The following is a 57671-nucleotide window of genomic DNA, read 5'->3' as shown; positions in this document are numbered from 1 at the left end:
TCAGTGCGTTCGTATTTTCGCTGATCTCGATCCGTTTCTTCCTGGCGCTGATCTCGAAGATCAAGCTCGTGCCATTCGCCATCTACCGCATCATCCTGGCGGCCATTCTCGCTGTCATCGTATTTCTATAAGAAGAGATCCCGCACCGGCTGCGGGATCTCTTTTTTTATCCGGCCGGATGAAAAACTGATAGAATAGAAGGAAACTGCACGGCACTGCGCTGGCAAGTGTGCCTGCTGGGTATAGGAAAGAAAAGGTGAACCGACATGGCGGATAAACTGCTGATCATTGAAGACGAAGAAAGCATCGCGCGGGTGCTGCAGCTGGAACTTGAATTTGAAGGGTATGAAGTGGCAGCCTGCCATACAGGAACAGACGGGCTCATCAAATACCGGGAAGGAGAGTGGGACCTCGTGCTGCTCGATCTCATGCTGCCGGGCCTGAATGGGCTTGACGTACTCCGTCGGATCCGGGCGGACGGCACGCTGACGCCTGTGATCCTGCTGACGGCCAAAAGTGATATGGAAGACAAAGTGACAGGGCTTGACCTCGGGGCGAATGACTATGTGACGAAGCCGTTCGAAATCGAAGAACTGCTCGCGCGCATCCGTTCTGCCCTCCGGTTTTCGCCGAAAGGCACCGTGGAAGAAGACACCCATCTCCATGAAGTGGACGGACTGTCCATCCATGATCAGACACGGGAGGTCCGGCGTGACGGAGAGCTGATCGAGCTGACTCCGCGTGAGTACGATCTGCTGCTCCACTTGCTGACGCATCCGAATCAGGTGCTGACGAGGGAACAGCTGCTGGACGCCGTCTGGGGCTTTGATTACTACGGGGATACAACGTGGTGGATGTCTATGTCCGCTATGTGCGGAAGAAAATCGACCGGGAAGACGGCACGTCTTTCATCCATACCGTGCGCGGGGTGGGCTATGCGCTGAAAGATTCCAAGCATGAAGCTTAAGACGAAAATCCACTCCCTGTCGACGTTGATGCTGCTGATCGTCCTGATCTTAAGCAATCTCGGCATCTATTTCACATTCGACAGGACCCAGCACCATACCGAATACAGCCAGCTGCTCGGAAGCGCCAAGGAGCTGACGGTCGCCCTCAGCAAGATGACCGATGAGGAGGAAGCGGAAATCATCCTGCGTGCTTACGTACCGCCGAACGGTGCGCTGCGGGTCGTCGGGGAAACGGGCAAGGACATCCTGACGGTGCAGTCGATGGAAGGTTTCGATAAGAAGTTCCCCATGCCCGGTAAGGACGAAGAGTACACACTCGTTCCGTACGAAGGATACGAAGCGCTGTCCATCGCGATCCCGACAATCTGGCCGACCGGTGAAGTTGTGCAGCTGCAGATGACGCAAGTACTGACCGACCTGAAGGCGAATTTGCGGCTGCTGCGCATTGTGATGATCAGCATTACGCTGTTCGCCATGATCCCGATCATGATTTCAAGCATCACGCTCGGCCGTATCGTCACACAGCCGATCGGAAAGCTGATCCAGGCGATGACGGCAAGCCGCCGGTCGGGGACATTCCAGCGGATCGCTGTGCCGGATGACGGCAAAGACGAGCTGGCGCAGATGGGACAGACGTTCAATGACCTGATGATTCAGCTGGAACAGATCTATAGGAAACAGGAAAAGTTTGTCTCTGACGCTTCCCATGAACTGAAGACGCCGATCACTGTCATCGACAGCTATGCGCGTCTTCTCGAACGGCGGGGGATGGAAAAGCCGAAACTTGCCGAGGAAGCGCTCGGTGCCATCCGCAGTGAAACGAAGCGGATGACCTGCATGATCGAGCAAATGCTGGATCTGGCACGGAACAATGAGCCGGCATCCTATGTGTTCGAGCCGGCTGAAATCCGCGAGCTTGCGGAAGAGGCGGCTGCCATGGTCAGCAGGGCATACAGCCGGGAAATCCGTATCGCAGCGCCGGAACACGCAGAGGCCGTGACAGACAGCCAGCATTTGAAGCAGCTGATGATCATCCTTCTCGACAATGCCCGCAAATACAGCGAGCAGCCAATCGATGTATCGGTCGACGACAAAGGGGCCGATGTGCAGATCACCATACGTGATTATGGAAAAGGGATACCTGCCAAGGACATACCGTTCCTGTTCGACAGGTTCTACCGGGTGGACGAAGACCGCAGCCGGAAGACGGGCGGCACGGGTCTCGGTCTCTCGATTGCAAACGAGATCGCCATCGGTCTCGGTGCAAAACTGGATATAAAAAGTGAGGAAGGGGACGGAACGGAAATCACGATCCATGTTTTGAAATCCCCTGCCTCTCAGTGATTTTTAATGTGGCTCTGGTATACTCCGGGTGAGGTGACGTATTATGAGAAACAGCATGAAATGGCTGCTTCCGGCCGGACTGGTCGTCATCGCCGTGCTGACAGGGATTTTCTATATGAAAAGTACCGTCACACACGCCGAAGCCATCCCGGCTGATTCGATCAGGAACCAGCTGGAAGTGATGTACAACGGCAAGGTCGATAAACTGAAGCTGCACGATGAAGTCTATGAAGCTGAGCTGACACGCTCCGACTCTGTCTATACATTGAAAGTCGAAGGGGATACCGGCCGGGTGATGTCGATGGATCTTGTGTCGGCATCGCCGGCTCTTGCGGACAAACGGGAAGAAGCCGGAGAGAAAGCGGAAGGTGAAAGGGTAGAACAGCAGGAGGCAGCCGCTGACAGCCGACCGCCCGCTGACGCTGCAGGCGGAGGTAACGAAAAGGAAAAACAGCCGGCCGCTGCTGAACCGAAGCCGGACACCGCGCCTCAGCGGGAGTCGAAGCCGAAGCCTGCACCGGTGCCGAAGCAAAAGCCGGCGCAGCAGCCAGAACGGCAGCCAGCGCCGCAGCAGAATCCGAAGCCGCAGCAGCCGGCTGCATCCCAGTCGCAGAAACCGCCTGTCCAGAAGCCGGCTCCGCAGAAGACAGTTCTTCTGACGGAGCAGCAGGCCGTGCAGATCGCCCTGCGGCAGCTGAACGGGGAAGTGGACGACGTGGACTTCGTTTAGACGACGGAAGGCGGGTATTATCTGGTGGAAATCGAAATCGATGTCGACGATGGCCCGGATGAGGCCACCTATCAGATCCATGCCATCTCAGGAAAAAACATGTCGGTCACATGGGATGACTGACCGTATGAAACTCGAAACCGACCAGCTGCTGGCCGGTTTTTTGCTTTGTGAAAAAGACGCATATTCGCCGGACTATCTGGGGAATTCAAGAAAAAGACGGAATCGGACTCAACCCTATGCCTGTTGAAGCCGAAATAGGAAGTAGGGACGCTTCGCAGATAGTTAACCAGACGCACAACGAACTGGCAGTAAATTACATGAAAAGGACTGAAACCTATGGCGAAAGACAGTGGGATCTTATTGGAAAGCGGAACAAACGAACTGGAAATTGTGGAATTCGAAGTGGCAGGCAACCGGTACGGCATCAACGTCATCAAAGTGAAGGAGATCATCGTACCGATGCCGATCACGCCGATCCCCCATGCGGACCCTGCGGTAGAAGGCATCATCCAGCTGAGGGGGGACGTGCTGCCGGTCATCAGCATGGAGTGCGTGCTCGGGATGGGGCCGTCCGATAATCCGCAAAATGATAAGTATATCGTGTCTTCCTTCAATAAGCAGCAAGTCGTGTTCCACGTTCACAATGTCACGATGATCCACAGAATATCATGGGATGCCATCGAGAAACCATCCGGCGCTTACTCGGCGGAAACGTCACCCGTCATCGGCGTCATCAAACTGGGCGGTGAGATGCTTCTTCTGCTCGATTTCGAGAAGATCGTCATGGAAATCAGCCCTGACACCGGGATCCGTGTCGAGCAGATCCAGAAGCTCGGCAAGCGTGAGCGGTCGGACAAACGGCTGCTCGTTGCGGAAGATTCCCCGATGCTGCGCAAACTGCTCCATACGACACTTTCCGAAGCCGGCTATGACCGTGTCGAATTCTTCGAAAACGGCAAGGATGCGCTGGAGTATCTTGAAAATGCTGCGGAACAGGGGGATATCGAGGACACGGTGCAGCTCGTGATCACAGATATCGAAATGCCGCAGATGGACGGTCATCATTTCACCCGCCGGATCCGGGGTAACAAAGCGCTTGCGAAGCTGCCGGTCATCATTTTCTCCTCGCTCATCACCGAAGAACTGAAGCATAAGGGAACGAGCGTCGGTGCGGATGACCAGGTGAGCAAGCCGGAAATCGCGGAATTGGTTCTGAAAATCGATCAGTATGTCCTCTGATGGGATGCGGTCTGATTTTCAGGAATAAATAATAAATTGACAACGGAGCTCTGCCGATGGTTAACTGAACCATCGGCTTTTTCGGTGTCTTCATCTATACAAGAAGAGGGTATGGGAAATGTGTGTTGAAAAGTAGAGTTACAGACAAAGAAAATGAGGTGAACCTGCATGATGACCAGCTTTTTGGAATGGGTGACAGGACCATTCAGCAATTATCTTTGGACGTATGTCCTGATCGGCCTTTTACTGCTGCTCGGCCTCTATTTCACAGTGGGGACGAAGTTTGTGCAATTCCGCCTGTTCGGTGAGATGTTCCGCCTGATCACCGAAAAGAAAGAGAACGAAGACGGCGTGTCGGCGTTCCAGGCATTTACGATCAGTGCTGCGTCACGGGTCGGAACAGGCAACGTGACAGGTGTCGCGCTTGCGATCGGGATCGGCGGCCCGGGTGCAGTTTTTTGGATGTGGGTGATTGCGATGGTCGGTATGGCGACGGCATTCATCGAGAGTACCCTTGCGCAAGTGTATAAAGTGCGTGACGGCGATACGTTCCGCGGCGGCCCGGCCTATTATATGCAGAAAGCCCTGAACCTGCGGGGGCTCGGAATTGTATTCGCAATCCTGCTGACGCTCTGTTTCGGTTTCATATTCAATGCGGTGCAGTCCAACACGATCAGCCAGTCGTTTTCGGATGTGTTCCATATCCCTGACTGGGCAGTCGGTCTTATTCTCGTTGTCATGACTGCGGTCATCATCTTCGGCGGCGTCAAACGGATCGTCAAAGTGACGCAGGCCATCGTGCCGGTCATGGCGATCTTCTATATCATCGTTGCACTCTATATCGTCATCATCAATATTACGGAAATCCCGGCGATGATCGCATTGATCGTCGAGCATGCCTTCGGTCTGAAAGAGATGGCGGGCGGCGGAATCGGCGCTGCGATGATGCAGGGCGTCCGCCGCGGTCTGTTCTCGAACGAAGCGGGTATGGGAAGTGTGCCGAACGCAGCTGCGACGGCGAACGTCACCCATCCGGCCAAACAGGGGCTTGTCCAGAGTCTCGGCGTGTTCTTCGACACTATTATCATCTGTTCAGCGACGGCGTTCATCATCCTGCTGGCAGGCTTGTATGACAAAGGTGAACAGGACGGCATCCTGCTGACGCAAGCTTCGATGGCGGAGCATGTCGGCTCCTGGGCGCCGTATTTCGTGGCAATCGCCATCCTGTTCTTCGCGTTCAGCTCGATTATCGGAAACTACTATTACGGCGAAACGAATATCGAATTCATCAATGCCCATAAGCTCTGGATGACCGTCTACCGGATCGCCGTCCTCGGTATGGTGATGTTCGGAGCGCTCGCCAAAGTGCAGCTCGTCTGGGACCTGGCGGATGTGTTCATGGGACTGATGGCAGTGTTGAACCTTATTGTTATCGCAATTCTCGGCAGGGTCGCTTTCCGGGTGCTGGACGATTTCACGCTGCAGCGGAAGAACGGCCTGAATCCGAAGTTCGAGGCAAAATCGGTTCCCGGGCTGAAAGGAACGGAATGCTGGGGAGAAGAACGACCAGAGTAATACTTTCCATGTGAATAGATTATGAAGAAAAACCGTCGAATCCGTCACAGGTTCGGCGGTTTTTTTGCGTCTAAAGTTCTAATATGTTTGCTTATACTGGTCAATTGGGTATAATCGAAAAGTCACACTTACATAGGAAGGGAAGTCCATTATGAAAAAAACGAAAAGTCTCGTGTTCAGGCTGTCGGCATTCATCATCGGTGTGTTCTTGCTCCTGTTCGTCTTATACGCGCTTGGCACGAATATCTATACGCACAGCATCACGGTGAACAGTGCCGAAGAGAAGGCTGCAGATGATACAGAACTTGTTGCACTCAAACTCAGTGAGCAGTTCCGGCAGACCGGCGAGTCACTTATGACGACGAAGCGGATGCTGGAGACGATGAATGAAAACTCCGAGCTGGCGGCGTCTGACGTACTGTCCGTCCTCCAGGCAAATTTAGAGGGGAATCCGAATGCAGTGAGTATGAATGCTGTATTCGAGAAAGGCGCCCTGTCTGCAGACGGGCTGCCGGCTTCGATGAAACAGCTGATCAGCCAGGACGGCCGCTTTACACCGTTCCTGCTGAAGTCGGACACCGGCCTGGATGTACAGCCGGCAACCGGCTATGACGAACCGGGCGGCGGTGATTGGTACTTGGTGCCGAAAGCAGAAGGGAAACCATATCTCCAGGAACCGATGGTCTATGAAACGGACGGCAAGACGACCAAAGTCACGTCCTTGTCAGTGCCGCTCCTGTCTGCGGACGGTACGTTCCTCGGCGTCCTGTCCGCCAACATGTCCCTCGATTTCCTGAAGCAATTAACGGCGGACATCGCACCGCACGGCGGGTATGCATCGGTCATCTCGGATGACGGCACACTCATCGAAAACAGCCTGAAAGAGAAGATGAACGGCACAAACATGAAAGACGCGATCGACTGGGAGCCTGTCAAAAAAAAGACGGAGACGGGTGAACCGGCCACGTTGTATGTCGATTCACAAACATACAATGAGCGTGCATTCAACACGTTCGCTCCGCTGACGATCGACGGTTTCGACCAGACATGGACCGTACAGACGGTTCTGCCGCGTTCTGAAATCATCGCGGCGTTCGAACGGATTGTCATTTTCACGCTGATTGCCGCCGGCGTGATGATTCTGCTGGTCGGCCTGACGACAGCCTTCTTTGTTTACCGGCACATCCGGCCGCTGACACGCGTCCAGCAGTCCATGGAACAGGCGGCAACCGGTGATCTGTCCGAAAACGTCGAGACTCAAGGATTCCGGGAAGACGAAATCGGATCTGTCGCGAAATCGTACAATTACATGCTCGCACAGACGAACGACGCGCTGGCGGAAGTGCTGGCAGCGTCCAGTGAGCTGACGAATTCATCGGCGGAAGTGAGTCATGCGTTCGAAGAGATCGTCGCTTCGAGCCAGGAAGTCTCGGTTGCGACCGAAGAGATTGCAGAAGGTGCTGCACGACAGTCCGAAGACACAGAGGAAACGAGCCACCGCATGGAAGACCTCGCCCAGCAGATCACGACGATCTCCGCAATTTCGGACAGCATGGACGAGCTGTCCCGTAAAACTGTGGAATCGACACAGAACGGCATGACGGAAGTGGAGCGTCTCCGCGAACAGAACGAGACCGCCAACCGGATGAACGGCCAGGTGGAACAGCAGATGACCGCGCTGACTGACAAGATCGCAGGCATCAGCCGCGTCATCGAATCCATCCAGGACATCACTGCACAGACGAACCTGCTGGCGCTGAACGCAAGTATCGAAGCGGCGCGTGCAGGCGAGCACGGCAAAGGTTTTGCGGTCGTTGCGGAAGAAGTCCGCAAGCTCGCAGAACAGTCGAGCAGGGAAACCGGCACAATCCAGCAGACGGTCCAGGAAATCCTCGATCAGTCCAAAGCGACAGTCGATGTCATCGCCGAGAATACGAAATCGATGAAAGAGCAGAGCGATTCCGTTGCGAGCACGGGCGAGTCCTTCGTCCTCAATGCGGAGCTGACGGAGCGGATGAACAACGCAATCATCGAGTTGTCACGCAATCTGAAAGACATGGTCGACCACAAAGACCAGGCAGTCCTCGCCATCCAGAGCGTCTCGGCCGTATCGGAAGAGACTGCGGCCTCTGCAGAGCAGGTGAGCGCATCATCCGTCGCCCAGCAGCAGGAACTTGAGCGGGTGGCGGCATCCGTCCAGCAGATGTCCAAAATCGCGAACGAGCTGCAGCTTGTCGTCAGCCGGTTCAAACTGGCGGGTCATGGTGACCAAGTGTAATCGGAACTGAAGGTTCGAGAGGAGAAAGTGCTATTTTTTCTCCTCTCTTTTTTCTTTTCCCCGATTATCCGCAGCCTGCAAGTTGGAAGAAAAGCGTGAGGATTTCGCATGTGATTTTTTTAAGAGGACAACTCGGTAACACTCTCTAATCTGTGTTAAAATGTTTCTTTGAGCTGAAAATCAGGCTTACCACAAGGAAGATTAATTCAAACTTTTCTACCCACGCCTTTTAGTCCATTGAATGCAAAATCACTACATGTTATGCTGTAGTGCATATACAAACACTATATATAGTGTTTGACCACTCCTTGCAATGGGGTACATGAATTGTAATCACAGAACCATTTAGTTTCCATGCACCTTGAAGAAAACCTGAAATCATACATACGAACAAATCGGAAGGGGACGGTCGGTAATGACACTTACTCGGGAAACAAATGACACGGCGGGCATCCTGCAGGCACTGACAGAAGAATTCGGCACAGAAAAGATAGCGCCGCTCACGGAGGCGAGTGGAAAATGGCTGGCCAAGCATCCGGAGGGCTCGCTGAAGGAATGGACCAACGCTATGATTCTGGAGGCGCTGAGTAACATAGACGAATCCGCGAGTTACTGGACATTCGCGGCGGCACGCCTGTATTTGCAGCAGCTATATGCAGACCAGCAGCAGGTGCGGGGAAAAGCACCATACACGGACTTCGCAGGCCATGTTGCCTCCCTTGTCGAACAGGGGCTGTATACGTCTGATCTGACGGACGCCTATTCCGAAGGTGAACTGTCAGCGATCGGTGCCCTGATCCACCCGGAACGGGACAAGCTGTTCACCTATATCGGGCTGAAGACACTCATGGACCGATACGCGGCCGTGAATTTCACGAAACAGCCGGTCGAACTGCCCCAGGAACGCTGGCTCGTCATCGCGATGACTCTCATGCAGCAGGAGACGGACGACCGGATCGGCAAGATCGCGGAAGCGTACTGGGCGATGAGCAATCTGTATATGACAGTCGCTACACCGACACTGTCGAATGCGGGTAAGCCGCACGGCCAGCTTTCGAGCTGTTTCATCGACACGGTCGACGACTCACTGACAGGCATTTACAACAGCAACACCGATATTGCGAACCTGTCGAAATACGGCGGCGGTATCGGTGTGTATATGGGGAAGGTCCGCTCACGCGGATCATCCATCCGCGGTTTCAAAGGAGCATCGAGCGGCGTCCTCCCGTGGATCAAGCAGCTCAACAACACAGCGGTCAGCGTCGATCAGCTCGGCCAGCGCCAGGGGGCGGTCGCCGTCTACCTGGACGTGTGGCACAAGGACATCTTCACGTTCCTCGACCTGAAACTGAATAACGGGGATGAGCGGCTCCGCGCCCACGACATCTTCACAGGGGTCTGCCTGCCGGACCTGTTCATGGAAGCTGTCGATGCACGCGGTGACTGGCACCTGTTCGATCCGCACGAAGTCCGGACGGTCATGGGCTACTCACTCGAAGATTCCTATGATGAAACGAAAGGTTCCGGTACATTCCGTGAACGCTACGAGGCCTGCGTCAACCACCCGGAGATCACGAAGGAGACCGTTCCTGCAATCGAAATCATGAAACGGATCATGCGCAGCCAGCTCGAGACCGGCACGCCGTACATGTTCTACCGGGACGAAGTGAACCGGGCGAACCCGAACAAGCATGAAGGTATCGTCTATTCAAGTAATCTCTGCAGCGAGATCATGCAAAATATGAGCGCAACGGAGTTCGAATCGGTCACATTGGAAGATGACATCGTCGTCACTCGTTCCAAGCCGGGCGACTTCGTCGTCTGCAACCTGTCATCGGTCAACCTCGGAAAAGCAGTCCCGGCGGGCGTCCTTGACCGTCTCATTCCAATTCAGGTGCGTATGCTCGACAACGTCATCGATCTGAACAAGATCCCAGTCGTACAGGCGCAGCGGACCAACAGCCGCTACCGGGGCATCGGCCTCGGTACGTTCGGCTGGCACCATCTGCTGGCGCTGAAAGGCATCCAGTGGGAATCCGACGAAGCGGTCGAATTCGCAGACCGCCTGTATGAGCAGATCGCATTCCTGACGATCCGGTCATCTGTCGAACTGGCAGCCGAGAAAGGGGCCTATCCGCTCTTCGAGGGTTCCGACTGGCATACCGGCTCCTATTTCGAGAAACGCGGCTATGTCTCCGCGGATTGGGAACGGCTGCGTGAGCAGACAGCGGAGACCGGCATCCGGAACGGCTATCTGATGGCGGTTGCGCCGAACAGCTCCACATCGGTCATCGCCGGTTCCACTGCATCGATCGACCCGGTGTTCAAACCGTTCTACCATGAAGAGAAAAAGGATTATAAACTGCCGGTCATCGCACCGGATCTGGATCATAACACGTACGATGTCTACCGCCGGTCGGCCTATATCGTCGATCAGCGATGGTCCATCAAACAGAATGCAGCCCGTCAGCGTCACATCGACCAGTCAATCTCATTCAATTTCTACGTACCGAACAATATCCGTGCGTCCGTGCTGCTCGACCTGCACATGCAGGCCTGGAAATCCGGCATGAAGACGACGTATTACACCCGTTCCACCGCTTCGGATATCGAGGAGTGCGAATGGTGTCATTCCTGATCGCCTATGCGTCATGGAGCGGCAACACAGCGGAAGTGGCGGAATTGGTCGGACAGACGCTGACGGCAGGCGGTGCAGACATCACACTGCACCGCATCGGGACAGGGCCTGTGCCAGATTACCGTGACTACGATGCCATGATTGTCGGCTCGTTCACATGGGATCAGGGCTCGACCCCGGATGAAGTGAAAGATTTCGTACTGGATGTCGGTGTGAAACCGGACCATGTCTTCGTTTTCGGGACAGGCGACACCCAGTTCGGCGGCGACGAACTGTTTTGCCGGGCGGCCGTGAAGTTGGCCCGCTTCTACAACTCAGCGCTCGCACCGCTGAAAATCGAGCAAAGCCCGCGCGGCGCGCAGGAACAGCGCGTCGTCCAATGGGCGGAAGGAGTGCTGGATCATTGGCGACACTTACACGAGTTAACGTACTGAACCCTGCAAATCCAAATAAGGCAACCGCCATATTCGGCGGGGAAGCAAGCGGTATCCTCAACTGGAACAACTTGGCGCACCCGCATTTCTACACATTGCGGCAGCGTATCCGTTCCCTGTTCTGGACAGCGAACGAAGTGGATATGACACAGGACGTCAAGCAGTTCCCGACACTGACGAAAGCGGAGCAGGATGCCTTCCTCAAGATCATTGGCCTGCTCGCGACACTGGACGGCCCCCAGACCGTCATTGCGATGAAAATCGCGGACTTCGCGACGGATCCGTCCGTCAAATCTATCATGGCGACAATCGCCGACCAGGAAAGCGAGCATAACCACAGCTATGCATATGTCCTGTCATCGGTGACGACCTATGACAAGCAGATCGAATCGTTCGAGATGGGACGCACTGATGAAGTGCTCATGAAACGGAACGAGCGGATTGTCGAAGTGTATAACGAATTCGCAACGGACCCGACAATCGGGACAGTGCTGAAAGCGATGGTCTATACTACGCTGCTCGAAGGCCTGTTCTTCTACAGCGGCTTCGCTTTCTTCTATAACATGGCACGCCACCAGAAGATGGTCGGTACGTCAACGATGATTTCATACATCAACCGCGACGAGCTGCAGCACGGGAAAGCGATCAGTGATATCTTCCGCGCAGCCCTTGCCGAGAATCCGGAGTACAACACCGAAGAGTTCACGGAGTGGATCTATGAGCAGTTCCGCCATTCGGTGGAGCAGGAGATCATCTGGAGCCGGTACGTGCTCGCGGATATCGACGGCATCGATCTCGATGAGATGGACGGCTATGTGAAATACCGTGCCAACAAGATGCTTCGCATGCTCGGACTGAGCGAACTCTATCCGGAATTCACCGACAACCCGATGAAATGGATCCGTGCCTACACGGACAACTTCGACGGGACCAAGACGGATTTCTTCGAGCAGACATCCCGCCAGTACGTCAAAACGAGCGACTTGAACGGATTTGACGACCTATAATCGTGAAACACCAGACACCGGCAGCCTGCCGGGAAGTCTGGTGTTTTTTTGTATTGATTGACGCCAGGCGGGACGCCCTTATCCAACTCCCTTAGTTTCAGGGGAATTGACAGGAATCGACTGTGCTGAAATAGGCCTTTCCCTTATATGAAGCAGGACGCATCCGCCGTATACTGAAGATGCTTTCGTGAAATGTACGCTGGAAACCAGAAATACAGATAGAAAGACGGATAAGAGAAAAGTCACGGAACTGTCACAGACACAGCGCCAGCTAACTTCCCTCAAATGGACTCTAGTAAACTATTACTTTTTATCACTAAATTCATTACGAAAAAAGAACCTATTTTAGTAATAGGGAATTCCCTTATAGCAAAGAGTCAGAATACATATTAGGCTGAGTATATAAGGAAATCTCAGTAAGTCCTGTCAATGGAAACGCGATTGGTCATTCAGAAGGGAGCAGGAAGTACAATGAGGAAGACAAAATTCAACTTGAACTATTTCAAGCCTGTGGAAAAATACTCGGGCGACTGGTCGGTGCTCGAAGAGAAGAACCGTGATTGGGAGAATATGTACCGGCAGCGCTGGTCGCATGATAAGGTCGTGCGCACAACGCACGGCGTTAACTGTACAGGTTCCTGCAGCTGGAAAGTGTTCGTGAAGAACGGAATCATCACATGGGAAAACCAGCAGATCGATTACCCTTCCTGCGGCCCTGATATGCCTGAATTCGAACCGCGGGGCTGTCCGCGGGGGGCTTCATTCTCCTGGTACGAATACAGTCCCCTCCGTATCAAATACCCGTACATCCGCGGGAAATTGTGGCGCATGTGGAATCAGGCGCTGACCGAAGAGAAAGACCCTGTACGCGCTTGGGCGAGCATTGTGGAAGACCCCGCCAAGTCCACGGAATATAAGAAGGCGCGCGGGAAAGGCGGACACGTCCGCATCCATTGGCGTGATGCGACGATGCTCATTTCCGCACAGCTCATCTATACGATCCAGAAGTACGGGCCTGACCGGATTGCAGGGTTCACCCCGATTCCGGCGATGTCGATGGTCAGCTACGCGTCCGGTGCGCGCTTCATTTCCCTTCTGGGCGGCGAGATGCTGAGCTTCTATGACTGGTATGCGGATCTGCCGCCTGCCTCCCCGCAGATCTGGGGCGAGCAGACAGACGTTCCGGAATCGAGCGACTGGTTCAACGCAGGCTACATCGTCATGTGGGGATCGAACGTACCGCTGACAAGGACTCCGGATGCCCACTTCCTGACAGAAGTCCGCTACAAGGGTACGAAAGTCGTCTCCGTTGCACCGGACTATGCGGAAAGTGTCACGCATGCGGATGACTGGATCGCAGCGAATCCGGGTACGGACGCAGCTGTCGCACAGGCGATGACGCATGTCATCCTCGACGAATTCTATGAACAGCGGAAAGAGCCGATGTTCCTGAACTATGCGAAACAATACACGGATATGCCGTTCCTGCTTCTGCTGGATGAACATGAAGGTGCTTATAAAGCAGGACGTTTCCTGCGCGCCAGCGATATCGGACAGGAGTCCCAGCATGCCGAATGGAAGCCGGTCATCCTGGATGAGAGCACAGACGAGATCATCGTGCCGAACGGGACGATGGGCCAGCGCTGGGAGGATGACGTGAAGTGGAACCTGCTGCTCGACAAGGAAGATGGAACACGCGTCGAACCTGCATTGTCCATCGCGGACCATGGAGCGGAGTGGAAGGAGATCCGCTTCCCGTTCTTCGACAACCTGTCGAACGGCGTCTTCGACCGCACCATTCCGGCCAAGGAAATCACGCTGGCAGACGGCACCGTCCGCCAAGTCGCGACCGTCTATGATGTCATGGCCAGCCAATACGGCGTCCGCCGCAGCGGACATGAAACCGAAGCGGAGGATTACTTCGATAAGTCATCGATCTACACACCGGGCTGGCAGGAGAAGATCACCAGTGTCAAACCGGAGCTCGTCATCCAGATTGCCCGGGAATTCGCACAGAACTCGCTCGATACGGGCGGCCGCTCGATGATCATCATGGGTGCCGGCATCAACCACTGGTTCAACAGTGATACGATCTACAGAGCTATTCTGAACCTTGTCACGCTGACAGCCTCCCAAGGTGTCAACGGCGGCGGCTGGGCGCATTACGTCGGACAGGAGAAATGCCGTCCGATCGAAGGGTGGAGCACGATCGCCTTCGCACGGGACTGGCAGGCACCGCCGCGGCTCCAGAATGCGACGTCGTTCTTCTACTTCGCAACCGATCAATGGAAGTATGAGGAAGCCGGCACGCAGTCGCTCATGTCACCGCTCGGTGGGAACTCCCGCTATGAGCATCCGGCGGACTACAACGTGCTCGCTGCGCGGCTCGGCTGGATGCCGTCCTATCCGCAGTTCAACCGCAACAGTCTGCAGCTCACAGAAGAAGCAGCCGAAGCGGGGCACACGACAACACCTGAAATCGTGGACTACGTAAAGAATCAGCTGATCTCAGGAGATATGCAGTTCGCAATCGAGGATCCGGATGCACCGGAAAACTTCCCGAGAAGCCTGTTCGTCTGGCGCTCGAATCTCGTCTCCAGCTCCGCAAAAGGTCAGGAATACTTCATGAAGCACCTGTTCGGCGCAACCGACAACCTCCTGGCCAAGCCGAATGAACGTATGAAGCCGGAAGAAGTCGTCTGGCGGGATGAAGTCGAAGGAAAACTTGACCTGCTCGTCGCGCTCGACTTCCGGATGACAACGACCCCGCTCTATGCCGATCTGGTCCTGCCGGCAGCGACCTGGTATGAGAAAGTCGACTTGTCGTCCACGGATATGCACCCATTCGTCCACCCGTTCAATCCGGCGGTCGATCCTCTATGGGAATCACGTTCCGACTGGGACATCTACCGGTCGATCGCGGAGACTTTCTCGGAAATAGCGAAGACCCATCTTCCGGGCGTCTACAAAGACCTGGTGACCTCTCCGCTCGCCCACGACTCGGCGCAGGAGATCGCACAGCCATACGGCGATGTGCGGGACTGGACGAAAGGCGAGGCGGAAGCGATCCCGGGCAAGACGATGCCCGGCATGACGATTGTCGAACGAGACTATACGAAAGTGTATGACAAGTACGTCACGCTCGGACCGCTTTTATCTACAGGAAAAGTAGGGGCACACGGCGTCAGCTTCTCGGTTGCGGACGAATACGAAATGATGAAGGGCATCAACGGGGTCTACGAAGACGACACCATCAAAGACGGACTGCCGAAGCTGCACACCGCGAAGCATGTTGCGGAAGCGATGCTGACACTGTCTTCAGCGACGAACGGACGTGTCTCCCAGAAAGCATTCCTTTCTGCGGAAGCGGACACCGGCGTGGAACTCAAGGACATCTCGGCAGACCGAGCGGCGGAACGGTTCACATTTGCCGGTATCACCGCGCAGCCGCGTGAAGTCATTCCGACTCCGGTCTTCAGCGGATCCAACAAACTGGGTCGCAGATACTCGCCGTTTACGACCAACATCGAGCGTCTCGTGCCGTTCCGGACGCTGACAGGACGCCAACACTTCTATCTGGATCATGAGCTGTTCCTCGACTTCGGGGAGGCGCTGCCGGTCTATAAACCGACACTGCCGCCGCTCGTACTCGGGCCGCATGACCGTCCTGTCGCAGGCACGGAGGACTCCCTCGTCCTGCGCTATCTGACACCGCACGGCAAGTGGAACATCCATACGACCTACCAGGACAACCAGCACATGCTGACACTGTTCCGCGGAGGTCCGACCGTCTGGCTGTCCAACGTGGATGCAGACGCACATGGCATCGATGACAACCAGTGGCTGGAGGTCTATAACCGGAACGGCGTCGTCACAGCCCGTGCTGTCGTCAGCCACCGGATGCCAAAAGGCACGATGTTCATGTACCACGCACAGGATAAGCACATCCAGGTGCCGGGCTCCGAAATTACGGAAGAACGCGGCGGCAGCCATAACGCGCCGACCAGGATCCATATGAAACCGACACAGATGGTCGGCGGATACGCACAGCTGAGCTATGGCTTCAACTACTACGGACCGATCGGCAACCAGCGTGACGAGTACGTAGCCGTCCGCAAAATGAAGGAGGTCAACTGGCTTGAAAATTAAAGCGCAGATCGCAATGGTGATGAACCTGGACAAATGCATCGGCTGCCATACGTGCAGCGTGACATGCAAAACGACATGGACGAACCGCGAAGGTGCTGAATATATGTGGTTCAACAACGTGGAAACGAAGCCGGGGATCGGCTATCCGAAGCGGTGGGAAGACCAGGAGATCTACAAAGGCGGCTGGAACCTGCGGAACGGCAAGCTGGAGCTCAAATCGGGCTCCAAGCTCTCCAAGATCGCCCTCGGCAAGATCTTCTACAACCCGGATATGCCGGAGATGAAAGACTATTACGAGCCATGGACGTACGATTACGAAAAGCTGACAACGGCACCGGACAGTGAGCATACGCCGGTCGCCCGCGCGAAATCGGTCGTCACAGGCGACTACATGGACCTCGAGTGGGGGCCGAACTGGGAGGATCAGCTCGCGGGCGGCCATATCACAGGCCCGACGGATCCGAATATCCAGAAGATCGAAGAGGAGATCAAGTTCAACTTCGAGCAGGCGTTCATGATGTACCTGCCGCGGCTGTGCGAGCACTGCCTCAACCCTAGCTGTGTCGCATCCTGTCCGTCAGGCGCCATGTACAAACGGGACGAGGACGGCATCGTCCTCGTCGACCAGGAAGCGTGCCGCGGCTGGCGCTACTGCATGACCGGCTGCCCGTACAAAAAAGTGTACTTCAACTGGAAGACGAACAAAGCCGAGAAGTGCACATTCTGCTTCCCGCGCATCGAATCCGGACTCCCGACCGTATGCTCGGAGACATGTACAGGACGGATCCGCTATCTCGGTGTCCTGCTGTATGATGCGGACCGTGTCCTCGAAGCAGCGGCCACTCCGGATCCGAAAGACCTGTACAACGCACAATGCGATCTGTTCCTTGACCCAAGCGATCCGGAAGTGATCGAACAGGCAAGGAAAGACGGCATCTCGGAAGACTGGATCACGGCAGCCCAGAACTCACCGGTCTACAAGCTCGCGATCGAGTACAAACTCGCATTCCCGCTCCACCCGGAATACCGCACGCTGCCGATGGTCTGGTATGTGCCGCCGCTCAGCCCGATCATGAACTACTTCGAAGGAAAAGACTCCATCCAGAATCCGGATATGATCTTCCCGGCAATCGAAGAAATGCGGATCCCAATCCAATACTTGGCCAATATGCTGACAGCAGGTGATACGGAAACCGTGAAAGGCTCCCTGCAGCGCATGGCGATGATGCGCTCCTTCATGAGAGCCCAGTCTTCCGGCAAGGACTTCGATGAAAGCAAACTGGATCGGGTCGGCCTGACCGCTTCCACCGCGAAAAAGATGTACCGCCTTCTGGCCATCGCGAAATACGAAGACCGTTTCGTTATCCCGACCTCCCACAAAGAGGGGCAGATGAACGTCTACCGCTCCCAAGGATCGGCCGGCTACACCGGAATGGGTACGTATGGCGAAGCTGTCCAGCAGGATCCATACAGCAACTTCTCCGTCATGGGATCGAATGGCAGCTGTGACGGCTGCGGCCCGGTCAATGCGGGAGCAGGAGCGCCAGTCAAGACCGGGAAGGAAATCTACGAAGAGAATTTCTATGGGGGGATCTGGCGTGATTGACTTGGATCTTCTGTACGACAAGAAACAGATTTTCGGGTTTTTCGCCCAGCAGTTCTCCTATCCTGAAAAACTCACATTCCATCCCGATGTGCTGGAGGGGTCCGTCCGCCCCTCCGATCCTTCCTATCCCTATGTGAAGGAGTACTGGGACGAAATGATGACGTACAGCCTCGATGAAATCCAGGAGATGTATACATATACCTTGGATTTCCAGAGCGATGCCACCCTGTTCATGACCTACGTGAAGATGGGGGATTCGAAAGAACGCGGCCAGACGCTGGCCCGGCTGAAAGTGCTGTACGAAATGTTCGGGCTTACGATGCCGGACAGCGAACTGCCTGATTCGCTGCCGCTTATGTGTGAATTCATCTACGCGGCGGAATGGAAGGGAGACCCGCGCGCCCAGCAGAGTTTCTCGATGCTGCTGGCGGTGCTGGAAGACGGCTCCTATCATCTGATGAAAGCGCTCGAGAAGTACGGCAGTCCGTATTATTCCCTTGTCAGAGGGATGCGTGAAGAATTCAAAGCATGCATGATCCCACGGGAGGTTCCGGCCAATGACTAGTCAATTTTTATGGGTGATATTCCCTTATCTCTGTATCGCGGTATTCATCGTCGGTCACATTTTCCGGTACCGGCACGATCAGTTCGGCTGGACGGCGAAATCCAGTGAATTCATCGAGAAGAAGCAGCTGATGATCGGCAGCCTGCTGTTCCATATCGGGATCTTTCCGGTCATCCTTGGGCATGTTGCAGGACTCGGCATCCCCAAAGAATGGACGCGGGCCATGGGCGTCAGCGATCATATGTACCATCTCGGCGCTGTATGGGGAGGCGGATTCTTCGGTGTCGTGACATTGATCGGAATGATCATCCTGACGAGCCGCCGTTTCACGAACAGCAATGTGCGTCACCTGTCGTCCGCTTCGGACCTGATCGTCAATACGTTCCTTCTGCTCATCGTGTTCCTCGGCGTCTACAGCTCGCTGATCACCAATACGATGACACCCGGGTTCGATTACCGGTCGACCATTTCGATCTGGTTCCGCTCTCTGCTGATCCTGCGTCCGGATGCGGCATTCATGGCGTCCGTACCGATCATGTTCAAACTGCACATCCTGACAGGATTCCTGATTTTCGCACTGTGGCCGTTCACCCGGCTCGTCCATGTATGGAGTGTACCGTTGAATTATGTGGGCAGAAGCTATATTCTGTACAGAAAAGACAAACGAAACTGATCCGGAGAGGGGCTGCATGAGACCTCTCTCCAGCGAGGGAGGACACTCATGGAAAGCCGAGCACCCGCGTTCGATTATCTGCAGCAAGTGGAGGAGATCCGCCGTATTATGGATTGCGACTTCACAGCCCTTGCCCTAGTGCAGCCGGAAGAGCGCCGTTTCCAGATCCGCTGGGAGTATGCGTCCGGGAATTTGAGCCAGCGGTACCGCCGTATCGTCCTGCAGTCGGGAAAAGGCGTGGCGGGAACTGTCTTCAAGACAGGGAAAGCGATCTTCGCCCCCGATACGGAGGACTATTTCAAGGAGAAGGATCTGTACAACTACCCGATCATCATGGCGGAAGGGCTCGAGAGCTTCGCTGCCATCCCGCTGTTCAAGTACAATCGGGTCAAAGGCATCCTGCTGGCGGGCTGCAGGAAGAAGAATTGCATGGATGAGGAGAAATTCAAACTGCTTCAGACCCTGGTCGCCCCCACGTTCGGTCCCTACTACAGTGAGGAGATGAGCGTAAATTGAAGGAACTGAGTCAAAACGGCATGAACAGCCTGCTGATGAAGCTGTATGACCGTTCGTCGGAAGCCATATTCTTCTTCGATGAGGAGAACCGGGTCGTCTCCATGAACCAGGCAGCGGAGCAGATCCTCGATCCGCAAGTTGCCGAGCTCATGAAAGCAGGAAGCACAAAAGCGATCTGTATGGCCTGCAAAGGATTTACCAGCGCAGAGGAAGAGCAGACGTGCATCGCCTGCTATATGTCAGATCCCGATCGTGATATCCCATCATTCCAGGTGTTCCTGGAGACGGCGGGCAGGGGGATCGTGCCGTATACAGGCAGCATCCAGATGATCGACAGAGAAAATGGGATCCGTGTCTTCATGTTGCGCGACCTGACCGAACAGATCAAGACTCAGGAATCGATGCATCAGCAGACGCTCGTCAAGCGGGTCATCAAAGCCCAGGAAGGCGAACGGAAACGGATTTCACGGGAACTGCATGACAGTGTGGCGCAGGAAATGCTCAGCGCACTCGTCGACCTGCGTGTCTTGAAATATATGAATGTGGAAGAAGACGTCTTGAAGAAAGTCAAGCAGACGGAAGGCTCGCTCATGCGCCTGCTGGAAGACATTCGTCATCTGTCCGTCCAGCTGCGTCCGGCCACGCTGGATGACCTTGGACTGGAGGCGGCGTTCAGAACGCATTTCAAATGGATCGAGAAGAACTATGGCATGCTCGTCGACTTCAGCAGCAACGTCCAGTCCGTCCGGTTCGACGGGGAAATCGAGACAGTCGTCTACCGGGTCTGCCAGGAAGCGGTGTTCAATGCGCTGAAGTATGCAGGCGTGGAAGAGGTGGAGGTGGCACTGCTGCTGACGGATTCCGATCTGAAGCTGACCGTGGAAGACAGGGGATCCGGCTTCGACCTCAATTCCCCTGTCCATAAAGGCACGGGTCTCGGTCTGTTCGGCATGAGGGAGCGCGCGGAACTCGTGCATGCAGACTTGACTATACGATCAGGCATCGGAACGGGGACCGTAATTGAACTGACCGTGCCTCTGAACAGAAGGGGAGACGGACAGTGAAACTTATTATTGCAGACGACCACGCTGTCGTCAGAAGCGGCTTCGCCCACATTTTGAATTACCAGCCCGATATGGAGGTCGTTGCGACTGCGGCGGACGGTCTGGAGGCATACGACCAAGTCGCGAAACACCGACCGGATGTCCTTCTCATGGATCTCAGCATGCCGCCGGGAGAAAGCGGACTGATCGCCACCGGCAAAATCAGTGAGGATTTCCCCGAAACGAAAATTGTCATCCTGACCATGTACGACGATGAGGAGTATCTCTTCCATGTGCTGAAAAGCGGGGCATCCGGTTACGTACTGAAAAACTCGCCGGATGATGAGCTGTTCTCGGCGATCCGCACCGTCTATGACGGCGGCACGTACATCCAGCCCTCCATGGCGACATCGCTCGTCCGGGAATTCGTCAAGAAAGACGGAGACGAAGTCGAGACCGATCCCTTCAAAATCTTGTCGAAGCGTGAAATCGAAGTGCTTCCGCTCGTTGCGAAAGGATACGGCAACAAGGAAATTGCAGAAAAACTGTACATTTCGGTGAAAACAGTGGAAGCCCATAAAGCCAAACTGATGGAAAAACTGAACTTGAAGAGCAAACCGGAGCTCGTCGAGTATGCGCTCAAAAAGAAGTTCCTGAACTTCTGACAGCAGGCATTACGTAAACGGAGGCAGACCGATGGATACGAAACGATTCAAGTTTGATCTGCCTGCACTGCAGGTACTGGAAAACGAACATCAGTATTTGATGTATCTCATGGACAACTGGCATCCGATCGTACTCGGCTTCGAGAATCGGATCTATTCACTGGAAGAAGGACGCGAAGCGATGCGGTCACTGCGTAAAGCGCTGATCGAGTTCATCGAACCGTTCAAGAACCATACGGATAAGGAAGAGGAGATCCTGTTCCCTGAACTTGCACAGTATGTCGGGAACGAACAGGGACCCGTCCGGGCGGTGGAAGAAGAGCATGAAGAACTCGATGCCTACATCGGCCACTTCCTGCATCACACCCGCGGCAGCCTGGATGAGCTGTCCCTTGAAGATCTTGAAGCGGTTTCAAAAGACGCCGGGGAAGCTTACGAAGCGATCATGGTTCACTTCATCAAGGAAGAAACGATCGTGTTTCCGATGGTGGAGTCGATGCTCCGGATCGAACAGCAGGATGCGCTGTTCGACAAACTGTACACGCCTATCGTGTAGGCAGGTACAGTGAAAGTCTGATAGACTGCAAAGCCTTTCATTCTCTATAGAAATGGACTGATATGGATGATCAAGAAAGTGCAGCTGCCGTTACAGACGGCCAACCTGGTTGTGGGATTCATGGTCTGGGTGCTGATTTCGTCGCTCCTCCCGTTCATCCGGGAAGATGTGTCGATCCCTGCATCCCGCATAGCGATCATTACAGCGGTACCGGTCGTGCTCGGTTCCGTGCTGCGGATCCCTCTGGGCTACTACGCCAATATATTCGGCGCACGGATTGTGTTCGCGGTCAGTTTCATCTTATTGCTATTTCCAGTGTTCTACATAAGTGCCGCCTCATCATTCACCGATCTGATCATCGGCGGAACGTTCCTCGGTATCGGGGGAGCGGTCTTCTCGGTCGGTGTCACGTCCCTGCCGAAATATTACGCAAAAGAAAAGCATGGTCTCGTCAACGGAATCTATGGGATGGGGAACGTCGGTACTGCCGTCACGACATTCGCCGCGCCGGTCCTTGCGACGCAGCTCGGCTGGAGCATGACCGTCAAGCTGTACCTCATCCTGCTGCTTGCGTTCGCCGCGCTGAACTTCATACTCGGCGACCGGCAGGAACCGAAAGTGAAGACGTCGATGGTCAAGCAGATCAAAGGCGTCTATAAGAATGAGAAACTGTGGTTCTTCTCGCTGTTCTACTTCATCACGTTCGGGGCATTCGTGGCCTTCACGATCTTCCTGCCGAACTTCCTCGTCGACTATTTCGAACTTGAAAAAGTCGATGCAGGGATGCGGACAGCCGGCTTCATCATCGTGGCGACACTGTTCCGTCCTGTCGGCGGATGGCTCGCGGATAAGTTCCAGCCGCTGTTCCTGCTGATGGGTGTATTTGCCGGGCTGACAGTTGCAGGGGTCATCCTCGCCTTCTCGCCTTCGATCGGATTGTATACGGTCGGCAGCATGCTGATCGCACTGACCGCGGGAATCGGGAACGGGGTCATCTTCAAGCTGGTGCCGTTCTACTTCAGCAAACAGGCCGGTACCGCGAACGGAATCGTGTCCATGATGGGCGGTCTCGGCGGGTTCTTCCCGCCCCTGCTGCTGTCGGCCGTCCATGGGATCACCGGTTCCTACTCGATCGGTTTCATGGCGTTCGCCCAGTTCTCGCTCGTCAGTCTCGTCCTTGTCATCTGGCTCTACTATATGGACCGTCTGTCTCTTGCAAAAGATGTGTTCGACTCGACGGGGCAGGGTATACTCGTAACCGACAGCACCGGTAAAATCCTGTCCGTCAACCCGGCCTTCACGGAACTGACAGGCTACTCGGAAGACGAAATCGTCGGGAAAAACCCGAATGTCCTGAGCTCCGGCCGCCAGTCGAAAGAATTCTACACAACGATGTGGGGAGTCATCGGCGATGAAGGGTCGTGGCAGGGACAGATGTGGAACAGACGGAAAGACGGCAGTGAATACCTTGAACTGCTTACCATCAATGCCGTCAAAAATGCAGATGGCGACGTGACCCGTTACGTCGGTACATTCAGCGATATAACACCAGCATAACAACGGGGGACCGCCAGTCGAATCTGACCGGCAGTCCTCCTGCTTGCTTTACTATGGAAACGAGGTGCCTGCATTGGAACAACGTTATTCACGCCAAACACTTTTTGCGCCGATTGGTGAGCCGGGTCAGCAGAAGCTGCAGGAGGCCCACGCCTTCGTGCTCGGCTGCGGGGCGCTTGGATCGGCGATTGCAGAAACGCTGATCCGCGCCGGCATCGGCAGGCTGACCATCGCCGACCGGGATTATGTGGAACCTTCCAACCTGCAGCGCCAGCAGCTGTTCGCAGAGGAGGATGCGGTTCATGGCACACCGAAAGTCGTGGCGGCGGAGGCCCGGCTGCGCGCCATCCGGAGTGACGCGGACATCGTACCATTGCTCGATCACGTCGATGGCAGTCTGCTCGGACGATACGCGGCGGATGCTGATATCCTGCTCGATGCGACAGATAACTTCGAAGCCCGTCTGCTGCTGAATGACTTTGCCTGGAAGCATGGGATTCCATGGATTTATGGGGCCTGTGTCGGAAGTTCGAGCAGCGTTTTTCCGTTCATCCCCGGCCGGGCGCCGTGTTTCCGGTGCCTGCTGCCTGTGCTGCCGTCTGTGAACGAGACGTGCGACACGGTCGGCGTCATCGCCCCGGCTGTGCAGATCACGGCGGCGAACCAAAGTGCCGAGGCACTGAAATGGCTGACGGGCAACAGGGACGCCATGCGGACGAAGCTGCTGCACACGGATATTTGGCACAATACACAAGTGGAAGCAGGGATTTCACGTCTGAAGAAAGACACGTGCCCGACATGCGGTGCGGATCCCGTCTATCCATCGCTGATGGAGGAGACCGGCACCCACTACGCGGTGCTGTGCGGGCGCGACACCGTACAGATCATCCCTGCGGCTGAACGGCAGCTGACAGGAGAGGACGTACTGCGAGTGGCGGAACGTCTCGGAACCGTCGGAAAGCATAATACGTACTTCACGGAATTCGAGGCGGATGGGTTCCGATGCGTCGGCTTTTCCAATGGCAGGCTGCTTGTCCATGGACTGAAGGATATTCAGAGAGGCCGTAAAATCTATCATCAGCTATTCGGATAAGGAGAGGATTGCGTTGCATAAGGAAGAGACGGGTCAGAGTGAAAAACTGAATATTTGTATCTTGACTGTGAGTGATACACGGACCGAGGCAGACGATAACAGCGGCCGGCTCATCCGCGATCAGATGGAGGATGCTGGCCATACCATCTTTGCGAGACAGATCTGTCCCGACGATAAGAATGCGATCCTGAAAGCGGTCGAATCGTGGATCGGTAAAAAGGAAGCGGACGTCATCGTCATCACAGGCGGGACTGGGATCAGCTACCGCGATGTTACGATCGAGACAGTTCGGCCGTTCTTCACCAAGGAACTGAACGGTTTCGGCGAACTGTTCAGGTATATCAGTTACGCGGAAGATGTCGGTTCGAAGGCGCTGCTGAGCCGGGCCGCTGCCGGTGCAATCGGGGAGAAGGTGCTGTTTGCGCTGCCGGGTTCCGTGAAAGCGGTCGCACTTGCGCTTGACCGTCTGATCCTGCCGGAACTCACGCATATCCATAACGAACTGACGAAGCATTTATAACGAACAGAAAAAAGAGGAAGCGGTGTCTACGCTTCCGTCCGTTCATAATCTCCATTTTTACCGCCTGTCTTCGACTGCAGCATGGTCGGGCCGATCACCATTTCCTTGCCCGCCGCCTTGCACATGTCATAGACCGTCAGCGCTGTCGCAGAAGCTGCCGTCAGTGCTTCCATTTCGACGCCGGTCAGCCCCGTCGTTTTCACTTCCGTCCGGATGAGGACTTCATAGTGTCCCTGTGCCTCATCGACGTTCCAGTCGAACCGGATATCGACGCCGGTCAGCGGCAGCGGGTGGCACATCGGGATCAGATCGGCCGTGTTCTTGGCAGCCATGATGCCAGCGACTTGTGCAACGGCGAAGACATCCCCTTTTTTGTTCGTCCCCTCTTTGATCTGCCGGTAGATCGCTTCGTTGACGATGATGGATGTACTTGCAGCTGCCGTCCGTGAAGTGACCGGCTTATCTGACACATCGACCATCCGTGCGCGGCCCTGGTCGTTGAAATGGGTGAGTTCAGACATTCGATTCATTCCTTTCAGTTCTGATACACTTAGTATACCAGAAGAAAGCAGGTGCTTTTTGTGGAAATGAGAACACCGATTCCAGTAGCGGAGGCGATCGGACGCATCATGCAGCAAGTCCGTCCGCTGGAAACCGAAGAAGCAGCGCTTGAAGAGGCGCTGGGCCGTGTGCTGGCGGAACCGATCGTCGCCCGCCACAGCGTGCCGCCGTTTGACCGGTCCCCGTACGACGGGTACGCCATCCGGGCGGAAGACAGCGAAGGGGCATCCGGCAGTGCACGTATCCCCTTCACAGTCATCGGCGAAATCGGGGCAGGCCATGTCGGGGAGAAAACCGTCGGACGCGGGGAAGCCTATCGGATCATGACCGGTGCCAAGATTCCGGACGGCGCGGATGCGGTCGTCATGTTCGAACAGACAGCGGAGACGGACAGCGGCTTCTCGATCCGGAAACCGTTCACAGCGGGCGAGAACATTTCATGTAAAGGCGAAGACGCCGCTGAAGGGGATCTGCTCATCGAAGCGGGCACCCGTATCCACCCGGGGACTGTCGCACTGCTGGCGACATTCGGCTATGCGCGCGTGAGCGTCTCCCGACTGCCGGTCGTCGGCATCCTTGCAACAGGGACGGAACTGCTCGGCGTGGAGGATGAACTGCAGCCGGGCAAAATCAGGAATTCCAACGGCCCGATGATCGCGGCGCAGCTCGAGCGTCTCGGCGTGCCGGTCAGGCTGTACGGAACATCGGCGGACGATCTGCCGGCCTGCACGGCAATCGTGAAGGAAGCGATTACCGAATGCGATGCCGTCATCACGACAGGCGGTGTGTCTGTCGGTGACTACGATTATCTGCCTGCGATCTATGACCAGCTTGGCGCCTCCGTGCTCTTCAACAAAGTCGCCATGCGGCCGGGAAGCGTGACGACCGTGGCTGTCCTGGACGGCAAGTTCCTGTTTGGTCTGTCCGGCAATCCGTCGGCATGCTTCACGGGCTTTGAACTGTTCGCCCGGCCTGCGCTCCTGTCCATGATGGGAGACAGCGCGCCGTACATGCCGCATTTTAAAGCGGAGCTGGCTGAAGACTTCACGAAGCCGAACCCGTTCACCCGCTTCATCCGTTCGGTCTGGCAGATGACAGGAGACAAGATCACCGCCGCGCCTGCCGGCTTTAACAAATCGAATGCCGTTTCATCGATTGCGCGCGGCAACTGCCTTATCGTGCTGCCGAGCGGGACAAGGGGGTATGCGGCGGGCGACAGCGTCGACGTGCTGCTCCTCGGTTCCGAGCAGGGTGCGAAGGACTGGGTGCTGTGAAGACCCTCCATATAGCCGGTTATAAGAACAGCGGCAAGACAACGCTGCTGGAACGCTGGATCGGCATTGCCAAGCAGGCAGGACGATCGGTCGCCGTGCTGAAGCATCACGGCCACGGAGGACCGGTCGAACTGCCGCCGGTACTGACGGACACGACTCGTTTTTTCCGCAAGGGCGCGGATGCGTCCCTTGCGGCAGGCGGCGGCACGTGCCAGCTGCTGCTGAACAGTGAGCCGGACTTTGAAACCTTGAAACAACTCGCGGCACAAGGAAAGCCGGATATTCTTCTCATCGAAGGGTATAAGGAAGAGACCGGTGACAAAGTCATCCTGGTCCGGGAGCCGGAAGATTGGGAGACCCTGCAGCATCTGGACGGGATCCGGCTCATTGTCGGACCGCTCACTTCACTGTCTGCGGAAATCATCCCATCCCGGGAGGATACGGCGCAGCTCGACAGCTGGTTTGCCCGCTGGCTTGCAAAGGAGGAATTGGATGAAACCGTTTGAGATAACAGAAGAGCCGATCAATCCGCAGGACTATGCGGATTATGTGCTTCACACAGGTGCCGGTGCTGTGACACTGTTCACCGGACATGTACGGGAATGGACACACGGCGTGCGGACCGTCTATCTGGCCTACGAGGCGTATGTGCCGATGGCAGAGAAGAAACTCGCGCAGATCGGTGCCGAAATGGAAGCGAAGTGGCCCGGCATCCGGACAGCGATCGCCCACCGGATCGGTGAACTGCACTTGTCCGATATCGCCGTCGTCATCGCGGTTTCATCCCCCCACCGTTCGGCTGCCTATGAAGCTAACGAGTATGCCATTGAACGTATCAAGGAGATCGTGCCGATCTGGAAGAAAGAGATCTGGGAAGACGGCCAGGAGTGGCAGGGCGCCCAGAAGAAATATCCTGATAAAGGAGCCGATGCACAATGATCCGTGTAAACTACTTTGCGAGACTGCGTGAACTTGCCGGCAAGGGCGGCGAAACACTGGAACGCGATCAGATGACAGTCCGTGAGCTGCTGGACTGGGCGGAGGAGACGTATCCGGGGTTCGGGAAAGATGATGTCCAGGTCGCGGTGAACGAAGAGTATGCGCTGCCCGAAGACCTCATCCGCTCGGGTGATGAGTGTGCGTTCATCCCGCCGGTAAGCGGCGGATGATCGGCATCGTGCTGGCCGGCGGTGAATCGCGCCGGTTCGGTTCGCCGAAAGCGTTCGCATGCCATAATGGAAAGCAGTTCTATCAGTATGCCGTGGAGGCCCTTGCTCCGCATTGTGCGCAGACAATCATCGTCGCGCGGCCCGAACACAGGGACCGCTTTCCTGATTGTCCGACCGTTCTCGCTGACCTGCCGGAAGTGGCCGGCCAGGGCCCGCTTGCCGGGATCCTGACCGTAATGGACGCTGCGGCTAGCGATTGGTATGCTGTCCTGCCGTGCGATGTGCCGTTTGCAGACGACCGGATCGTGGAGCTGCTGACAGCGGAAAAAACGGACGGCGGCCCCTCGGCGATCGAAGCGGCCGGAATCCGGCATCCTCTGCTGTCCATATGGGATCGGGCATCGGCAAGAAAGATCCGCTCGGCACTCGCAGCAGGCGAACGGAGTGTCCGGCCGCTCATCCGCAAATGGATCGACGGAACCGGACTGCTGGAGGAGGATCCGTCTATATTTGACAACGTGAACAGACCCGGACAACTGGAAGGGAGATGACAGCATGGAGCCCATAACAGACAAATTCGGCCGGCCGATCCGTGATTTGCGGATCTCCGTCACGGACCGCTGCAACTTCAGATGCTCCTATTGCATGCCGAAAGAGATTTTCGGGGACGATTATGTGTTCCTGCCGAAGGACGAGCTCCTGTCATTCGAAGAGATCGAACGACTGGCAAAGCTGTTCGCGAAACTCGGCGTGAAAAAACTGCGCCTGACAGGGGGCGAGCCGCTCATGCGGCGCAACCTGCCGGACCTGATCGGTTCACTGACGAAAATCGAAGGGATCGAAGACATCGGACTGACGACGAACGCCGTCATGCTCGGCCAGTATGCACAGCCGCTGTATGACGCGGGTCTCCGCCGTCTCAATATCAGCCTGGACGCACTCGACCCCGATTTGTTCGGGGAGATGAACGGCCGAGGCGTCAAGCCGGATCTGATCCTGAAAAATATCGACAGGGCCCACCAGCTCGGATTCACCATCAAGATGAACATGGTCGTCAAAAAAGGGACGAACGAGCAGGAGATCCTGCCGATGGCCCAGTACTTCAAGGAACGCGGCATCACATTGCGGTTCATCGAATTCATGGATGTGGGCAATGACAACGGCTGGAGTTTCGACAAAGTCGTCACGAAGAAGGAGATCCTCAGCCGTCTGCAGGACGTGCACGATCTGGAGCCGGTCGATGAGGAGTACTACGGCGAAGTGGCGAAGCGCTGGCGTTACAAAGACAACGGCGCGGAAGTCGGCTTCATCACCTCGGTGTCCGAGTCGTTTTGCTCCACTTGTACACGGGCCCGGCTGTCTTCGGAAGGAAAACTCTTTACGTGCCTGTTCGCTTCCGATGGATTTGACGTCCGGCAGCTGCTGCGCGAAGGTGCGACGGACGAAGAACTCGCTGCTGCGTTGACCGGTGTCTGGGAGAACCGGACCGACCGGTATTCGGACGAGCGGACGGAACAGACGGTGAAAAACCGGAAAAACAAGAAGATCAATATGAGCTATATCGGAGGCTGACAGGGCGGCCTGCGGAACAGTCGGGAGGATGCACAGCCATGACAGGAAGAAATGATCCGTGCCCTTGCGGCAGCGGAAAGAAGTACAAGAAATGCTGCGGGAACGAAAGCAGCGGGTTGCTGAATACAGTTGTCAGCGAAGAGCTGGACCGTCTGCTCATCCAGTTCTTCGATACATATCCGACAGGCGCTGCCAAGGAACAGATGATGCGGCTCATGCGTCAGTGGGCGGAACGGCTGCGCGGCAGCTGGGAGCCTGCGCACACCGAAGAGGCGGCGTCCGAGTTCTATTTATTCATCGAAAACAACGAGCAGTGGAAAGAGTATGTGCACACGCAGCGTGAGGCGGCTGCACGCGGCACTGTGCAGGAAGTTCTCGCAAAGTGGGATGAGCCGCTCATGCTGCTCGGTGAAATCACAGGTGCTGAGGAAAAGTTTCTGCACATTGAACAGCTGCTGACGGGGGAAACGGTGGAAGTGGCGCGGATCGAGGGCATGCCCGCGGATGAAGGGACACTGCTTTTCGGTGTCGTGCTCCCTGACGCCCGCCGCGGCGAGCGCGCGGTCGCGCCGGTGTCGTCCATGCTGTTCCTGGCGAAATGGAGCCGGCAGACGAAAAAATCCCTGCTATCGCTCCGGGCGCAATCGCCGGATGAACCGGCTGCGGAATTCATTTGCAATCATGCGCTGGATATTTACGAACTGCTCGTCAAACGCAGCATGGCGTCCATGAACGATCTGCTCGAGGATGTACTGGCGGATGAACAGCTCGGCGCCCTGAAACTGCTGGACAGCCGGCTGGCAGAAGGCGGCGAACCGGCGGATGTCCGGGAAATGCTGCAGAAACTAGCGGTCGCCTACTTCCTGAACACCGAACAGGAAGAAGGCCAGGCAACGGATACAGCCTCTTTCGTGCAGGCGGCAATCGGCGTCGGCCGGTCACTCTCCCTGCTCAAAGGGGACACTGCTGATGTTGCCGAGGCGGACACGGCAGAAACTTCCCGTCTGTCGCAAGAATTGTACAGCCTGTATACGGAGATGATGGAAAACGGTGAAGCGGCTGCGGCAGCCGTCTATGAAATCGGCACCGATCCGCGCCCGTCGGAATCCGAGCTGTGGGAGACTGCGATGACGACAACGGGCGTCGTGGAACCGGAACGCCGTCCGGGTGTGGATGAAGGACGCGCCCAGCGCCTTGCGTACGAAGCATACAGAGCGGAAACGGAAGACGGACGCCGGAAACTGGCGGACTCGGCACTCGCCATCGCACCGCAGCTCCCGGATGCCCTGCTGCTGAAAGCGGAAACGGAAGCCGATGCGGAGCCGGCGGGCAGCCTGTATGAACAGGCGATCCGCGAAGCGAGCCGGCGGTTCGAACCGGGGGAGAATCCGTGGAACAACCTGCCGAACCGTCCGTTCATGCGTGCGGCCTTCTCGTACGGAGTCCATCTGTTCAGGCTGCGGGAATTCAATGAGGCGGCGGATATCTTCCTGGATCTCGTGCGCATGAACACGACTGATAACCAGGGTGCCCGCTATGAGGCGATCGCGTCGCTCATCCATGCAGAACGATACAAGGAAGCGGGCGAGCTGCTCGTCCGCTACGAGCGGGGATCGGAGAACGATGCGACCTACCTGTACCTGGACTGGAAGCTGGAAAACGAAGCGACACAAGGGGTATCTGAGGAAGAGGCGGACATGCTGAAGAAAGCATCCGAAGCAAACGGCAACGTCATGCATCTTATGGCGTTCCGGGCGCAGACCATCGCCTATCCGCGCAACGGGCGCCTGCAGCCGGGCAGCAAAGAAGAAGCCCGCTATATCTGGCTGCTCCTGAACGGACCGAGTGACGTGAACGAACAATAATCTGCGTGTATGGATGATGAACGGAAAGAACGCTGTCCGCGGCTGGTGCGGACAGCGTTCTTTTTCATGTGGCAGGCGTGCGTGCGGCCGGACTGCCCAGCTCACTGATACGGGACACGATGTCATCCACTGAAGCTGCGCTGTCTGACGCTGCAAACTCGTTCCGGAATGCATCCAGCACACTTCCCAGAATGACGCTGCCGCTTTTCCCGGTCACCAGCTCGTCCATCAAAAATTTCACATAGTCGACGCCTTTTTGTTCTTTGGACTTTTCGAATTGTGCGAGAAGCGTACGCAGCCGCCTGAACAATTCCTCTTTCGCCTTTTCCGCATCTGCAAATGACAGCTTTTCAAGCATGTCGTTCCCGAGCAGGATATCATCGGCTTTCCGCATCCCTGCCATCATGTCATCGAGCCGGCGGATGGCGAACGGCACCATCTGTTCGTAGTGGGAACTGTCTTTCCGTCCGTACCCGATCTTGATGATGTGCAGAATGTGCTGCATGACACCGAGCAGCATGACGGCGCCGTCGGTGGCATACGGTTCAGCGTCCGGTCCGTAGATTTCCAGCAGACGGCCGGATAGCCAGGCAACTTCGTATAGATATTGCTCCCGGACATAGCGCCGCATTTCCTCGTCGTTCGAAAAGAATATGGCTTCATAGATCGGCAGGAGATTCCGTTCGCGGTCAACGTGCGCACGGGTCATAATCTGCTGGGCGAACAGACTTTTATCCGTCCGATCCTTGCCGATCAGCAGTTTGCGCCGGCGCTCGATCGATTCCTCATTGGCCATTTCAAGAATGGCGAGCAGGCATTCATTCTTCGACGTGAAATAGTTATAGAAAGTCCCTTTCGAAATACCGGCAGCCGTCAGGATATCCTGGACGGAGGTCGACACGATGCCTTTCTCCTCGAACACCTGCTGTGCTGCGTAGATCACTTTTAGTTTACGTTCGTTCATTCCATCACCTTTGGACTCATAGTATACTGACAGTCTACTCTCCGAAACGCTATATATCAATGAAATATACTGTTTCGGATTTTTTTCTTGCGTAAGTTGGACTGCGGGTATAAAATAGCTTTCATGATGTTTTTTCAGTCAAGGAAGTATAAGGAAAATGGGGGACCGTTGGATGGAAACAAGTGAACACATTAAGAAAATGCATGAAAAGCCGCCTTACGGCATCATCATCATCTTATTCATCGGAGCGTTTGTTGCGATCCTGAATAATACATTGCTCAACATCGCGCTGCCGACTATCATGACAGAATTCAAGATTGAACCTTCCCAAGTACAATGGCTTACGACCGGCTACATGCTGGTTGGCGGTATCATGATGCCGGCCAGTGCTTTTTTCATTATGAAATTCAAGAACCGGAACTTGTTCCTCACGGCGATGACGCTGTTCTCTTTGGGGACACTCCTTGCCATCGTGACACCGAACTTCGGTCTGCTGGTTGCAGCGCGGATGATTCAGTCGTCCGGGGCATCCCTGCTGATGCCGCTGTTGATGAACGTCATGCTCGTTGCGTTCCCGGTTGAAAAACGGGGGCAGGCGCTCGGCTACTTCGGGCTGGTCATGTTCACGGCGCCGGCGATCGGACCGACGCTGTCCGGCTTCGTCGTCGAGCACTACTCCTGGCGCGCGCTGTTCATCATCGTGCTGCCGATCGCGCTGTTCGTCATGGCGTATGCATTCTTCAAACTGCGCAACATCACACCGAATAAGGACGTGAAAGTCGACACGCTGTCGATTCTCTACTCGAGTATCGGGTTCGGCGGTCTGCTGTATGGCTTCAGTTCCGCCGGACACGCGGGCTGGGGGTCGGTCGAAGTGTACGGTACGATCATCATTGGTGTGATCGGTCTGGTCCTCTTCGTCACCAGTCAGTTGCGTAAGAAAGAGCCGATGCTCGATTTCCGCATTTATAAGCATCCGATGTTTGCCCTGTCGTCCGTCATCTCGGTCGTCGTGTCCGTTGCGATGTTCTCGGGGATGATCCTGACGCCGCTGTATGTCCAGAACGTCCGTCACATTTCGCCGCTCGATTCGGGGCTGCTCATGCTGCCAGGTGCGATCGTCATGGGCTTCATGTCGCCGATCACCGGCAAACTGTTCGACAAGTACGGACCAAAAGGCCTTGCTGTTACGGGCCTTGCGATCACCGTGCTGACCACATATCTGCTGAGCCGGCTCACACTGGATACCGGTTATTATGAACTGATGGCGATCTACACCGCCCGCATGTTCGGCCTGTCGATGGTGACGATGCCGATCATGACGAACGGCATGAACCAGCTGCCGATGGTCTCGAATCCGCATGGCACCGCCATGAACAGCACCGTGCAGCAAGTATCCGGCGCAATCGGTTCCGCCATCCTGCTGACAATCATGACAAAACGTGCGGAGTCAGCCGGAACACAGATCGCTCAGGACGCGGCGATGTCCGGAGGTCTGCCGACCGACAAAGCCGGTCTCGCGGCATTCCAGGAGCAGGTCGCCCAGCAGGCACAGCTGGATGGCATCAACTTCTCCTTCTTCATCTCCGCAATTATCGCGGCGGTGGCCCTGGTGCTGACGCTCTTCATCAAGCGGGTCCTCCCGCCGAAGTTCGAAGCGCAGCAGATGCCGGACACTCCGACACCTGAGCATAACAATGTTACGGCAAAACCTGATAACGCCTGATCCAACGCCTTCCCGCAGGATATCCAACCTGCGGGGAGGCTTTTTTTATTGGAGATTGGCCGCTCACACGCAGAGCGCTCATAAATGAGGCCGTTCCGCTCATAAAACGTGAATTCCGCTCATAAACTGCCGGAAACGCTCATAAACTCGTGGAAGTGATCATAAACCATGGAAAGTGATCATAAATCATATGAAAGCGCTCATAACTTCACACAATCCGGTCCAGCCGGGCAGCCGAGCCCGCGGCAAGGCGGCCAGTAGCCACAAGTCGCCATGCCGCGCCAGATGATCTTCCACAAACTAGGAAAGACTGGCTTGTCGGCTTCGCTTCGCTCCGCTTTTTCTATAGATGGAAGTCATTGCACGCCGAACGCTCATAAATGAGGCCGTTCCGCTCATAAAACGTGAATTCCGCTCATAAACTGCCGGAAACGCTCATAAACTCGTGGAAGTGATCATAAACCATGGAAAGTGATCATAAATCATATGAAAGCGCTCATAACTTCACACAATCCGGTCCAGCCGGGCAGCCGAGCCCGCGGCAAGGCGGCCAGTAGCTACAAGTCGCCATGCCGCGCCAGATGCGCTTCCACCACAAACTAAAAAAGACTGGCTTGTCAGCTCCGCTGCGCTCCGCGTTTTTTTGTGCACCAACTCAGGCAATCGGCGCATAGTCCGGACCGGCCGCTCATACACTGGTCACTGTGTTCACGAAGTGCGGCGCAGCCAGCCGGACAGCGAATCGGACTCCCTGAAAGGAGAACCGGGCTGGCTGTCGAATACAGTATGTAAGGGTTTGCAAACCGCATAAGAAAGGGGACAGGCAGCTATGAAACTGAACAACTATATCAACGGAAACTGGGAAACTGACGGAGGGGCGGAGTATACCGATGTCCTGAATCCGGCTAATGGGGACAAGCTGGCGGAAGTCCGGCTGTCGACAGCAGATGACGTGGACAAGGCAGTCGCCGCCGCGAAAGCCGCGCAGAAAAAGTGGGCGCGTGTGCCGGCGCCGAAGCGGGCGGATTACTTGTATGAAATCGGCCGGCTCATGGTGGAGAAGAAGGAGCATCTCGCACAAACACTGACGAAGGAAATGGGCAAAGTCATCGAAGAAGCGCGTGGTGAAGTGCAGGAAGGCATCGACATGGCGTATTACATGGCAGGTGAAGGCCGCCGGCTGTTCGGTGAAACAGTGCCGTCCGAGCTCGACAACAAGTTCGCGATGAGTGTCCGGGCGCCGATCGGGGTCGTCGGTCTGATCACCCCATGGAACTTCCCGGTGGCCATCGCGACATGGAAATCATTCCCGGCGATCGTCGCGGGCAACACGTTCCTCTGGAAACCGGCGACCGAAACGCCGATGATGGCATACGAAATGGCACTCATCTTTGAAGAGGCCGGTCTGCCGGCAGGGGTCGCCAACATCGTCTTCGGCAGCGGAGGCACCGTCGGCACGGCGATGATCGAACATCCCGACGTGCGCGTCATCTCGTTCACCGGCTCCACGGAAACCGGCCGCCATGTCGCGGAACTCGGCGGCCGTCACCTGAAGAAAGTGTCACTCGAGATGGGCGGCAAGAACGCCATCATCGTCATGGATGACGCCGATCTCGACCTCGCCGTCGAAGGCATCCTCTGGAGCGCGTATGGAACAGCCGGCCAGCGCTGCACCGCCTGCAGCCGGGTCATCGCGCATTCCGCCATCAAGGAAGAGCTCGAACAGAAACTGCTCGAGTCAATGAAAACCCTCACGATCGGCAACGGAACGGATGAATCCGTCAAAATCGGGCCGGTCATCAATGAAAAATCGATCGAGAAGATCCAGTACTACGTCGGTGTCGGGAAAGAAGAGGGTGCGACACTGCTCGCAGGCGGCAGCCAGCTGACAGAAGGCCATTATACAGGCGGTCATTACTTCGAACCGACCCTGTTCACGGACGTCAAGGCGGACAGCCGTCTCGCGCAGGAAGAGATCTTCGGTCCGGTCATTTCACTGATCGAAGTGAACAGTCTGGAAGAGGCAATCGACGTTAACAACGGTGTCAAATACGGGCTGTCGAGCTCAATCTTCTCACGGGATGTCAATAAGATCTTCCAGGCGCAGCGCGATCTTGACACGGGGATCGTCTACGTCAATGCCGGCACGACCGGCGCGGAGATCCATCTGCCGTTCGGCGGGACAAAAGGGACCGGAAACGGCCACCGCGATTCGGGCGTGGCGGCGCTCGACGTGTTCACGGAGTGGAAGAGCATCTATGTGGATTTCAGCGGCACATTGCAGCGGGCACAGATCGACAATAACTAATAGGGGGCTGATTGCATGAAAGTCGTCGTACTCGGAGCGGGACTCATGGGAAAAGAAGCGGTGCGGGATCTGGTGAAGCAGGATGCGGTCACAGCAGTCTATCTGGCGGATCAGGACGTCCGGAAAGCGGAGAATTTTGCAGACGATCTGCTGTCCGACAAGCTGAGCATCCTCGTGCTTGATGCGCGGAACGAACTCCAGCTGAGCGAGGTCATTGCGCTCGGCGACGTCGTCATCAATGCCCTGTTCTATACGTTCAATGAAACCACAGCCCGGCTCGCCATCGAAGCAGGTGTCCACTACGTCGACCTCGGCGGCCATATCGGCGGCGCGACGGATGCAGTTCTCGCGATGGACGGGGCCGCGCAGGCGAAAGGCGTCACGGTCATCCCCGACCTCGGCGTCGCCCCGGGGATGATCAACATCCTCGCAGGTTACGGTGCGGACAAACTCGACACCGTGGAGTCGATCAAGCTGTACGTCGGGGGCGTCCCGGCGGAACCTGAACCGCCGCTCAATTACAATATCGTGTTCTCACTCGAAGGCGTATTCGACCATTACACCGACCCGTCGCGTGTCATCCGTGATAACGAAATCATCGAACTGCCGTCGCTGTCGGAAATCGAGACGATCGAATTCGACGGTTTCGGCCCGATGGAAGCGTTCCATACGTCCGGCGGCACATCGACACTGCTCGGCTCCTTCCCGGACGTCCGCACGCTCGAGTACAAGACGCTCCGCTATCCGGGGCACGCGGAGAAGTTTCAGCTGCTCGTCGATCTTGGGCTGCTGTCACGGGAATCCGTCATCCAGGTCGATGGGAAGCCGCTTCGTGTCCGCGATGTCATGCGCGCCCATCTGACGCCGCAGCTGCTGCTCGGCGACAAGAAGGACGCTGTGCTGCTGCGGGTTCTCGTCAGCGGGGAAGCATCCGGTATGCCGGCGACCTACGAATACAACATGACCGTCACGAAGGACATGGAGATGAACGAAACGGCGATGGCGCTTGCGACCGCGAATACGATCTCCGTCGTCGCCCAGATGATCGGAACCGGTGACATCACGAAGCGCGGCGTCCACCCGCCGGAATGTATCGTGCCGGGGCACCTGTATATCGAAGAGATGAAAAAACGCGGGGTTATCATCGATGAGAACGTACTGACCGGCGAAGCATCCTTGTAAACTCACAGAGAGGACGTGCGCGGAATGGACTTCACATTCACAGAAGATCAGCAGCTCCTGCGGCAGACGGCACGCCGCTATGTCGATGAACAGATCATCCCGAACATTGCAGACTGGGAACGCGCAGGCGGATTCGATCCGCAAGTATGGAAGGATTTCGCAGACCTCGGCTTCATGGGCTCCTGCATCCCGGAACAGTACGGCGGCAGCGGGCTCGACTACAATTCGCTCGCCATCCTGTGTGAGGAGCTGGAACGCGGGGATACGGCGTTCCGCACGGCGGTCTCGGTGCATACCGGCTTGAATTCACTGACCTTGCTGCAGTGGGGGACTGAGGAACAGAAGCGGAAATTCCTCGTACCGCAGGCGAAAGGCGAGAAGATCGGCGCCTATGGACTGACCGAGCCGGGGGCGGGCTCCGATGTAGCCGCCCTCGCCTCGACCGCCGTGCGGGATGGCGATGAGTATATCCTGAATGGCCAGAAGACGTGGATTTCACTGTGCGACCAGGCGGATCATTTCCTCGTCTTCGCCTATACCGACAAAACGAAAAAGCACCACGGCATCTCGGCGTTCATCGTCGAACGCACGCGTCCCGGGTTTTCATCCAAGGCAATTGCGAATAAATACGGCATCAGGGCCGGCAACACGGGTGAGCTGTTCTTCGAGGACGTGCGGATTCCGGCAGCGAACCGGCTCGGCGAAGAAGGCGAAGGGTTCAAGATCGCCATATCGGCACTCGACAACGGCCGCTTCACCGTCGCGGCCGGCGCGGTCGGTCTCATCAGCGTGTGCCTTGAAGCGAGCACCGCATACTGCGAGGAACGGCATACGTTCGGCAAGCCGATCGGCGACCACCAGCTCGTCCAGCGCATGATCGCCAACATGGAGGCGGGCTATCAGATGAGCCGGTTGCTCGTGTACCGTGCCGGCGAACTGAAAAATGCCGGCCGCCGCAACACGCGGGAAACATCCCTCGCCAAATGGCAGGCGTGCGACTTCGCAAACCGGGCGGCGGACGACGCTTTCCAGATCCACGGCGCCTACGGCTACTCGGACGACTATCCCGTCGCCCGTTACCTGCGCAACTCGAAAGCACCCGTCATCTACGAAGGCACCCGCGAGATCCATACGATCATGCAGGCGGAATACGTCCTCGGCAAGCGCGGGGATAAGCCCTTGAACCGCATGCTGCCGGGATGGCCGTTTGAGGAGTTTCTGTAACGGATCCGCCGGACAGCCGTCTCATGATGTAAAGGTCGCTGTCCCCCTATGGATAGCGATCTTTTTCTCCATTGCGGCAGTTTTGATGCTGTCGGTCACTGATCCTATCTATATCACGGGAAGTCTTGTTACTTGACAGCCGTTCTGTGCAGCTATTGATACTAGGAAGAATGTGATAAACTACAAGTATGAAACGAATGAACGGAGTGACGGATGTGGCGGATAATCAGCTCCTCTATCATTTAACACACATCAGCAATCTGCCTTCCATTCTAGAAAGTGGAGGATTGCAGTCACATGCAGCAATGCAGATGAATCAGCTGCAGCATCAGGATATTGCCAATCAGGACGTTCAAGCACGAAGAAACAGAACGAAGATCCCTGTTGGCAAAGGTGGAGTCCTGCACGACTATGTCCCATTCTACTTTGCAGCACGCTCGCCTATGTTGTACTACTTATACAAACAGCAAATTTCACAAGAAGACGTGGTATATTTCATGACAAGTATCTCAACTGTTCAACGGAACGAGCTGGATTTCGTGTTTACAGATGCACATGCCATCAGACGTTTAACGAACTTCTATACAGATCCAATCCATTTGGACCAAGTCGATTGGCAAGTGATGACCTCCGTTTATTGGCATGATATAGACGAGGACATGAATAGAAAAGCCAGGCGGCAAGCAGAATTCCTTGTCTATCAGGAAGTCCCTCTTTCAGCTTGTTTAGGATTTGCAGTTTTCGATGAACGAGCGAAGGTGAAGTTGGAATATTTATTACACGGGGCTGGCAGTACATTACCGGTTGCCGTCCGAAGACAGTTCTACTATTAGGAGGTGGAGGAATGATCCGTTCAATGCAGGGGAACTTACTGGAAGATCAGGCTGAAGCTTATGTAAATACGGTAAATACAGTAGGTGTCATGGGGAAAGGAATCGCCTTGCAGTTTAAACAAGCCTTTCCGGATGTATTTAAACAGTATGCGAAGGATTGTAAGGCCGGTCAGGTTCGAGTGGGGAGAATGCATGTAGTTCCAGTCCATGGGTTAGCCGCCCCTAAGTATGTCATCAACTTTCCGACAAAAAAGCATTGGCGTAATCCTTCTGAGCTTACGTATATACAGGAAGGTCTTCGCGATTTGGTGCAAATTATTCAAGAGCTGAACCTTCAGTCGATTGCCATTCCCCCGTTAGGCTGTGGAAATGGCGGATTAGAGTGGCCGGTTGTTCGGACTGCTATCGTGGAAGCCTTGGCGCCTCTTTCTATTGAAGTCCATTTGTATGAACCAGCAGGCGCACCTCCGTTGGATCGGATGGTAATTAGGACGAAACGGCCTAACATGACATTGGGAAGGGCCTTGCTGATCAGCGCCATGGAACAGTATGCGGGTCCGGGCTATCGGATGTCGTTATTGGAAGTACAGAAACTCGCGTATTTCTTGCATGAAGCAGGGACACTGCCGAAACTACAGTTCGAAAAGAATCGTTTCGGTCCCTATGCAGAAGCGCTCAATCATGTCCTGCAAGACATGGAAGGTCATTGGATCAGAGGATATGGGGATCGCACAGCAGGGGCTGAAATCTATCTGCTGGAAGGTGCTATAGAGGAAGCGGAAGAATTTTTGAAGAATCATCCGGACGCAAAGTTCAATTTGGATCGGGTCTCTGACTTAATATATGGATTCGAAACCCCTTATGACATGGAACTTCTGGCAACCGTTCACTGGGTGCTGAAAGAAAATGCGTCAAAAGCAACAGATAAAGCGTTTGTTGTTCAATCCGTACAGCAATGGAATGAACGCAAGAATAAAATGTTCCCACCCCGTGACATTGAGCAAGTATGGAACTACTTGCTTTATGAGGTCAAGTTTGCTTCATAACGCCAGGTGTGCTGGCCTATTCGCCATGAGAGAATATACTTTTCGTTTAAAAATGATATAGAGAGATCGCTGTTCTGGCAGGAATGGCGGTCTTTTTCACTGCCAATGGAAGAGGGAGTGAAAAAACTTGTGGGATAAGACGCCTTCCAGATCCACGGCGCCTACGGCTACTCGGACGACTATCCCGTCACTCGTTACCTGCGCAACTCGAAAGCACCCGTCATCTACGAAGGCACGCGGGAGATCCATACGATCATGCAGGCGGAATACGTCCTCGGCAAGCGTGAGGACAAGCTTTTGAACCGCATGCTGCCGGGGTGGCCGTTTGAGGAAGATCTGTAACGGATCCGCAGGACAACCGTCTCATGGTGTAAAGGGAGATGATCGTATGCGGAACAAAGGGATACTGGCTGCGCTGCTCGGCGCTGCGCTCCTGCTGACGGCGTGCGGGACGGTGCAGGCGCCGGCACCCGATGGAGAAGAGGAAGAAGAGATGACAGACAAGATCAGCGGGGAGTTCGGACAGGATGACTACCGTCAGCTGGCCGACCCGTCGATGGCGCTGTCCCGGCAGCTGCTGGAACGCGTGGAAGCGGATGACGACGGCAATGTGTTCGTCTCGCCGGTCAGCCTGCTGGCGGCGCTGTCGATGCTGCAGAACGGAGCGGACGGAGAAACGCGGGCTGGCATCCTTGCGGCCATGCAGGCATCCGGATTGGATGAAGACTCGCTCAACCGGGCGAACGCCTCGCTGCTCGACCGGCTGCAGAATAATGACAGTTTCACTCTGACGATGGCCAATTCCGTCTGGGTCAATGACGGGTTCACGCTCCAGCAGCCGTTCAAGGACGTGCTGAGCTCCTATTATCTTGCGGCGTCAGAGGAGATCGATGCGGGCGATGATGCTTCTGCAGACCGCATGAACGACTGGGTGAAACGGCAGACGAACGGCAAGATCGAGGAGATCGTACAGGCGCCGCTCAGCGGGGATCTAGTGCTGTATCTGCTGAATGCCGTCTATTTCAAAGCACCCTGGAAGTACCCATTCCTGGAAAGTGCCACCGAAGAGGGGGCCTTCCGTCTTTCGGACGGCAGCCGGGCGGACGTGCCGATCATGAACCTGCAGGAGGAACTTCCATACCGGGAGACCGATCAGTTCCAGGCCGTCTCCCTGCCCTACGGGGAAGACGGCCGCATGCGGATGGACGTCTACGTGCCAAAAGAAGGGACGGCAGCCGAAGACTTTCCGGCATTCCTGACAGCTGAACAGCGGAACGGCTGGCAGGATGCAAAGACACGGCCCGGCACTGTCCTGCTGCCGAAGTTCAGCCTGTCGTACGAAGTTGAACTGAACGAAGTCCTGTCGGCAATCGGCATGCAGCGGGCGTTCGGATCGGATGCCGAACTCGGCCGTCTTGTGGAAGAGGAGAAGGATAAGCTGTATGTCAGCAGTGTCCTGCAGAAGACCTATCTGTCGGTGGATGAAGCCGGCACGGAGGCGGTCGCGGTGACGTCCACGTCCGTTGACGTAACATCGGCGCCGCTCGCTGAACCGTTCACACTGAAGGCGGATCGGCCGTTCACCATCGAAATCCGCGACCGGGATTCGGGGCTTGTCCTCTTCGCCGGCAAGATCGGAAATCCTGTGCAGGAAAAATGAATAGGCAGCCGGGAAGCGGCAATCGGACCGTTTCCTGGTTGTTTCAAGTACTCTCACAAAATAGGTTTACAGCCGGGAATATAGGGTATTTAACTGTTGCAGGCTTTTGCCTGCAAAAAATTTAATATGTCATGTGAACGCTTTCACAAGAAGGGGGAACTTGAGATGAAAATTACAATTATCGGTTCAGGACATGGAGGTTCCATGGCGGCAGCCTGTCTCGCGCGCGATGGCCACGAGGTAAGCATGCTCAAATTGAGCGGCCGGCCGGATGAACATTTCCAGAAACTCGAACAGACGAAACAGATCACGCTCCACGACGAACACGGAACACAGACGGTTCCACTCCTAGCCGTGACCCGCAACCCTGCAGAGGTCATCCCGCAAGCAGATATACTCCTCATCTATTATGTATCGAACTACCACAAATCCCTCGCGAGCGCCCTTGCTCCGCATCTCCAGAAACACCAGACCGTCTATATCTGCCCAGGCTATCTCGGCAGTGTCTACTTCCTCAATGAGCTGGAACGGCTCGGCCGCAGCGGGGACGCACCGCTGTTCGCAGAGGGGGAGACGCTGCCGTACAGCTGCCGCATCACGGCGCCCGGGGAAGTGACACTGTACTCGGTGAACTATGGTCATCCGATTGCGACTGTGCCGGCAGGACGTGTGGAAGAAGCATGCAAGACGCTTGCGCCCGTTCTCGGCCACTGCATCCCGCGTGATAATATCGCGGAAGTGGCGCTGCATAACCCTAACCTGATCATGCATACGGTCGGCATCGCGCTGAACGCCGCCTACATTGAAAACTCGGATGGGCAGTTCTCCATGTACACGGAAGGGTTCACACCATCCACATGGAAGGTGGCCCATGAGCTCGACCAGGAGAAAATGGACATGCTCACGCGCATCGGTGCGAAGCCGCGCTCTTACATCGAGGAGTTCAAAGTGCGCACGTTCACCGATCCGGACGCCTATTCCGATGACGAAGCGTTCGAGATCTATGCGGAAAGCGTGAAAGACCTGCGCACGAAATCGGTCGATAACCGCTATATCACGGAAGACGTGCCCATGGGACTCGGGCTGCTCCACTCGCTCGGCAAGCATCTCGGCATGCCGACACCTGTCGGGGATTCAATCATGACGCTTGCGGGCACGATGGTCGGCGACGATTATTTCGCGCAAGCCCGCACTATCGAAGCGCTCGGTTTCAGCTCTGCGAAGGAATTGCTGTCATTCATCACTGAAGAACAGGCGGCGCATGCCTGAGTGAGAGGCGGAGGGGAAGTTTCCCCTCCGTCTTATTTGTGTGCCGGACTTGCATTCGGAAGAACGGCGATGTATGATAAGGGTTGACCAATTGACCGGAACTGAAATATAGTCATTTTTGATGAAAGAGGTGTACCTATGGATCGCAGAGCGGAGATATTGGAAGCCGCTGCGAAGTCCTTTTCGCTGTTCGGCTACAAAGCGACAACGATGGATCAGGTCGCGAAAATCGCAAATGTCGGCAAAGGGACGATCTATACGTTCTTCGCCAATAAGGAAGAACTGTTCAATGCCATTGTTGTCGGCATGATCGATGAAATGCGGTGCGAAGCGGAAGCGGCAGCGGTCCCGGACGCTTCATTCGAAGAGAATGCGCACGCCCGTCTCATGTCCATCCTGAAATTCCGGACGACACACCGGCTGTATGCCAAGCTGATCGACGAAGGGAAAGAGATCCGGACGCCTGCTGTACAGGAAGTGCTCGCCGATATCGAAACACAGATCATCCAGTTCATTGCCGAAAAGATCGAGAAGGGCATTGTACGCGGCGAAGTCAAGCCATGCAATACGGAACTGGTTGCGTATTTGCTGTTCAAATCGTACATGACGCTCGTCGTTGATTGGGAAAGGACCCATGATCGTGAATTGGCCGAGTCGGAAATCACCGATCTGCTGAGCAGCACCATTTTTAAAAGTCTCATACGCTGAGACTTCTTTTTTCATCATTGAATGACCGGAATCCTAAAATGGTCATACAGTCAAGGAGGAAACGGTTATGAAAAAGACAATGACAGGGGCCGAGTGGAAACAGCTTCTCCGCACCCGCAAGATGCTCGTCCCGATGATCGCAATCCTGTTCATCCCGGTGCTCTATGCAGGGATGTTTTTATGGGCGTTCTGGGACCCCTATGCGAATATGGACGCACTGCCGGTTGCAGTCGTCAACATGGATGAGGGCGCGGACTTCGAGGGGACGCATCTCGCACTCGGTGATGATCTCGTCGACAAGCTGACGGACAGCAAACAGTTCGATTTCAAAGGAATTTCGGAAGCGGAAGCCCGTAAAGGATTGAACGACCAGGACTACTATATGACGATCGAAATCCCGGATAACTTCTCGGAGCACGCAACAACGCTCCTGGATGACACACCGGAGAAATTGGCACTCATCTACAAACCGAACGAAGGGTTCAACTTCTTATCCGCCCAGATCGGTGAGACCGCCATGGATCGTATCAAAGCGGAAGTGAACGAGAAAGTGTCATCCACGTATGCGGAGCAGCTGTTCGACTCCATCAAGGAGATGGGCGACGGATTCGGCGAAGCGGCGGACGGTGCCGGCAAACTGCATGATGGGTCCGGCAAGCTCGTGTCCGGGACGGATGATCTGAAAGGGTACCTGGAACAGCTCGCATCGAGCACGGTAACCTTGGCGGACGGTTCCGACCGGCTGAAGAAAGGCGTCGCGGAAGCTGCAAACGGTGCTTCTTCACTGAATGCCGGACTCGGAACCCTCGTTTCTGGTGTCGGTGAACTGCAGAGCGGTTCACAGAAAGCAGCCGCAGGCGCGAACGATCTGAAGAGCGGAATCGCCCAGTATACGCAGGGTGTCGAAAAACTTGCCGGCAGCTATCAGCAGATCGGTGCAAAAGAGAAGGAGTTCGGGGCAGGCGTCGCGAACCTTGCGGAGAAATCCGGGTCGCTGAACGCAGCAGCCGGTCAGCTGACAGGGGGTGCCCAGCAGGTGAACGCCGGCATCTCCCAGCTGTCCGATCAGCTCGCACCGATTCTCGCGCAGCTTCCTGAAGAGCAGCAGGCCGCGCTGAACGGTGCGCTCGGCCAGCTCCAGGCGGGCAGCGCGCAAGTGGCAGGCGGACTTGGGGAATTATCTTCGGGGACAGCCGCGCTGCGGTCCGGCGCCAGGGAACTGAACGGAGCAGCCGGGCAGCTCGCAGGGGCGCACGCGCAGGCACTGGCAGGTGTGAACGAACTGAACAGTAAATCCGGCCAGCTTCTTGCGGGGGCTTCATCGCTTGCAGACGGCAACAATGCATTGAGCGCCGGGGCAGGCAGACTTGCGGATGGCGCGGCTTCCGCCAAGGAAGGATCCGGTCAGCTCGTCAACGGTCTGACGGCGCTGACCGAAGGGACGAAGACACTGACGGACGGCACGGGAACCCTTGCGTCCAAATCACGTGATCTTGCGGATGGATCGGCAGCACTTGCCGATGGTGCCAAGGAACTGAACGAAGGAACCGGCACACTGCAGGAAAAGCTTACAGAAGCGAACGAGACGGCCTCTGAAGTCAAGCCGACAGACAAGACATACGAAATGGCGGCCGCGCCGGTTGATGTCGAAAAAGATGCGGTCAATGAAGTGCCGAACTACGGAACCGGCTTTGCGCCGTACTTCCTGTCACTCGGCCTGTTCGTCGGCGCCCTCCTGCTGTCAATCGTTTTCCCGCTCGTCGAACCGGCAATCCCGCCGACCGGCCCGTTCCGCTGGTTCACGAGTAAAGTGACGGTGCTCGCGACGGTCGGTCTCATCCAGGCATTGATTGCCGTAGGGATCATCAAATACGGGCTCGGCATGGAAACGGTCGATACGCCGATGTTCGTTCTGACCGCAGTCATTACGAGCTACACGTTCATCGCACTGGTGCAGCTGTTCGTTTCGGTATTCAGTGATGCCGGACGGTTCCTCGCGATCCTCGTGCTCATCATGCAGCTCGTGACAAGTGCCGGGACATTCCCGCTGGAGCTGATTCCGGAGCCGTTGCAGGTGTTCAATAAATTCCTGCCGATGACGTATTCGGTGCAGGCGTTCAAAGCATCGATCTCAACTGGGGATATGGCTCATCTGTGGGCCTCGAACGGCGTGCTCCTCGGCTTCATGGCCGTATGCCTCGCACTGACAGCCGGCTATTTCGCCCTGCTGTTCAGCAAACGGTATTCGAAACAGGAAATTGCGGAAGCCTGATGTGGATAAATATGAAATACCGGCAGCGCACATTGCGTCTGCCGGTATTTTTGTGGATAGCATACGAGTTATTCAGAAGTTTTGCAGAAGTTATCACCGGAATGAGGAAAAGATATCCACCGAAATCGGGTGTAACTTTAGTTATCCACATAACAAGTAGATCTTGATCGCTTTAAAGCCCTTCATTATCACATTCCTTTAAGGTTTAAGAGATAGCATACGCTGGCAAGCACTATTGGACAGAACCTGCGGTGTATCGGACAGTTTGCGGAGGATATCCGCCATTTCACGGGTGATATCGGACAGAACCTGTGAAGTATCGGACGTTTCGCCGAATTTATCGGCATCTGGGCACAATTCAAAGGATGATTGGTGCTCACTCCGTTCGTTTTGTGTGGGACTTCGCTCGCACATGCGCGGCGAAGCAGCGGATACGCGCGCGGCGAAAAAATACGCGCGACGGAAGGGGAGATATGCGCGGGCAGGCACCAGATACGCGCGGCCAGAGGCGAAATACGCGTGCGACGGAAAATACGCGCGGCAGGAGAGGAGATACGCGCGGACGGGAAGCAAATACGCGCGCGGCGAAAAATACGCGCGGCAAGAGGGGAGATACGCGCGGGCAGGAAGCGAATACGCGCACGACGAAAAAATGCCCTGCGGAACAATTCCGCAGGGCGTGTGGGCCGTGATTATGAGCCGACGTAGTCGCCGCCGTCGACGTGGATCGTCTGGCCGGTCATGTAGCTGGCATCATCGGAGGCGAGGAACACGTAGGCCGGTGCGTTTTCGGCCGGTTCACCACGCCGTTTCATCGGCGTGTCGCTGCCGTGGGCCTCCACTGTCTTTGCGTCGAATGTCGACGGGATGAGCGGTGTCCAGATCGGGCCCGGTGCCACTGCATTCACGCGGATCTTCTTCTCCGCGAGGTTGAGCGCGAGGGAGCGTGTGAATGTCGTGATCGCCCCTTTGGTCGCCGAATAATCGAGCAGTCCCGGGGATCCGTTATAGGCGGTCACGGATGACGTATTCACGATCGATGCGCCTTCTTTCAAGTGAGGGAGTGCGGCGCGCGTCAAGAAGAACAGTCCGAAGAAGTTCGTGTCGAACGTTTCCCGGAGCTGGTCGCCTGAAATATCGAGCAGCGATTTCTGCGGGAACTGTTTTCCTGCATTGTTGACCAGCACATCAAGACCGCCGAACTCTTTGACGACATCCTCGATAAGCGTCTCGCAGTTTTCCTCGTCACTGATATCGATGCGCCTCTTCCATGCTTTCCCGCCATACTGCTCGATCAGTTTGACCGTCTTGTCGGCATCGACGTCTTCGTCCTCGCTCAGATAGGCGATGGCGACATCCGCCCCTTCTTTCGCGAACGCAACGGCCACGGCACGTCCGATTCCGCTGTCACCGCCGCTGATCAGCGCTTTTTTCCCTTTCAGCTTTCCGGAACCTTTGTAGTTTTCATCGTCGTAGATCGGCTGGGGTGACATCTCTTCTTCGACACCGGGCTGCTGTTCCTGCGTCTGGGGTTTCACCTGTTCATCGATCTTTTCATATTTGTTCTCAGACATAGGTTGAATCCTCCTTACCGATTTTCTATCTAATCAGAGTATTCCCGTCTGTCCGCCTTGCAAACACTGGCTCGTTTTGCATAGACTAAGAGAAGGACATACAACTGACAGAATTTCAGGATGGAGGCGGGACGGATGGAAACGAAACAAACACGCTGGCAGCGTCTGCAGCTGCCATTCGCGTCAGTCATCTGGCTGGGTAGTGCATCTCTGCTGATCGGGCTCCAGCTGCAGGCGGACCAGGCTGTCATTGCAATTGTGCTGACGGTCTGTGCGGTGCTTTTCTTCCTGGTCACGGACAGGACGGCCTTTTTCTTCTATATTCTGTTCACCCTCATGACAGTTTTCTATTTCCTGTACCGGGCCTTCCTGGATGGCTGGTCACCCGGTGAACAGGCGGCGGGCATCGGGCTCCATTTCCTGTTCCTGCTTCACCTGTTCGCGCTCTATAGCGTGGCGAAATACGTCTATTCGTACCGTCTGGAAAACAGGGAACTGAAGCAGCGGGTGGAGGAACTCCGGGAATTCATCTCCGAGCAGGGCGTACTGACGAAACGGGAGTTCGAGAAACAGGCATCGTTGGTGTTATCGTCCATGGAACGGCACCGGGAACCGGGCTATATCGTGACTGCGGATCTGTCGGCACTGCGAAGAGCTGCCCGGAAGCAGGCGATGGCGGCAAGCGGTGCCGCCATCTACGGGACGCTCCGGAAACACTATGATCTCGTCGGCCAGCTGGATGGCAGCACGATCGTCTTCCTGCTGCAGAATATCGGTGACGAGGGCTATGCTGTCGTCGAACAGCGGCTGCAAGAAGCGATGCTGCGCCAGCTCGAACCAGACGCGTTCAAGCAGATCGGCTGGGAGACCCGGAAGATAGAAGGGCAGCGGACACTCGATGAACTGCTGGTGATTCCATGAACAGACGTCTGATCATCCTGCTGACGACCGCCTTCCTGTTCATCGTTTTGCTGGTTGTCGCGGCTGTGTTCAACGTAAAGCTGCTGCTGTTCTTCACGACGGCGCTGTTCCTGCTGCTGCTCGGGTATTACTCCATGCTGACGATTGCGGGTCTCTACAACCGGCTGAAGGGGCAGGAGATTCCGGAGCTCGCCGAGTATCCAAGTGTCGATATACTGATTCCTGCGCATAACGAAGGGGTCGTCATCCAGGACACAATCGAAGCGATGACCCGGCTGAACTATCCAGGCAATCTGCAGATCTACGTACTGAACGACAATTCGTCCGATGAAACCGGAGACATCGCCGAGGACTTCGCGGCTACATTCACCAACGTCCATCATATACTCGTGCCGCCCGGCGAACCGAAAGGGAAGTCCAGGGTGCTCAACTATGGATTGAGCATTTCCGGCGGGACCTACTACTGCGTATACGATGCCGACAATCAGCCGGATCCGGAAGCGCTCGTCAAGCTTGTCGCCGTAGCCGAAAGCAATCCGAAGTCTGCCGGCGCGGTCGGCTATGTCCGGACGGTCAACGAGCAGGCGAACTGGCTGACACGGATGATCTCGATCGAGTTCCAGGTGTTCCAGCTGCTCATGCAGTCGGGCCGCTGGCAGCTGTTCAAGACCGGCTCGCTGACGGGGACCAACATGCTTGTCCGGCGGTCCGTCATCGAGGAACTCGGCGGGTATGATCCGTATGCGATCGCAGAAGATGCAGAACTGACGCTGCGGATCACGAAAGCGGGCTACTACCTGCCGATCGTCCCGGACTCCATTACGTGGGAACAGGAACCGGAAACGCTCGGCGTCTATTTGAAACAGCGGACCCGCTGGCTGCAGGGGAACCTGTACATCGTCGAGAAGACGCTGACGGAACCCGGTTATTTCAAAGGCAAGCTGCTCGTCCATTCCATCCATCAGCTGCTCGTCTATGTCGTGTTTTGGCTGTTTCTCGTCATCTCGTATATCTGGTTCATCCTAGGCCTGCTCGATATTTTCTACATCGAATACACCTACCCGCTGCTGTTCATCTGGTATCTGGCGTACATCGTCTACACGACGCAGCTGTTCGCAGCGCAAGCGACACAGCGGACATTCACACCGCTCAATGTGTTCATCAGCGTCATCATGTATTTCACGTATGCGCAGCTGTTTTCGTACCTGTTCGTTCGGAGTCTCATTCTGTATGTCAAGGCCAAAAAGAACCGGCAGATCATCGGCTGGGACAAAACGGAACGCTTCAAACAGAAGTGAACACAAAGAAAGAGCGCTGCCCGCAGGCAGTGCTCTTTCCTTAGTTGCGGATATGCAGCTTCTCTGCAGGAACAGGCGCACCGATATAGTATCCCTGGACCGCATCGATCCCCATCGAGACGAGCAGGTCGAACTGGGCCTGCGTCTCGACGCCTTCCGCAATCGTGTACAGGCCCATCGTCTTGCTGAACTGGATCATCCCTTCGACGAGCTGCTGCGTCTTCGGATGACTCACGAGGCTGTTCATGTACACTTTGTCGATCTTCACTTTGGAGATCGGCAAGTACTGCATGTAGCGGAACGAGGCGTAGCCGGTCCCGAAATCATCGAGGATGAAGTTCACACCGGCATCCTGCAGTTCCTTCATCTGCTGGATGATGGACTGTTCCTCTTCGGCCCGGAAGGCGAATTTTTCGGTGATCTCGAGTTCCAGCTGGCCCGGCCGGCATCCTTCAGTCTGCAGGATGCTGAGCATGTTTTCCTTCATAGGATGGTTCGAGAATTCGCGCACCGACGTGTTGACAGACACATGCGGGCTGCCTTCCTGTTCCTCAAGCCTCACGGCAAGACGGGCTGCTTCCGACAGGACATATTCGCCGATATTGGCGATCAGGCCATTCGATTCGGCGATCGGGATCAGTTCATCCGGCGAGACAGTGCCGAGTTCCTCATCCTCCCAGCGGACAAGTGCTTCGTAGACCTTGACCTGCTTTGACGCCACATCGTACTGGGGCTGGAACGCGACTTCGAGCGCCTTGTGATCGAGCGCTGTCAGCAGTTTCCGGTTGATGAGCGACCGGCGGTTCAGCACTTTGTGCGACGTTGCCGACAGGGACACGATCTTGCCGCCGCCCTGCTTCCGCACTTCGTCGAGCGTCATCACTGCCGCTTCGAGCAGGGTGACGTAGCTTTTCTGGTCTTCCGGATACCGGACGATGCCCCCGCTGATCGACAGCGGCAGCGCTTCACTTCCGATATAGAGCGGCTGCTGTTCCAGGAAGTCGAGGAAGCCCTGGACGTACCAGTCCCCGAACGGTGTCAGTATGACGAACTGGCTGCTGCCGATGCGTGCGATCGGATTGTCCTGGAAATAGCGCTTCATGCGGTTTGCGAATGCCTGTGTGAGTTCCGTTTCATCCGTCCCGTTCTGCAGCTCTTTCAATGTGTAATAATGATCGATGGACAGGTAGACGAAGGAGAAGCTCTTCTCTTCCCGGATCATGTCATTGACAAGCGATTCCAGTTTGTGGCGGCTCATGAGACCGGTTTCGATATCGATGAAAGCAATCTGCTCGAGCCGCTCTTTCAGCCGGATGTCTTCCGTGATGTCGAGTTCGAGGAACAGCGCACGCGCCAGACTGCCGTCCTCCTCCATCGACGGCACGGCCAGCATGTTCGTGAAGTACGGTTCGCCGGTCCGTTTCTGTTTCTGTGCCGTGCCGAACCAGGTTTTCCCCGATTGCAGCTGTGTCCATATGTGGTGGATCGTGTTCTGCGCTTTTTCGTCTTCATCGAACAGCTGCCAGATCGTTTTCCCAAGAACCCGCTTCGGAGTCCAATTGCTTACATTCAGAAAGTTTTTATTTACAGAAAGTACGAGACCTTCCGCATCTGTTTGGGTTACCATATAGTAATGATCGAGACTGTGCCGGACGTCAGGCATATCCAGATCATGCTGTTCGTGTAAGGTGGTCATGGAAGTTCCCCTTTCAACTAGTTCATAAGACCAGTATAGACCAAAACCTTGAACTTTTCACCTATATTATGAAATTTATACAAGCACATAGATAGAATCATATCAACGAGGAAACGAAGGTGAATGGATGGAACGGGTAAAAGGACTTGCAATGATTATAAGCGGGGCCGCTTTATGGGGACTTTCCGGGCCAATGATGGAATGGATACTGGAGAACAGCGGGATGTCGGTCTCGTTCCTGCTAACGAACCGGCTGCTGATCGCAGGCCTATTGCTAATTACCTATTTAAAACTGAAGGGCAAACCGGTGATGCGACCTTGGCGGCAGAAAGTATGGGCCCGTCAGATGGTCATTTTCGGGGTGCTCGGAATGCTTGGCGTCCAGTTCGCCTTCACATCCGCAATCAGCGAAAGCAACGCGGTGATTGCGACGCTGTTCCAGTTCCTGTCGCCGATCTATGTCATCCTTTTCGTGTCGGTGCGTCAGCGGTTCGTTCCGCCGCTCGCTCAGATTGCGGGGATGCTCGTCACGCTCGGGGGACTGTTCCTGCTGCTGACGAACGGGTCGCTGTCTGGCTTCAGTCTCACGCCGGCAGCGGTCTTCTGGGGGGTTGCCGTCGGGTTCGCCTTTACATTCTATACGCTGTACCCGGTCCGTCTCATGCAGGAATGGGGGGTTCTGCTGTCGATCGGCTGGGCGATGGTCGCCGGTGGAGCGGCGTTGTTTGTGATGAACCCGCTGCGCCTGTTCAGGGAGTTCCACTATCTGCTTGATTGGAAAGTTGCACTCATGCTCCTTGGCGTCATTATCGTCGGTACAGTGGCCTTCCTGCTGTTCCTCGGCAGCATGAAGTACATTTCCCCGATTGAAACGAGCATTCTCTCGAGTTTCGAGCCGCTGACGGCGATGATCGTATCGGTCACGTGGCTCGGTGCTGTCCTCGGTATGTGGCAGCTCGGCGGTGCTATCATCATGCTGCTCGGTGTGACTGGTATCTCGATTGCCGGAGGGAAAGCGAAAGAGGAGACAGCATGAAAGCACGGGAGACCATGGCGGATGCCAGTGGTCTCCCGTTTTTTCATGCTCATTTTGTTCCTCAGGCAGCTCAGCGGTTTCCGCTCTGCCCTCTCCATTGACACGGCCAGGGATCCCGTCCTGGCAGTCTAGCATTCGTGCATCAGACAATTCAGTTCATTCACTATACACTGACTTCCCATTATGGCATACTAAGGACTACTAACTAATTCGTTTAACGAAACAATTCAGGAAGGACGATGGACGTGAAAACAGTATTCTCCTATGCAAGGCCTTATAAATGGCCGATCCTCATCGCGATCTCCATGATGCTCGTGGAACTGGCCGTCGAACTGGTGCAGCCGCTGCTGATCGCGAAAATCATCGATGACGGCATTACAGCAGGGGACCGGGAGACGATCATCGTGTTCGGCGGGTTCATGCTCGGATTGGCATTGCTCGCATTCGCCGCAGGTATCACGAACTCGTTCTTCGCCGCACACGCAGCGCAGGCGTTCGGCTTCGATATCCGCCAGGCGCTGTTCCGCAGGATCCAGTCGTTCTCCATGGCCACATTCCTGCGCTTCCCGTCGTCCTCGCTTATCACACGGCTGACGAGTGACGTAACGATGGCGCAGAATATCTTGTTCATGGGTGTGCGGTTTCTGCTGCGTGCACCGCTTCTCGTAGTCGGAAGTCTTATCATGGCAATGATCGTCAATGTGAAACTGGCAGGATTCCTCGTGATCGGCGTCCCGTTCCTCACCGTGTTCCTGTTCGTCATGGCCAGGAAAGGGGTCGTCTATTTCGCGAATGTACAGCGCCGGCTGGACCGGGTCAACCGTGTCATCCAGGAGAACCTGCAGGCAGTCCGGCTCATCAAGGCTTACCTCCGCGGTGCCTATGAAGGCAGCCGGTTCGCGAAAACGGCCGATCTGTTGCGGAAAGATACCGTCAAGGCGTTCCGAATGATGGAACTGATCATGCCGGTCCTGCTGCTGATCATGAACGGCAGCCTCATGCTCGTCCTCTGGTTCGGCGTCGGCACCGTGCGCGCCGGCAATGCACAAGTCGGGGAAATTGTCGCGATCGTCAACTACGCATTCCGGATCACCGGCGGCTTCTCGATGTTCTCCTTCATGATCATCGCGTTTTCACGCGCGCAAGCGTCTTCAACGCGGATGGAAGAAGTCCTTCTGGCCACTGACGATCAAGAAGAGACGGCTGACCGGCAGGGGGCCGGTGCGGACGTGAAGCAAGGCGCCCTGACATTCGACCATGTCTCCTTCCATTATCCGGGGCATGAGGAGGACGTGCTCAAAGACGTCTCCTTCGACATCCAGCCGGGCCAGAAGATCGCTGTGATGGGGGCGACCGGTTCCGGGAAATCGACGATGCTCAACCTCATTCCCCGGATCTTCACCGCAACGTCCGGGCGCATCCTGCTCGACGGAAAGGATATCCGCGACTGGCCGCTGGAGGAACTGCGAAATGCGATCGGCCTCGTGCCGCAGCAGTCCGTCCTCTTCACGGGAACAATCCGTGAAAATCTGGCGTGGGGGGATCCGGAGGCGCGGGCGGACGAACTGGAAGCGGCAGCTGAAAAGGCGCAGATCCACTCGTCGATCCTGCGGTTCCCGACAAATTACGATACGCGTGTCGGGCAGAAGGGGGTCAACCTGTCGGGCGGCCAGAAGCAGCGCCTGTCCATTGCACGGGCGCTCGTCCGCAAACCGGCAGTCCTGCTGCTGGATGACAGTACGAGTGCGCTCGATGTGAAGACGGAGAACGCCCTCTGGGAAGCGCTCGAAGATGAGCGTGCCACGATGATCGTCATCACCCAGAAGATCCATACGGCTCAAGGGGCGGATAAGATCCTGCTGCTGGATGAAGGGGAGGTCTCGGCCTACGGCACGCACGACGAACTGATGGAGCAGTCGGCGCTCTACCGCAAGATCGCCGGATCCCAACTGGATGAGGAGGTGGAGGACAGTGGTCAAAAGCATAAAGAAACCCTTCGGTTACGAACCGATTCTTGAGAAGGATGACTTGAAGAAAGGGGCGAAACGGCCGCGTGAGGAAGTCGGTGACTGGAAGAAAGCGCTTCTCAACATCTGGCGGATTGTCGACGAGCAGCGCGGACTGCTGATCACGGTGCTCGCACTCGTCCTCGTCAGTTCGGGGCTGACACTGCTCGGACCGTTCCTGATCGGAAAGACGATCGATAACTTCATCATCCCGATGAAAACCGCAGGCCTCAGTAAGCAGATCGGTCTGTTGCTCGCGATCTATGCAGGGGCATCCCTGTCCATGTATTTCCAGAACTTCTGGATGGTCGGCATCGCCCAGAACACCGTCTACAAGCTGCGGGCCGGGTTGTTCAATCATCTGCAGCAGCTGCCCGTCTCGTTTTTCGACAGACGCCAGCACGGAGAACTGATGAGCCGGATGACGAATGATATCGAAAACATCAGCCAGACGCTGAACTCATCGTTCATACAAGTGTTCTCGAGTATCCTGACACTCGGCGGGACACTCGCGGTCATGCTGTACCTGAGTCCGTTCCTGACACTGATGACGATGATCATCGTACCGATCATGTTCATCGCCATGCGCTGGATCACCCGCCGTACCGGCATCCTGTTCAAGCAGCAGCAGCGGGCGATCGGGGAGATGAACGGCATGATCGAAGAAACGATTTCCGGACAGCGGATCGTCAAGGCATTCTCCCAGGAAGAGCGCATGAAAGAGGAATTCGCCGAGAAGAGCGGCAAGCTCCGGAACACCGCGTTCTGGGCACTGACGTATTCGGGGTTCATTCCCAAAGTGATGAACATGCTGAACAACCTGGGCTTCGCCATTGTCGCGGGGATCGGCGGTCTCCTCGCATTGCGCGGGGACGGTATCGTGACCGTCGGGACAATTGTGATCTTCGCGGAGTATGCCCGTCAGTTCACACGCCCGCTCAATGATCTCGCGAACCAGTTCAATACGGTCCTGTCGGCGATCGCGGGGGCGGAGCGCGTCTTTTCGATCATGAACGAAGCACCGGAGCAGGACGCGGCGGAAGGGAACGGGGACATCCGGCTGAAGGGGGACGTGGAGTTCGATCATGTGTCGTTCGGCTATGCATCGGAAACGGACGGCTATACGATCGATGACGTCTCGCTGCACGTCCGGGAAGGGGAGACTGCGGCGCTGCTCGGTGCGACAGGCGCCGGCAAGACGACGATCGTCCAGCTGATCGCCCGTTTCTATGAAACGAACAAAGGGACGATCCGCATCGACGGCATTCCGATCGATGAGCTGCCGCGGACTGTCCTCCGCAGCCAGACGGCATTCGTGCTCCAGGATCCATTCCTGTTCGAGGCGACGGTCCGGGAGAACATCCGCTATGGCCGGCTCGACGCCACGGATGAAGAGATCGAAGCGGCCGCGAAGAAGGCGAATGCGCACGAGTTCATCGAGCGGCTGGAAGAAGGGTATGACACGCTGCTGACAGCGGACGGAAGCGAGATTTCCCAAGGGCAGAAACAGCTGCTGTCAATCGCCCGGGCATTCGTCGCGGATCCTGTCATTCTGCTGCTCGACGAAGCGACAAGCAGCATCGACACCGTCACCGAGCTCGAAATCCAGGCGGCGCTCGAGACGCTCATGGAAGGACGTACCAGCTTCGTCATTGCACACCGTCTGAACACGGTGAAGAAAGCGGACACAATCTACGTGCTTGATCAGGGCAGGCTCATTGAATCAGGCAGCCAGCAGGAGCTGATCGCGCAAGAAGGTGTGTACTATAACATGCTTATGCAGTCGAAGTTATAGCATAGTGGAGGGACGGCAGCTGCCGTCCCTTTTATATTTGCGCGCAGAGCTCACGTTGGGTGCGGATCTTGCATGGGTGACAGGGGATGTGTGAAGTTATGAGCGCTCTCGGGACGGTTATGATCACTTCGGGAGATTTGTGAGCAGAAAACCGGAGTTTATGATCACTTTTGCGGGTTTATGAGCGGAAACTGGATTTTATGATCACATTTGCAGATTTATGAGCGGAAATCCATTCTTATGATCACTTCCAAAGATTTATGAACGCGGCCCATGGGATGGACCGCAGGGCAAACTAAAAACCACCGGCTCCGGTGGTTTTCAGCAGGGAATTATTTTTCATCCTGGAAATTCAATTTCTTGCCGTCGTCAAACTCGACATTCAAGTCGAACTTGGAGTACTCATCGATCTGGTAGTAGTCGAGGATCTTGTCGCGCGCTTCTTCACCGGACATGTTGCTCTCCAGGTTCGTATCGATGAACAGCTTATCGAGCTCATCCATGGCTTCTTGGCCCTTCAGGTCGATGTTGTTCTGCTCATTCTGATATTCGG

General features: G+C 55.8%; 47 protein-coding genes and 2 pseudogenes (2 of these 49 only partly in view). 44 read left to right on the top strand and 5 right to left on the bottom strand.

What is annotated here, in order from left to right:
• The 21 genes and pseudogenes from BN1190_RS14360 to BN1190_RS14260 form a co-directional block, all read left to right on the top strand.
• On the top strand, nucleotides 1-131 hold the 3' portion of the coding sequence (locus BN1190_RS14360) for an undecaprenyl-diphosphate phosphatase (protein WP_040287662.1). Its footprint begins 697 nt before the window's first position; 131 of the gene's 828 nt are visible here — the last part of the coding sequence; its start codon lies off the left edge, out of view; the stop codon is at nucleotides 129-131.
• Nucleotides 132-266: 135 nt separating this feature from the next.
• Nucleotides 267-967: pseudogene (locus BN1190_RS14355) on the top strand (response regulator transcription factor).
• Nucleotides 957-2312, top strand: coding sequence for a sensor histidine kinase (locus tag BN1190_RS14350; protein WP_040287661.1), 1356 nt, complete (start codon nucleotides 957-959; stop codon nucleotides 2310-2312). The pseudogene BN1190_RS14355 and the gene BN1190_RS14350 overlap by 11 nt, the downstream one beginning before the upstream one ends.
• A 43-nt stretch (nucleotides 2313-2355) precedes the next feature.
• On the top strand, nucleotides 2356-3042 hold the full coding sequence (locus BN1190_RS15130; protein ID WP_040287660.1) for a hypothetical protein: 687 nt from the start codon (nucleotides 2356-2358) through the stop codon (nucleotides 3040-3042).
• A 339-nt stretch (nucleotides 3043-3381) separates the two neighbouring features.
• Complete coding sequence (locus BN1190_RS14340; RefSeq protein WP_040287659.1) at nucleotides 3382-4284, top strand: chemotaxis protein; 903 nt, start codon at nucleotides 3382-3384, stop codon at nucleotides 4282-4284.
• A gap of 171 nt (nucleotides 4285-4455) precedes the next feature.
• Entirely contained in the window at nucleotides 4456-5859 is a 1404-nt protein-coding gene (locus tag BN1190_RS14335; protein WP_425313934.1) for an alanine/glycine:cation symporter family protein, read from the top strand.
• A gap of 151 nt (nucleotides 5860-6010) precedes the next feature.
• Nucleotides 6011-8137 (top strand): methyl-accepting chemotaxis protein, encoded by a 2127-nt coding sequence (locus BN1190_RS14330; RefSeq protein ID WP_040287658.1) that lies wholly within the window; start codon nucleotides 6011-6013, stop codon nucleotides 8135-8137.
• A 415-nt stretch (nucleotides 8138-8552) separates the two neighbouring features.
• Nucleotides 8553-10775 carry a ribonucleoside-diphosphate reductase subunit alpha gene (locus tag BN1190_RS14325; protein WP_052461906.1) on the top strand — a complete coding sequence of 741 codons (2223 nt, stop codon included), beginning with the start codon at nucleotides 8553-8555 and terminating at the stop codon, nucleotides 10773-10775.
• The gene (locus BN1190_RS14320) at nucleotides 10760-11209 is read left to right on the top strand and encodes a flavodoxin (protein WP_040287657.1); all 450 of its coding nucleotides are present in this window, start codon (nucleotides 10760-10762) and stop codon (nucleotides 11207-11209) included. The genes BN1190_RS14325 and BN1190_RS14320 overlap by 16 nt, the downstream gene beginning before the upstream one ends.
• Nucleotides 11155-12216, top strand: coding sequence for a ribonucleotide-diphosphate reductase subunit beta (locus BN1190_RS14315; RefSeq protein WP_052461905.1), 1062 nt, complete (start codon nucleotides 11155-11157; stop codon nucleotides 12214-12216). Before BN1190_RS14320 ends, BN1190_RS14315 begins: the two co-directional genes overlap by 55 nt.
• Before the next feature lie 471 nt (nucleotides 12217-12687).
• Nucleotides 12688-16365 carry a nitrate reductase subunit alpha gene (locus BN1190_RS14310; RefSeq protein WP_040287655.1) on the top strand — a complete coding sequence of 1226 codons (3678 nt, stop codon included), beginning with the start codon at nucleotides 12688-12690 and terminating at the stop codon, nucleotides 16363-16365.
• On the top strand, nucleotides 16355-17971 hold the full coding sequence (gene narH / locus BN1190_RS14305) for a nitrate reductase subunit beta (RefSeq protein ID WP_040287654.1): 1617 nt from the start codon (nucleotides 16355-16357) through the stop codon (nucleotides 17969-17971). Before BN1190_RS14310 ends, narH begins: the two co-directional genes overlap by 11 nt.
• Nucleotides 17964-18536: a nitrate reductase molybdenum cofactor assembly chaperone gene (narJ, locus tag BN1190_RS14300; protein WP_040287653.1), complete on the top strand. Its 573-nt coding sequence runs from the start codon at nucleotides 17964-17966 to the stop codon at nucleotides 18534-18536. Before narH ends, narJ begins: the two co-directional genes overlap by 8 nt.
• Nucleotides 18529-19209, top strand: coding sequence for a respiratory nitrate reductase subunit gamma (gene narI, locus BN1190_RS14295; RefSeq protein WP_040287652.1), 681 nt, complete (start codon nucleotides 18529-18531; stop codon nucleotides 19207-19209). The genes narJ and narI overlap by 8 nt, the downstream gene beginning before the upstream one ends.
• 48 nt (nucleotides 19210-19257) lie before the next feature.
• The gene (locus BN1190_RS14290; RefSeq protein WP_040287651.1) at nucleotides 19258-19725 is read left to right on the top strand and encodes a GAF domain-containing protein; all 468 of its coding nucleotides are present in this window, start codon (nucleotides 19258-19260) and stop codon (nucleotides 19723-19725) included.
• Nucleotides 19722-20789 carry an ATP-binding protein gene (locus tag BN1190_RS14285; protein WP_098060143.1) on the top strand — a complete coding sequence of 356 codons (1068 nt, stop codon included), beginning with the start codon at nucleotides 19722-19724 and terminating at the stop codon, nucleotides 20787-20789. The genes BN1190_RS14290 and BN1190_RS14285 overlap by 4 nt, the downstream gene beginning before the upstream one ends.
• A complete protein-coding gene (locus BN1190_RS14280) occupies nucleotides 20786-21433 on the top strand; it encodes a response regulator (protein WP_040287650.1) in 648 nt (215 codons plus the stop codon). Before BN1190_RS14285 ends, BN1190_RS14280 begins: the two co-directional genes overlap by 4 nt.
• A 31-nt stretch (nucleotides 21434-21464) precedes the next feature.
• A complete protein-coding gene (locus tag BN1190_RS14275; RefSeq protein ID WP_040287649.1) occupies nucleotides 21465-21989 on the top strand; it encodes a hemerythrin domain-containing protein in 525 nt (174 codons plus the stop codon).
• A 66-nt stretch (nucleotides 21990-22055) separates the two neighbouring features.
• Nucleotides 22056-23546: a nitrate/nitrite transporter gene (locus BN1190_RS14270; protein WP_040287648.1), complete on the top strand. Its 1491-nt coding sequence runs from the start codon at nucleotides 22056-22058 to the stop codon at nucleotides 23544-23546.
• Between the two features lie 73 nt (nucleotides 23547-23619).
• Entirely contained in the window at nucleotides 23620-24639 is a 1020-nt protein-coding gene (locus BN1190_RS14265) for a ThiF family adenylyltransferase (protein WP_040287647.1), read from the top strand.
• A 13-nt stretch (nucleotides 24640-24652) separates the two neighbouring features.
• On the top strand, nucleotides 24653-25159 hold the full coding sequence (locus tag BN1190_RS14260) for a MogA/MoaB family molybdenum cofactor biosynthesis protein (RefSeq protein WP_338066442.1): 507 nt from the start codon (nucleotides 24653-24655) through the stop codon (nucleotides 25157-25159).
• A gap of 26 nt (nucleotides 25160-25185) precedes the next feature.
• Here BN1190_RS14260 and moaC read toward each other — a convergent pair whose 3' ends face one another.
• Nucleotides 25186-25680, bottom strand: coding sequence for a cyclic pyranopterin monophosphate synthase MoaC (gene moaC, locus BN1190_RS14255; protein WP_040287645.1), 495 nt, complete (start codon nucleotides 25678-25680; stop codon nucleotides 25186-25188).
• A gap of 66 nt (nucleotides 25681-25746) precedes the next feature.
• Between moaC and glp the strand changes: the two genes are divergently transcribed.
• Genes glp through BN1190_RS14220 form a run of 7 tightly spaced genes read left to right on the top strand, consistent with a single transcriptional unit; the run spans nucleotide 25747 to nucleotide 31600 of the window.
• Nucleotides 25747-26994, top strand: coding sequence for a gephyrin-like molybdotransferase Glp (gene glp, locus BN1190_RS14250; protein ID WP_040287787.1), 1248 nt, complete (start codon nucleotides 25747-25749; stop codon nucleotides 26992-26994).
• Nucleotides 26991-27500: a molybdopterin-guanine dinucleotide biosynthesis protein B gene (mobB, locus tag BN1190_RS14245; RefSeq protein ID WP_040287644.1), complete on the top strand. Its 510-nt coding sequence runs from the start codon at nucleotides 26991-26993 to the stop codon at nucleotides 27498-27500. The genes glp and mobB overlap by 4 nt, the downstream gene beginning before the upstream one ends.
• Nucleotides 27487-27933 (top strand): molybdenum cofactor biosynthesis protein MoaE, encoded by a 447-nt coding sequence (locus BN1190_RS14240; protein WP_040287643.1) that lies wholly within the window; start codon nucleotides 27487-27489, stop codon nucleotides 27931-27933. Before mobB ends, BN1190_RS14240 begins: the two co-directional genes overlap by 14 nt.
• On the top strand, nucleotides 27930-28163 hold the full coding sequence (gene moaD, locus BN1190_RS14235) for a molybdopterin converting factor subunit 1 (RefSeq protein ID WP_040287642.1): 234 nt from the start codon (nucleotides 27930-27932) through the stop codon (nucleotides 28161-28163). Before BN1190_RS14240 ends, moaD begins: the two co-directional genes overlap by 4 nt.
• Nucleotides 28160-28714: a molybdenum cofactor guanylyltransferase gene (gene mobA, locus BN1190_RS14230; protein WP_040287641.1), complete on the top strand. Its 555-nt coding sequence runs from the start codon at nucleotides 28160-28162 to the stop codon at nucleotides 28712-28714. Before moaD ends, mobA begins: the two co-directional genes overlap by 4 nt.
• Nucleotides 28715-28718: 4 nt before the next feature.
• Nucleotides 28719-29735: a GTP 3',8-cyclase MoaA gene (moaA, locus tag BN1190_RS14225; protein ID WP_040287640.1), complete on the top strand. Its 1017-nt coding sequence runs from the start codon at nucleotides 28719-28721 to the stop codon at nucleotides 29733-29735.
• 38 nt (nucleotides 29736-29773) lie between these two features.
• Nucleotides 29774-31600 (top strand): SEC-C metal-binding domain-containing protein, encoded by a 1827-nt coding sequence (locus BN1190_RS14220; protein WP_040287639.1) that lies wholly within the window; start codon nucleotides 29774-29776, stop codon nucleotides 31598-31600.
• A 64-nt stretch (nucleotides 31601-31664) separates the two neighbouring features.
• Here the strand turns inward: BN1190_RS14220 and BN1190_RS14215 are convergent, their stop codons facing one another.
• A complete protein-coding gene (locus BN1190_RS14215) occupies nucleotides 31665-32564 on the bottom strand; it encodes a TetR/AcrR family transcriptional regulator (RefSeq protein WP_040287638.1) in 900 nt (299 codons plus the stop codon).
• A gap of 172 nt (nucleotides 32565-32736) precedes the next feature.
• Here BN1190_RS14215 and BN1190_RS14210 point away from each other — a divergent pair, with 172 nt between their 5' ends.
• The 11 genes and pseudogenes from BN1190_RS14210 (at nucleotide 32737) to BN1190_RS14160 (ending at nucleotide 46792) form a co-directional block, all read left to right on the top strand.
• On the top strand, nucleotides 32737-34290 hold the full coding sequence (locus tag BN1190_RS14210) for a DHA2 family efflux MFS transporter permease subunit (RefSeq protein WP_052461919.1): 1554 nt from the start codon (nucleotides 32737-32739) through the stop codon (nucleotides 34288-34290).
• An 829-nt stretch (nucleotides 34291-35119) separates the two neighbouring features.
• Complete coding sequence (locus tag BN1190_RS14205; protein ID WP_040287637.1) at nucleotides 35120-36598, top strand: aldehyde dehydrogenase family protein; 1479 nt, start codon at nucleotides 35120-35122, stop codon at nucleotides 36596-36598.
• Nucleotides 36599-36613: 15 nt separating this feature from the next.
• Complete coding sequence (locus tag BN1190_RS14200; RefSeq protein ID WP_040287636.1) at nucleotides 36614-37780, top strand: saccharopine dehydrogenase family protein; 1167 nt, start codon at nucleotides 36614-36616, stop codon at nucleotides 37778-37780.
• A 24-nt stretch (nucleotides 37781-37804) separates the two neighbouring features.
• On the top strand, nucleotides 37805-39004 hold the full coding sequence (locus BN1190_RS14195; RefSeq protein WP_040287635.1) for an acyl-CoA dehydrogenase family protein: 1200 nt from the start codon (nucleotides 37805-37807) through the stop codon (nucleotides 39002-39004).
• A 215-nt stretch (nucleotides 39005-39219) separates the two neighbouring features.
• Nucleotides 39220-39837: a type II toxin-antitoxin system toxin DNA ADP-ribosyl transferase DarT gene (darT, locus tag BN1190_RS14190; protein WP_040287785.1), complete on the top strand. Its 618-nt coding sequence runs from the start codon at nucleotides 39220-39222 to the stop codon at nucleotides 39835-39837.
• 11 nt (nucleotides 39838-39848) lie between these two features.
• The gene (gene darG, locus BN1190_RS14185) at nucleotides 39849-40883 is read left to right on the top strand and encodes a type II toxin-antitoxin system antitoxin DNA ADP-ribosyl glycohydrolase DarG (protein WP_040287634.1); all 1035 of its coding nucleotides are present in this window, start codon (nucleotides 39849-39851) and stop codon (nucleotides 40881-40883) included.
• Between the two features lie 138 nt (nucleotides 40884-41021).
• A pseudogene (locus tag BN1190_RS14180) lies at nucleotides 41022-41225 on the top strand (acyl-CoA dehydrogenase family protein); the annotation flags it as partial.
• Between the two features lie 46 nt (nucleotides 41226-41271).
• Nucleotides 41272-42543 (top strand): serpin family protein, encoded by a 1272-nt coding sequence (locus tag BN1190_RS14175; protein WP_052461903.1) that lies wholly within the window; start codon nucleotides 41272-41274, stop codon nucleotides 42541-42543.
• Between the two features lie 165 nt (nucleotides 42544-42708).
• The gene (locus BN1190_RS14170) at nucleotides 42709-43812 is read left to right on the top strand and encodes an NAD/NADP octopine/nopaline dehydrogenase family protein (RefSeq protein ID WP_040287633.1); all 1104 of its coding nucleotides are present in this window, start codon (nucleotides 42709-42711) and stop codon (nucleotides 43810-43812) included.
• 138 nt (nucleotides 43813-43950) lie between these two features.
• A complete protein-coding gene (locus BN1190_RS14165) occupies nucleotides 43951-44520 on the top strand; it encodes a TetR/AcrR family transcriptional regulator (protein ID WP_040287632.1) in 570 nt (189 codons plus the stop codon).
• Nucleotides 44521-44587: 67 nt separating this feature from the next.
• Complete coding sequence (locus BN1190_RS14160; protein WP_244898721.1) at nucleotides 44588-46792, top strand: YhgE/Pip domain-containing protein; 2205 nt, start codon at nucleotides 44588-44590, stop codon at nucleotides 46790-46792.
• A 692-nt stretch (nucleotides 46793-47484) separates the two neighbouring features.
• Here BN1190_RS14160 and BN1190_RS14155 read toward each other — a convergent pair.
• Nucleotides 47485-48366, bottom strand: coding sequence for an SDR family oxidoreductase (locus BN1190_RS14155; protein WP_040287631.1), 882 nt, complete (start codon nucleotides 48364-48366; stop codon nucleotides 47485-47487).
• Between the two features lie 135 nt (nucleotides 48367-48501).
• On the opposite strand from BN1190_RS14155, the gene BN1190_RS14150 reads away from it, so the two are divergent.
• A complete protein-coding gene (locus BN1190_RS14150) occupies nucleotides 48502-49287 on the top strand; it encodes a hypothetical protein (protein WP_040287630.1) in 786 nt (261 codons plus the stop codon).
• Nucleotides 49284-50585, top strand: a complete 1302-nt coding sequence (locus BN1190_RS14145; protein ID WP_040287629.1) for a glycosyltransferase family 2 protein — start codon at nucleotides 49284-49286, stop codon at nucleotides 50583-50585. Before BN1190_RS14150 ends, BN1190_RS14145 begins: the two co-directional genes overlap by 4 nt.
• A gap of 40 nt (nucleotides 50586-50625) precedes the next feature.
• On the opposite strand, the gene BN1190_RS14140 is transcribed toward BN1190_RS14145, so the two are convergent.
• Complete coding sequence (locus BN1190_RS14140; RefSeq protein ID WP_040287628.1) at nucleotides 50626-52281, bottom strand: sensor domain-containing protein; 1656 nt, start codon at nucleotides 52279-52281, stop codon at nucleotides 50626-50628.
• 127 nt (nucleotides 52282-52408) lie between these two features.
• On the opposite strand from BN1190_RS14140, the gene BN1190_RS14135 reads away from it, so the two are divergent.
• The 3 genes from BN1190_RS14135 to BN1190_RS14125 all read left to right on the top strand — a co-directional run bounded on the left by BN1190_RS14135 (nucleotide 52409) and on the right by BN1190_RS14125 (nucleotide 57118).
• Complete coding sequence (locus BN1190_RS14135) at nucleotides 52409-53317, top strand: EamA family transporter (RefSeq protein ID WP_040287627.1); 909 nt, start codon at nucleotides 52409-52411, stop codon at nucleotides 53315-53317.
• 245 nt (nucleotides 53318-53562) lie between these two features.
• Nucleotides 53563-55335 (top strand): ABC transporter ATP-binding protein, encoded by a 1773-nt coding sequence (locus BN1190_RS14130; protein ID WP_052461918.1) that lies wholly within the window; start codon nucleotides 53563-53565, stop codon nucleotides 55333-55335.
• Nucleotides 55289-57118: an ABC transporter ATP-binding protein gene (locus BN1190_RS14125; RefSeq protein WP_244898720.1), complete on the top strand. Its 1830-nt coding sequence runs from the start codon at nucleotides 55289-55291 to the stop codon at nucleotides 57116-57118. Before BN1190_RS14130 ends, BN1190_RS14125 begins: the two co-directional genes overlap by 47 nt.
• Before the next feature lie 332 nt (nucleotides 57119-57450).
• Here the strand turns inward: BN1190_RS14125 and BN1190_RS14120 are convergent, their stop codons facing one another.
• Nucleotides 57451-57671, bottom strand: partial view of a YusW family protein gene (locus tag BN1190_RS14120; protein WP_244898739.1) — the end only. Its footprint extends 241 nt past the window's final position; only the last 221 of its 462 coding nucleotides appear in the window; its start codon lies beyond the right edge, outside the window — the gene reads right to left on this strand; the stop codon is at nucleotides 57451-57453.

Source organism: Sporosarcina koreensis, assembly GCF_000826145.2.
Taxonomy (GTDB): Bacteria; Bacillota; Bacilli; order Bacillales_A; family Planococcaceae; genus Sporosarcina; species Sporosarcina trichiuri.
Note: the sequence above shows the minus strand (reverse complement) of the source record. Positions and strands in the feature narration are given on the sequence as shown.

Excerpts from the sequence above, each read along its gene's own strand:
- BN1190_RS14350 (WP_040287661.1), top strand. The coding sequence starts at position 957 with ATGAAGCTTAAGACGAAAATCCACTCCCTGTCGACGTTGATGCTGCTG.
- BN1190_RS15130 (WP_040287660.1), top strand. The coding sequence starts at position 2,356 with ATGAGAAACAGCATGAAATGGCTGCTTCCGGCCGGACTGGTCGTCATC.
- BN1190_RS14340 (WP_040287659.1), top strand. The coding sequence starts at position 3,382 with ATGGCGAAAGACAGTGGGATCTTATTGGAAAGCGGAACAAACGAACTG.
- BN1190_RS14335 (WP_425313934.1), top strand. The coding sequence starts at position 4,456 with ATGACCAGCTTTTTGGAATGGGTGACAGGACCATTCAGCAATTATCTT.
- BN1190_RS14330 (WP_040287658.1), top strand. The coding sequence starts at position 6,011 with ATGAAAAAAACGAAAAGTCTCGTGTTCAGGCTGTCGGCATTCATCATC.
- BN1190_RS14325 (WP_052461906.1), top strand. The coding sequence starts at position 8,553 with ATGACACTTACTCGGGAAACAAATGACACGGCGGGCATCCTGCAGGCA.
- BN1190_RS14320 (WP_040287657.1), top strand. The coding sequence starts at position 10,760 with ATGGTGTCATTCCTGATCGCCTATGCGTCATGGAGCGGCAACACAGCG.
- BN1190_RS14315 (WP_052461905.1), top strand. The coding sequence starts at position 11,155 with ATGGGCGGAAGGAGTGCTGGATCATTGGCGACACTTACACGAGTTAAC.
- BN1190_RS14310 (WP_040287655.1), top strand. The coding sequence starts at position 12,688 with ATGAGGAAGACAAAATTCAACTTGAACTATTTCAAGCCTGTGGAAAAA.
- narI (WP_040287652.1), top strand. The coding sequence starts at position 18,529 with ATGACTAGTCAATTTTTATGGGTGATATTCCCTTATCTCTGTATCGCG.
- BN1190_RS14290 (WP_040287651.1), top strand. The coding sequence starts at position 19,258 with ATGGAAAGCCGAGCACCCGCGTTCGATTATCTGCAGCAAGTGGAGGAG.
- BN1190_RS14275 (WP_040287649.1), top strand. The coding sequence starts at position 21,465 with ATGGATACGAAACGATTCAAGTTTGATCTGCCTGCACTGCAGGTACTG.
- BN1190_RS14270 (WP_040287648.1), top strand. The coding sequence starts at position 22,056 with ATGATCAAGAAAGTGCAGCTGCCGTTACAGACGGCCAACCTGGTTGTG.
- moaC (WP_040287645.1), bottom strand. The coding sequence starts at position 25,680 with ATGTCTGAACTCACCCATTTCAACGACCAGGGCCGCGCACGGATGGTC.
- glp (WP_040287787.1), top strand. The coding sequence starts at position 25,747 with ATGAGAACACCGATTCCAGTAGCGGAGGCGATCGGACGCATCATGCAG.
- BN1190_RS14240 (WP_040287643.1), top strand. The coding sequence starts at position 27,487 with ATGAAACCGTTTGAGATAACAGAAGAGCCGATCAATCCGCAGGACTAT.
- moaD (WP_040287642.1), top strand. The coding sequence starts at position 27,930 with ATGATCCGTGTAAACTACTTTGCGAGACTGCGTGAACTTGCCGGCAAG.
- mobA (WP_040287641.1), top strand. The coding sequence starts at position 28,160 with ATGATCGGCATCGTGCTGGCCGGCGGTGAATCGCGCCGGTTCGGTTCG.
- moaA (WP_040287640.1), top strand. The coding sequence starts at position 28,719 with ATGGAGCCCATAACAGACAAATTCGGCCGGCCGATCCGTGATTTGCGG.
- BN1190_RS14220 (WP_040287639.1), top strand. The coding sequence starts at position 29,774 with ATGACAGGAAGAAATGATCCGTGCCCTTGCGGCAGCGGAAAGAAGTAC.
- BN1190_RS14215 (WP_040287638.1), bottom strand. The coding sequence starts at position 32,564 with ATGAACGAACGTAAACTAAAAGTGATCTACGCAGCACAGCAGGTGTTC.
- BN1190_RS14210 (WP_052461919.1), top strand. The coding sequence starts at position 32,737 with ATGGAAACAAGTGAACACATTAAGAAAATGCATGAAAAGCCGCCTTAC.
- BN1190_RS14205 (WP_040287637.1), top strand. The coding sequence starts at position 35,120 with ATGAAACTGAACAACTATATCAACGGAAACTGGGAAACTGACGGAGGG.
- BN1190_RS14200 (WP_040287636.1), top strand. The coding sequence starts at position 36,614 with ATGAAAGTCGTCGTACTCGGAGCGGGACTCATGGGAAAAGAAGCGGTG.
- BN1190_RS14195 (WP_040287635.1), top strand. The coding sequence starts at position 37,805 with ATGGACTTCACATTCACAGAAGATCAGCAGCTCCTGCGGCAGACGGCA.
- darG (WP_040287634.1), top strand. The coding sequence starts at position 39,849 with ATGATCCGTTCAATGCAGGGGAACTTACTGGAAGATCAGGCTGAAGCT.
- BN1190_RS14175 (WP_052461903.1), top strand. The coding sequence starts at position 41,272 with ATGCGGAACAAAGGGATACTGGCTGCGCTGCTCGGCGCTGCGCTCCTG.
- BN1190_RS14170 (WP_040287633.1), top strand. The coding sequence starts at position 42,709 with ATGAAAATTACAATTATCGGTTCAGGACATGGAGGTTCCATGGCGGCA.
- BN1190_RS14165 (WP_040287632.1), top strand. The coding sequence starts at position 43,951 with ATGGATCGCAGAGCGGAGATATTGGAAGCCGCTGCGAAGTCCTTTTCG.
- BN1190_RS14160 (WP_244898721.1), top strand. The coding sequence starts at position 44,588 with ATGAAAAAGACAATGACAGGGGCCGAGTGGAAACAGCTTCTCCGCACC.
- BN1190_RS14155 (WP_040287631.1), bottom strand. The coding sequence starts at position 48,366 with ATGTCTGAGAACAAATATGAAAAGATCGATGAACAGGTGAAACCCCAG.
- BN1190_RS14150 (WP_040287630.1), top strand. The coding sequence starts at position 48,502 with ATGGAAACGAAACAAACACGCTGGCAGCGTCTGCAGCTGCCATTCGCG.
- BN1190_RS14145 (WP_040287629.1), top strand. The coding sequence starts at position 49,284 with ATGAACAGACGTCTGATCATCCTGCTGACGACCGCCTTCCTGTTCATC.
- BN1190_RS14140 (WP_040287628.1), bottom strand. The coding sequence starts at position 52,281 with ATGACCACCTTACACGAACAGCATGATCTGGATATGCCTGACGTCCGG.
- BN1190_RS14135 (WP_040287627.1), top strand. The coding sequence starts at position 52,409 with ATGGAACGGGTAAAAGGACTTGCAATGATTATAAGCGGGGCCGCTTTA.